The organism is Micromonospora sp. URMC 106, from assembly GCF_051386395.1.
Classification (GTDB): Bacteria; Actinomycetota; Actinomycetes; order Mycobacteriales; family Micromonosporaceae; genus Micromonospora.
The window spans coordinates 1-55833 of the sequence record NZ_JBPQTP010000023.1 but is presented as its reverse complement, the minus strand read 5'-3'; the positions used below and the strand labels follow the sequence as shown (position 1 = coordinate 55833).

The following is a 55833-nucleotide window of genomic DNA, read 5'->3' as shown; positions in this document are numbered from 1 at the left end:
GCATCACCATCCGGGCGGCCGTCACGTCGATCGCCATCGGTGATTTGAGCATCAACCTGCTGGACACCCCCGGCCATCCCGATTTCATCGCGGAGGTCGAGCGTTCGCTGGCGGTGCTCGATGCCGCCGTGCTGGTGGTGTCGAGCGTCGAGGGGGTCCAGCCGCAGACCGTCGCGATCTGGCGGGCGCTGCGCCGCATCGGCGTACCGACGGTGTTCTTCTTGAACAAGGTGGACCGCCGCGGCGCCGACGTCGACCGGGTAATGGCTCAGGTACGCCAGCGTCTCGGCGCGCGTCCGGTCCTGCTCACCAGGGTCACCGGCCAGGGCGGGCGCGACGCCCGGGTGCGGGCTGTCGGCCTCGACGCCGAAGCGGTGCTGGAGGCAGTCGCGGAGGTCGACGACGCGGTGGCGGCGCGGTGGCTGATGGACCAGCCGGTACGCGTCCGCGACGTCCGGCGTGCGCTACGGAACGCGGTGCGCCGCACCGACCTCACCCCGGTGGCGTGCGGCTCGGCGATTACCGGAGCAGGCGTACGGCAGCTGTGCCACCTCCTCGCCGGCCTGCTGCCGCGCGGCGAGGAACAGGACGGTCCGCTGGCGGGTACGGTCTTCGCCGTCGACCGGGACGGCCACGGCCGGCGGGCCTGGCTGCGATTGTGGTCCGGGCGTCTGCGCGTACGGGATCGGGTGCAGCTCGGTGGAGCCCGCCCGGAGACGGTGACCCAGATCGCCGTCATCGAGCCCGAAGGCGTGCTGGTGCGCCCCTCGGTCTCCGCCGGCCAGATCGCCGCGGTGCGCGGTGTGTCGGCCCGGATCGGCCAGCACATCGGGGACCCGCCGCAGCGGCACGGCTACCGGTTCCCGCCGCCGACCCGGCAGGCGGTCGTCGAGCCGGTTAACCCGGAGCAGCGGTTGGCGATGTTCGCCGGCCTGGCCGAGCTGGCCGACGAGGACCCGCTGGTGGACCTACGGCTCGACGAGCAGCAGGCGGAGGCGGTGATCCGCCTGCACGGGGAGGTCCAGAAGGAGGTGCTCGCCGCCCTTCTGGAGCACAGGTACGGCGTCCGGGTGCGTTTCTCCGGCACGCTGACGGCCTGCATCGAACGGGTCGCCGGCACCGGAGCAGCCGAGGAGCGGGTGCACGAGCGCGGCAACCCGTATCTGGCCGGGCTCGGGTTGCGGATCGAGGCCGCCCCGGTCGGGCACGGCATCGAGTTTCGTCCCGGTATCGAGCCCGGCCGGCTGCCGCCGGCATTCGTGGCCGCCACGGAAGAGGGCGTGCGGGCCGCACTCCGGCAGGGCCGCCACGGCTGGCCGGTCACCGACTGTGTGGTCACCATGATGGCTTCGCGATACTGGCCTCGGCAAAGCAAGCCGCACCAGAAGTTCGACAAGTCGATTTCAACCGTCGCAGCGGACTTTCGCAATCTCGCCCCGGTCGTGGTCGCCGCAGCGCTGCGGCGGGCCGGTACCCGCGTGTGCCAACCGATCGAGCGATTCGACGTGAACCTTCCCCAGCACACGGTGGAGACGGTGCTGGCGTTGCTCGGCCGGCTGGGAGCGGTGGTCCACGACACCGCCGTCGCCGGCGGGTACCTCGAGGTGAGCGGCACCCTGCCATCATCCCGGGTGCCGCAGGTCGTCGCCGCTCTTCCCGACCTCACCGGTGGCGAGGCGGTCCTGACCACCATCTTCGACCACTACGCGCCGGTCACCGGTGAGGACCCGCCGACCCTGCCCAGACGCGGACCCGACCCGGGCGACCGGGAGGCGTGGTTCCGTGCCGTACCGCGGTAGGCCGGTCGAGACGTCGCCGGGTGCCCGCCGGTCCTGCAGCCGGCGGGGTCGACGGGTTAAGCATGCCGGCCCGTGATCGTCGATCCGCGCTCCGGCGCTCTGTTGGGATAACGTGCGGGTGCGCGTGTAGCGCCTGGGGTGTGAGCGGCACCGCGATTCACGGTCGCGGGGCCGTTCTGTGTCTGGGAATGGCCACGGGCCGGGAGCGTCTCTGCTCAACCGAAAGGTTGTGTCGGAAGGGCTACCGACGGGGCGTGTCTTGTGCGGTGCGTGGCAGCTCGTGAGTATCCCTGCCTGTCGCGCCAGTACCGTCCGGCCGAGTCCCGGAAGTCCAGGCTTACCTCGAGGTTGCCGCGCCACGCGGTCTCGGGTATGCCCACCCTGCCGATTTCGATCTGCTCGCCTTGGGCGGGCGGTACCGCCTTGAGTCGTTTGCCCGGCCATGCGGCCTTGTCCGGCTCGTCGGCGTCGGGCCAGTGGAACGTGAACACTGCGTCGTAGATCGGTGTCTCGGAGGCGTTGAGGTCTCACCCTCCCCATTGATGCCTGCGGACGGCGACGTCCTCGACCGTGAGGCGGTGTTCATCGGCCGGTAGGCGGCATCAAGGTCGGGTCGTTGTCGCCACGGCTCTTGCCGTGCTTGCTCGACGGGCCAGTCAGCCTGGTGGCCGGCGACCAGAAAATCTGGGCTGAGACGACTAGATATCTTCGACGATGTGCGATACTCTTCTTCGAGTCGAGAGTAAAGATCCGTCAAGACGTAGACGGGCCGCTCGGCCGTGAGGTCACGACGGGCGGCGAGGAGGGAGGAACGATTTTCACCGTTCCTCCCGAGAGGCAGTAGGGAGCACGTCAGTGCCGGCGTGACACGCGCCGGGGTGCAGGCGGGGCCAAGGCTCTTTTGGGCCCCACCTGATGTTCGGCGTACGTGTAGGGGCCATGAAGTCGCGTGGGCTCCGACACCGGTGGGCCGTACGACAGCAAGGGGAAGAAGTAGCAGAGGAAAGGGAGGGCCGTACACCGTTGGATCGCCCGCCGTCGGCCGTCAAGTCAGGCCGGGCGGACACCGCAGTGTCCATCGAACGAGAGGTGGTCTCCGGTCACGCTTATGCGATCCTCGCACCCGAAGCCGTCAGTTGCGGCTGGTGCGGATATGACAAGCCGACGTTCCTGTCGGCAGATGGTGTTCTGACCCGTAACCCTGGGCGGGGGGGGGGGGGGGGGGGGGGGGGGGGGGGCGGGGGGGGCGCTTACGCGCGGGGGCCCTCGACGTGGAGGTGACATGGGGCAAAACCCCGATGACATGTTCGGCGACGAGAACTACCCGGCCTACACCATCGGCCAGGCCGCGGAGATGCTCGGCACCACGCAGGACTTTCTGCGTCGCCTGGACGAGGCGAAATTGATCAACCCGCACCGCTCTACCGGTGGGCACCGCCGCTACTCCCGCTACCAGCTGCGCCTGGCCGCCCGGGCCCGGGAAATGGTCGACCAGGGCACCGCCCTGGAGGCCGCCTGCCGGATCATCATTCTGGAAGACCAACTCGAGGAAGCCCTTCGGCAGAACGAGAAGCAGTAGCGTGGGCCGCGGTGGCAGGACTGGTCGGCCCGCTCTCGTGTGAGGTCGTCGGCGGGCGGTGAGCCGGCTGGCCCGCCAGAGCAACCCCCGTCCCCGCCTCGGCCCCGGCATGCCAACCGGCGGCCGGGATGCTGTGCGAGACCGGCAGTCCGACGCGCCGCCATCGGGCGCCGGCCGCCGTGCCCGGGCACGGCGGCATGTAGCGTCCGACCATGGGCAGCGGCGGAACGGACGACGTGGGTCCCGGGTGGAACCCCTCTCGTGCCGCCGACGAAGTGGTGTTGTCATCGGAAGAGATCACGGGTGACCGCGCTGCGTCACGCGTTCGCCGCGGCAGCCCGTTCGGCAGGTCTGGTGGGCCACGGGCTGGAGGACTTCGTGTTGGCGGTGCACGAGTCGAACTGGTAGCCGCGCACCAGCACCGCCGGGTCGGCCATCAGCTCGGCGAACCGGTCCAACTCGTCGTGGGACGGTTCCTCGGCGAGGAGCCGGTCGCGTAGCTGGGTGGTGTTGTCGGCGTGCAGGCGGCAGCCGGCGCTGCCTCCGGCCCAGAGGGGTCCGTTTGGCGACCTGACCGTCGGTGACGGCGAGTTGTTAGCGGTGCGCGAATCAGAGCAGGGCGACCAAATCATCGGGATGTCCCTGGCGGAGCCTACGCAAATACGTACGCTCGCAGCATCATCGTCATTCCGGGCCCGCCCGGCCCGGCTGCCGCTCCCGCGGCGAACCCGAAACCCGCCGCGCCCGTGCTCGCGCCACTGCCCGGCACCGCCGGCACGCAGCAGGCGCTCCACCATGCGTAGCGCCTCGGGCTCCGTCTCGAACTCCCACCGCAGCACCTTGCCCGTCTCGGTGTCCCCGGCGCGGGCGATGACCGTCCAGCGCGTGCGGCGGATGAGCCACACGTCCCGGCGCGCCAGGCGCCCCCAGATCCCGTTCCACCACCGCCGAACCTCCTCATCCACGCAGCGATCGTACGCATGTTCGAAAGCCCGCCGGGTCGGGGTGGCGAATCAGCGGGGGTGCAGTCACTCGCAGCGGTCCTCGGCGCCTCGGCCGAACGGCTCGCAACAGTCGGGGCGATGCCGGTAGACCCGCAGACCCGGCCGCGCCCGTGACCGTACTCGGTCGTGATCTCGTATAGGCAGGTCTGCCACACGACGGTCTGCCCGCCGCCGGGCACCACCCGCCCGTCACCCTGCCCGCCGCGCAGCAGCACGTCCACCCTCCGACGGTACGTCCACCACGAGCGCGCGACGCGGCGCGTGAGACTCCGTTCCCCCGCGCGGGCAGGCGCTGCAGGCTGCGGCCGATCTCCAACTGAACGCGTCGCCCCAGGGACCGCCCGTCGGTAGCTGCGGTGAGCTTCCCATCTGCATGTGGCACCTGACCCAGCGCGTCAAGCGCGCTGCGACCGCCCTCTGGCGCATTCGTTGTCGCGGATCTAGGCCCGAGGCGGGGAGTGTGGATCTAACGGTGTTTCCGGCCTGACCCGCCGGGCGTTGTGCCTGGTGAGGAGGGTGCCGTGATGACCGCGACACTGAACGACCAGACCGGAGGCAAGAAGCGGCCCGAGCCGACGGCGGAGGCGAAGGCCGCCGCCGAGTTGGTCCGGGCCGCGAAGGAACAAGGGCTGTCGCTGACGGGCCCGGACGGTCTGCTGAAGGAGTTGACCAAGACGGTCCTGGAGACCGCCCTGAACGAGGAGATGACCGAGCACTCGGCTACGCCAAACACGACCAGGCCGGCGCCGGATCGGGCAACATTCGCAACAGCCGTGACCAGATCACTGACGCCGTGAAACCAGCACTCGCAGTATGCTCGTACCTCTGCACGTCGGAGGTGAGATGCGCGGCGCAGTCGGCGATTACCCGAGCAAGCGGCTGGGTCATCAGGTACGCGTGGAGCGTCTGGGCGACAAGACGATTCACACCTACGTTACCTTTCCCATTCCGGTCCGCAGGCCGGCTCAGGGCACCAGCGTGTCGGAGCTGAGCTGCGGCGAATGCGGTACGCGCTTGCGCGTTCGGGTCCGCAATGTCGCAGGTACGAGATGGGCGCGCAGGGTATGGCTGACCGCGGCGGTGCCCAGCATCCTCCTCACCGCCGCCGCCATCTTCGTGTTTGTCCAGTTCGACCGTCCGCCTCCGGACAACAGGCCCTACGTCACGCCGCTGTGGGTCGAGCTGTCCTTCATACCGGCCGGTCTCGGGATTGCCGCGTTCCTGCTCTGCGTCCTCATGTGGTGGCACATAGACGGAGTCAGGTTGATATCCAATCGGGGCTGGGAACACCAGCTGGTCTATGCCAAGCGCAGGAAGGGCTGACCTGGTGGATCAGCTCACCCCGGACCGGCGGCCAACACCGGTGGGCCGGGTTCGATCTGGGTGATGACTGGGCTCATCTGCGCACCGTGTGCCCTCAGCCCATAGATCCGGTCGAGCAACTGGGTGTCGTCCCCGCGCGGGGCGGACATGACAGACTGAGGCACGCGAAGCTCCGGGGACAGTAGGTCTGTGGTGGGACCCCTTGTCATACCGGGGCTTCGCCTCACTCCACATGCCACACGCTGCCGTCGTGCCCCTTGATGCCGAACGTCACTACCGGCCGCTCACCCTATAGACCATCGATCTTGAAACAGGTGCGGACGCGCACGCTGGCCGCGAATGGATCGACAGCGGAAAGAGCCGGGACAGCCGCCAACTCAAACAACGCGCAAGGGGGAGACGCGAACGGTTCCCTGTCCACCCGAATCTGTTGTGGGCGGAGTGGCGGGATGACATCCGCCGGCGGGCCGGGCAGGGTGGCGCGGTGTCTGCGCGTCGTGCTACCCCTCCGACCTGACCGACGCGCAGTGGGCGCTGGTCGAGTCGCTTCTGCCGGAGCCGAACACGGACGGCCGTAGGGAAAAGCACCCGCGGCGGGAGATCGTCAACGCGATCCTGTACGTGGTGCCGTCCGGGTGCCCGTGGCGGTACCTGCCCACTGAACTGCCGCCGTGGCAGACGGTGTACTGGTACTTCACCCGATGGGAAGAGGCCGGAGTGACGGAGAAACTCCTGGCCACGCTGCGCGTCAAAGCCCGGGTGCAGCAGGGCCGCCAGCCGGAGCCGTCGGCGGGGATCATCGACTCGCAGACGGTGAAGGGCGCCGACACCGTCGGCCGGGACAGCCGCGGCTACGACGCGGGCAAGAAGATCAACGGTCGGAAACGGTTCATCATCACCGACACCCTGGGCCTGCTGGTCACCGTGACCGTGCTCGCCGCGAGCTGGCAGGACCGAGATGGCGCCAAGAGCGCTCTGCTCGGCGCCTACATGGTCACCCCGATCCGGCACGTCTTCGCTGACCAGGGCTTCACCGGCCGCCTGGTCGACTGGACCCGCGACACCCTGCGCACCACCCTGGAGATCGTTCGTGAGCCCGCCGATCAGCGAGGCTTCGCTGTCCATCCACGCCGCTGGGTGGTGGAACGCACCCTGGCCTGGCTCACCGTCTGCCGCCGGCTGGCCCGCGACTACGAACGCCACCCGGCCGTCTCCGAAGCCCTCATCCGGTGGGCCGCCATCGCCGGCATCACACGCCGCATCACCCGCGGCCGACCGGCACGCCGTCAAACCCGCCGCACCTACACCTGGACCTGATCAGCCCCATCTCAAACACGCTCTCAGCCACCGGAACCACTTGACAGCTATAGAAGCGTCTCATTGGTCACGAGGACCGGGTCTTGCTTGACGGACGCAACCGCCGCGCGGCGGAGCGCGACCGGTCGAGTACGGCAGCGCTCGATAAGGCGGCGTCGGCCTGCGGGTGTGAGGGCGCGTTCTTGTGCACCCTGGCAGCGGTTCAGGCTGACGCGAGGGTGGCCGCGGTGGCGCGCGCGGCGCGGAGTACTGCGTTCACGCTCGCGGTGAGGACGGACCGGTCTCGCCCGGCGGCCCAGTGGGTGCCGGCGCTGTTGCGGTATTCGATGAGGGTTAGTGCGTCACTGTCGTTCCCAGTCTTGAGTGAGGACTGGTGCAGGGAGAGAATCTCGACGCCGATGCGCTGCTCCTCGAGCAGTCGGGTGGTGGCTTCGACGGGACCTATGTCGTCGTAGGTGCCGCTGTGCTCGACTCCGTCGATGCGCAGGCTGACGCCGGTACGGCCAATGCCATCGTGGCTCACGGATTCGAGGTCAATCAACTCGATCCCATCAGTGTCGGAGTTCAGGTAAACGGATTCGAACAGCTCGAGCAGCTGTGACGGGTCGATCTCGAGACCGGTGGCATCGGTGCGTTCCTGCACCCGGCGCGCGAAGTCGATCTGGAGACGGCGGGGCAGCTCGATGCCGTACTCGGCTTCCAACAGGTAGGCGATGCCGCCCTTGCCGGACTGGGAGTTGACGCGGATGACCGCGTCGTAGTTCCGTCCGATGTCAGCGGGGTCGATGGGCAGGTAGGGCACCTGCCACTCGATGTCTCGTTCCGAGCGGTTCTCGGCTGCTGCCCGGTTCCGGTGCTCGGCGAAGCCCTTCTTGATCGCGTCCTGGTGGGTGCCGCTGAACGCGGTGTGCACGAGGTCGCCGACGTATGGATGCCTGGAGTGCACGTCGATGCGGTTGCAGTACTCGACGGTACGGCGGATCTCGTCGATGTCCGAGAAGTCGATCATCGGGTCGATCCCTTGGGCGTGCAGGTTCAGCGCCAGGGTGGCGATGTCGACGTTGCCGGTGCGCTCTCCGTTGCCGAAGATGCATCCCTCGACGCGTTGTGCGCCGGCGAGGATGGCCAGCTCGGCGCAGGCGATGCCCGTGCCGCGGTCGTTGTGTGGGTGGACCGAGAGGATCACCGCGTCGCGTCGGGCGAGGTGCTTGTGCATGTGCTCGATCTGGTCGGCGTACACGTTCGGGGTGGCGATCTCGACGGTGGCCGGCAGGTTGAGGATCACCGGGCGCTCCGGCGTCGCGTCCCACAGCTCGGTGATGGCGTCACATACTTCGATGACGTAGTCGGGTTCGGTGAGATTGAAGACCTCCGGGGAGAACTGGAACCGGATGTTTGGCAGGTGACCGGCGAATTCGAGAATGTCGCGGCCGCCAGCGAGGATCAGCTCCCGCAGCTCGTCGCGCCCCTTGTCGAGCACGACGTCGCGCCAGGTCGGGGCGGTGGCGGTGTACATGTGGATGACGACCGGGTTGCGGATGCCGCGAATCGAGTCGACGGTCCGTGCGATCAGGTCGCGGCGGGCCGGGGTGAAGACCACGATCGTGACATCGTCGGGAGCGATATCCGACTCCGCAACGAGACGCACGAAGTCGAAGTCCGTCTGTGACGCCGAGGGGTAACCGATTTCGATTTCCTTGTAACCCATCGCCACCATCAGTTCGAAGAACCGGCGCTTGCGCGCAGGGTCCATCGGCTCGGGCAGGGCTTGGTTGCCGTCGCGCAGATCGACCGGCACCCACAAGGGGGCCTGGGTCAGGCGGCGGCTGGGCCAGTCGCGTTCGGAGAGCGGGACAACGACGCGCGTGTATACGTCGCGGTAGCGGTGCGAAGGCATCTGGGATCTGCGCTGGCGGTTCCACGCGGGAGCGTCAGACGGGACCGGCCCGGACGGCGTGCTGATGGCGGGAAATGCGGACATGCGGCGGTTCTTTCTCCTGGTAGCGGGTGAACCGGCGCGCTCGTCGACTCCACGGAGGGGGGCCGGTTCGACTAGGCCCCGCCGTGGCGAAGAAGGAGAAGCACCTGCGCGATCAGCACACCCACACGCTAACACGACCCCTCAGACAAGTAGACAGGTAGACTGATCGTCATGCGTGACAAACGGGACTGCTCCCGAGGTTCCGGGACTTCGCGTCTTTGCCGCAGGGGCGACCGGAGTGATCGGATCCCGCCTTCTACCGCTGCTCACCCGGTCGGCCACACGGTGGCGGGGATCACCCGTACCGCGGCGAAGGCCGAGCTGGTCGAGGCGCTCGGTGCGGAGCCTGTGCTGTGTGATGTCTACGATGCGCCGGCGCTCATGACTGGGATGAAGGACTTCCGGCTCGACTTCGTCCTCCATGAGCTCACCGATCTCCCTGACACCGCCGAGGAACTGCCGGCACGGCGGGCCGACAACGCACGCATCCGCATCGCAGGGACGCGCGATCTCATCGCTGCAGCCACTGCCGCAGGCTGCGGACGGCTCCTCGCGCAGAGCGCCGCCTGGGAACTGCCATCCGGCGACGGCGTCGAGGCCGTCTGGGCTCTCGAGGACGCGGTGCTCGGCTTCGGTGGCGTGGTGCTGCGCTACGGCCACTTCTACGGACCCGGGACGTTCTACCCCGACGTCTCGCCGGTTGGTCCGCCCATCCACATCGATGCCGCTGTGGAACGTACGGTGCCCGCGCTTGATCGGCCCAGCAGGATCCTTGCGATCACCGACGACACCGCCATGTCGGACTGAGAAGGGGCACGGCTCGTGGAACAGGTGCAGCGAACCTCGCTGGCCGATCAGGCCGCGCGACTTCTTTTCGAGCGGATTCGCTCGGGCGAGTGGCAGATCGGTGCAAAGCTACCCGGTGAAACGACGTTGGGTCCTCAGCTCGGCGTCGGCCGCTCGACGGTTCGAGAAGCGATCCGACAACTGGCTGGGCGCGGCGTGCTCCAGACCCGGCAGGGTGCCGGCGTGTTCGTCACCGCGCTCGACGTCAGGGAAAACTGGGACGTGGTACTGCGGCAAGCAGACATCGCCGCGGTCATCGAGGGCCGCATCGCCATCGAAACTGAGGCCGCAGCGCTTGCGGCGCAGCGGCGTACAGCAACAGATTTGCGATCGATGCGACGCGCGCTCACGCGACGTGTCAGAGGAGGGCAGACCACTGAGGAGTGCGTCGATGCCGACATGGCAATGCACCGCACCGTGGTGGCCGCTGCCCACAACAACGTCCTGCTCGAACTCTTCGACGGATTCGCGCCGCGGGTCCGCCAGGCGATGATCGACATGCTTAACCTGCTGCCGGCCCGCACCCCTTGCGACTCGGACGAATCAGGCAACGACCAAGAGGCGCACGCCGCGCTCGTGCAGGCCATCGCCGACCGCGACTCACCCACGGCCGCCCAGCTGAGCCGGACCCACCTCACCTCACTGAAGGCGGCGTTGGCGTGAGCACCGACGTCGCAGCCGGGCAACGGCCGGTCATCGAGCTCGCCGAGGTCACGTTCCGGCGTGGCGAGCGGACCATCCTCGACTCGATCAGCTTCGCCGTGCATCGGGGCGAGCACTGGGCCTTGATCGGACCTAACGGTGCTGGCAAAAGCACGGTCCTAGGATTCTGCGGCGCCCTCATCCATCCGACCTCCGGAACGGTCGACGTCCTCGGTCACCGACTCGGGCGAGTCGAGCTGCAAGCACTGCGCCGCTCTATCGGACACGTCAACCCGCGACACCCGCTCACCTCCCCACTAACGTTGCGCGAGGTGGTGTTGACCGGACTGACCGGCTCGATCGAAATACCCCTGCGCTGGCAGCCCACACCCGCCCAACTCCGCCACGCCGATGCTCTGATCGAGCAGACCGGCCTGGCGGGGAAGAACGAAGAAAAGTGGCCGACCCTGTCGCAGGGCGAGCGCGGCCGTGCCCTGATCGCCCGAGCGCTCATCTGCCAACCCGACCTACTCCTTCTCGATGAGCCCACCACCGGCCTCGATGTGGCAGCCCGCGAGCAGCTACTGGTGACCATCGCGGCACTCGAGCACAACCACCCCGAACTTGCCTCAATCGTGGTCACCCACCATCTCGAGGAATTGCCATCGAGCACCTCACACGCCGTCCTCCTCAAGGATGGGCGCATCGTCAGGTCCGGTTCGGCAGCAGATGTCCTCACCACCGAACACGTTTCGTTCGCCTTCACCTATCCCATCCGGGTTGGCCAGCACGGCAGGCGATGGTTCGCGCTAGCGAGTCCAGACGACGGGCCCGACCTCGACGCCGAGAACTACGTCCAGACGTGCTCGACTTGAGCCGTGGGGCATCGTCGCGCATGTGACCGGCCCTCCACTCCAGATCGCTGGCGGCGCCGATCCGTCAACTCCGCCCCTCCTTTGCTGACCTGCACAGCGCCATCCAAGACGCTGGAGTCTGTCACCGCAGGTCTTCCGTGCAATGGGCGTGCGATTAGGACGAGACAGCGCCTCTCAGAGGTTCCGGTTCGACCATCGGGCCAACCCAGGTGGGTGGCGCGGCCACCAGGCGAAGAGCCACCGCAGTGCCGTACGTCTCTGCAGCCAATCTCCCCATAGTCGTCAACGCCTCGTTCAGATCGCCGACAAGTAGCCGACACGCCTTGGTCGTAGCATCGAAGGCGGCACCCACGCTCCGGACCAGACTCCGCTGAGCTTCCCACTGCTCTTCGTCGGAGGGCGCGAGCTGGATGCGAATCTGGATGAGAACCGTCGGTCATCAGCCACCTATCGAAGGTAGCGGCCGTGGCCGAGGGCTCTCATGACTGCCCGGGGAATCGACCGTCCTTCTTGGCCCAGTGTGGGGGTGGGTGCTCCGGCGTAGCACGCGGTCTACGAGGTCGACGATGCCGTCGCCTGGGATTTCTATGGTGGTGTAGCGCTCGACCACACCACCGACGCAGTTGCCGTACTTCACATCGCGCGGCACACCTCAAGCGTCTTGGAGATGCCCAGGTCGCTGATTCGAAATGCCCCAACCCACCCACCACCTCGGCGACACGAACCAGGCCATGAACGCCCTTATCGCCGCTCTCGGTAGCCGCGAGCAGATACTCGGGTGGGCGGAGCAGACCTACGAGCCCGAGACCCACGCGTTCGGCGGCGCAGACGCCATGACCGTCGCTCACGCCCTGTTCCACACCGACAGCCGGCACATCCTGCGCCACCAGGCCCTCGTCAACGGCCCCCCGACCACCGCCGCGAGCTTGGTCGAGCAGACCCGGCCGCCACTGCGCGACGGAAGGCCGCGCGAGACATGCTCCGTGAGCAGGGATACCACGCGGCCCTGCCGCTGAGCCTGCCGAACGGGCCGAAGCTTTGGCCCTTGACGCGAAGGGCCGGCCCGGTCCGCCCGACAGTCCCGTCGCTTCGCCCCTGCTGAGCTACCCGCCCGGTCGGGTAGGAAGGGCCCGGAAGCAGCGACCGTGCGAGATCCGTATCAGGGGGCGGGTCCGCCACCCGAGGTCGCTCTTCCGGACCTTCGCCGTACCCAGGCATCCATCGTCCGGCATGTTCCAGTGCGGAACTCCAACGGCCCGGACCCGTGGTGCTCGTGGCGGACCGCTGCGGTGATGGCCACGACCGTCACCGCTAGTCGTGATCCCTGAGTACCACGGCGATGATCGATAGGTGCTGCCTGCCACCGAGGGCCATGAACGGTACTGCGTCCAGGATGATCGCGAACAGCGAAACCGAGCCGCTGCCGTCACTCGCACAGGTCGTCGTTGCCGTGCCCGTACGGATTCAGGCACGTATCCGTACCTCATCAGACGGCGACCACGGCGGACAGTGGCTGACGATGGCCACAATGGTGTGGTGGTGGACCGGTTGGAGCGTTACTCACTGCACGGCAGCGGCTGGTCCGCCCGGACCGCCGCCCGCCTGCTGTGCCGCGGCCTACGGGCTGCCAACCCGTACCCCAGTATCGGGCCGGTACTGCGGGTGCTGAACGGCGCGCGCGATCCGACCGTCGCCGACATCGCCCGAGAGGCGGTGCAGCAGGCATGGGACGACGGCGGCCACGCCTGGAACCGGATATGGCGGGACCTCTGGAGGGAGGTGCAGGTACATACCGGCGAAGGCTGGCCCGGTTACTACCGCGACCTGCCGTACCCGATGACCCGCTTCTTGCTGACCCCGGAGCCCGACTGCGCACATGTGCCACGTGTCCGGCTGGTCGCCTGCCTGGACCGCGAGAACCGCCACGACGGGTCGTCGGCGGCGGCGGTGCTGGACGCCGCCCAACGCTCCAGCGACCTTCGGGTTCGGCGGGAACTGATGACTTTGCTCGCCGCGACCGACCAGCCGGATCTACTCGGGATGCTGGAGTATCTGTTCATCGAGGGGCTGCGTAACACCGGCAACCCGAACCGACAGATTGCCGAACGGCACGCCCTGTGGACCGGCGGAAAGCCGACGCCGCTGCTGGAAACGGTCCTGACCAACCCGTACACGCCACGCCGCGCGAAGAACAGCCTGTGCGGTGAGCTGGGCGTGCTGGCGGTGCTGTGCGGCCGGTCCGATCTGCTCGGCGACTACGACCGTGACTACCTGGGAGTGGCGCTACTGGATACGGTTAACCGCCGGGGGGTGCCGGCCGTTCTGAAGGAAAAGTGCCAGCAGACGTTGCGGGAGTACAGACTGGACCGGCGGGACGAGCCTATCCGCCCCCGCCCGCCGCAGGGCCAGCCCCGGCGCCCGAATGGAGCGGTTGGCAGCTGGCCCACCAGTTACACCGGCACCGATACGGCCGGCGGCGGATACGACGGCGGTGGGGGCCACAGCGGTGGGTTTGGCGGAAGCTTCTAGTATGCTGAGCCGTTAATTCGTTGACAGTATGTGACGATTGTTTCGAGGATGTCGTCGGCCGTCTTGGTCCACGCGAACGGCTTGGGTCGGCGTTTTACGCCTCGATCCAGGCGGTGACGTCGGCTTCCGGCGCGGCGACGCTGCGGTGGGCCGATCGGCGGCGTTTGCGGTTGGTCAGTTCGGCGAACCAGCGCTCGACGAGGTTGAGCCAGGACGAGTAGGTCGGGGTGAAATGCAGGTGGAACCGGGGGCGCTTGAGCAGCCACTGCCCGATGGCGGGCGTCTTTCTGACCCGGCGCGGCTTCCCTGGGCGTCCCGCGCCGCGGGACCATCCGGCCGGTATCGATCAGATACGATATGTCGACCGGTCGGTCATAAGGGGAAGTGACGTATGGGTCGTCGACGGAGGATCACCTGGCGGTATCTCGCCGCCGCGCTGCTGGCGCTGACCATGGGAGCGGTGGTCCTGCCGGCACCGGCGCAGGCGGTGGACTACCCCGGCGGGCGGCGCATCTACAGCGTCGCGCTCGGGGCCATCCCTGCCGCCGGCGCGCCCGCCACCGGTCCGGTCTGGGTCCGGCTGGCGACCTACTACTTCTTCGGCAACGGCACGGTGACCGAGAGCTTCTGGTACTGGAACCGGGCCACCGTCGTCGGGGCCGCCGGCACGGGCGTCCGGACGACCGGCTGCACGGGCCACGACTGCGAGGTGCGCACGGCCGCCGGGTTCCAGCCCGGTGGCGTGGTGAAGTCCCTGAGCGGCACGTACACCAACTCCGGTGACAGCATCACCATCACCTGGAGCGAGGGCGTTCAGGAAACCTGGGCGGTCAGCCAGCCCAGCAGCGACCTGGCCCGGCTCGACTTCGTCAGCTCCAACTACGGGGTCACCGTCGGCTGGGGCTTCGGCAGTTCCGCCTCGAGCGACGCGTACACGCCGGTCAGCAACATCCCGCTGGCCCAGTACGCTGGCCGGTACGCCGGCTACAGCGGAAGCACCGGTGCCGCCGGCCCCAGCGGGATGGACCTCCGGTCGTTCGCCCGATGCAACGGGAACTGCCTGAGCTGGCTCAGCCCTCCGACCGCCACCTGTTCGTCCTGCCCGAACGGCGCGACCTCCGCCCCGATCCGCTACTACCTCGCGGGAGCGGGCCGGCGGAACTTCTACGAGCACTGGTGCACCTGCCTGACGTCGAGCACCTGCTACACCGGTGGCTCGCACCGCAAGCCGCAGCTCCAGGTGATCGGCGACACCGGGACGTTCCACGGGTGGGTCGGTGTGGAGGCATCCAACTCCACGGCGAACACCGGCTACTTCGCGGTGCACTTTCACGTGAACGTTTGATCGGCCGGGGCACCGCCCTGCTCAGGTCAGGGTGCGCGGGACCAGACCCGTCACCACCGGCGGCGCTGATCGAGGCTCAAGTGGCCTCCCGGTAATGATCAGCGAAAAAATCAACGACAACGCTGGTCAGAGCCGGTACCACCGAACACGGTGCCGCTCGTGCCGCCACCTCGATGCCAAGCTCGATGACGTGGCCGACATCGAGCGCTGGGTACCTGTCGAGATCGAAGGCGGCCATGACGTGTCACCTCGTTAACCACCTGCTGTGGCGACACCACCCGAGCGGGCTGGCCCCGATGGGCCGCCATGGCTGCCCATAACTGCTGAGACGATAGCCCTACGATGAGCCGGGTCGTCGAAGGAGGTCCGGGTGGGTTTGTTCTCGCGCAAGAGCAGAGACAGCCGCTTCGACGTCGAGCAGTCCCGGGCGACGTACCAGCGCGCTCTGGCGCTGTTCGATCAGAAGCGCTGGTCGGAGGCAGCCGACGGGTTCGCCGAGGCAGCGCGTGCCGATCCGGACTCGTCGAGCTGCCGGCTGTTCCTCGGGGTCTCGCTATGCAACGCCGGTCGCTGGGAGGAGGCACTCGAGGCGCTGCGCGCGTGCCTTGAACTGCGACCGGAGTACTTCGAGGCGCACAACGCGCTTGGCATGGCCCTCGGCAAGCTCGGCCGCTTCGCGGAGGCCGACGAGCACATCGTGCACGCCGCGCGCCTCGGCCACCCTCAGGCGACGACCACCATGCGGCGGCGAGGCATGGACTACTGCCGCGAGTGCCACCGGCCCGTGCACCGGACGGAGCCGGGGACCTTCGACGTCAACGTGATCTCGCCCAAGGTCGGCATGCAGTGCACAGCCTGCGACAAGGTGTTCTGCGTTCCCTGCCTACTCGGCGACGCCGACTCGGCGATCAATGTGCCGTGCCCCCGATGCGGCGGCGAACTCGCTGTGATGGAGCTGGACCGCTGAAACTAGTGGGCGCGGCCGCAGCAGTTGCTGTCGAGCGTCGCTCGGGCAGCGCCCCGCACACCGCATACGGCCGAGGTCGAAGCCGACGCCGCAACTGCTGGTTCGGCGGCCTGCTGATGGGCGACACCAACGTCCGACCGAAGACGGTCGAGACGTGAGGTGACCGAACCACTATGCAAACCGTGGAGTGATGGATGACCTCGCCCGCCGTTGCCGGGCCATCCCGTAGGCACTGCCGCTCGGGTCGACTCTTCACGAACCCGCGTTAAACCCTTTACATGGATGACCATCGATGGACGGGATTCCTAGAGAGAGTCGCTGTCCACCCGCTGTCACCGAGGAGGCCCGCCATGCGCGTGACCCGAGAACGCCGCGGCCGCGCGGCCCGAGGGCGGGGCTTGCCGGAACGGTCCCCGACGTATGAACGCCCCCGGCCGTTCCAGGGCGGACGGCCCCGCGGGTGCGGACCGTTCCAGCCGCCGGGCCGGAACGGGCGCTGCGCACCACTGGACGCCGTCGTCGTTCCGGCGCCCGGCTGCCGGCACTGGCTGCGCCGGCTTGCCACCTGTCTCCAGGCAGAGACCGAGACCGGCACCTGTCTTCACGGAACCGAGCCGCTGGCCGAGGCGTGCAAGCTCGGGCTCGACCCGCCCACCCCCCAGGCATCCGGCAGACCGGTGGCAAGCCGACCCGGATAAGAAGCGCCAGCCACGGCGCGAGGGCCCGGAAGCGGCGCGGCAGCACCTTCTGACAGGGCGCGTCCGGTCGTTCCGCTACCGCTGCACACCCGGACGCGGCCGGGCGTGCAGCGACAGCGCGAGTCAGGCGGCGCGGGTCTGCGCGGCGACGATCCGGAACGGGTATGTGTACTCGGCGCCGCATCCGGCGCACCAAGCGCGGAAAAGCGCGCTGGTTGGGGTGTCGGCCTCGGCGGATTCGACCTCGTACCGGACGCCCTCGATCACGACGTAGAGCCGCGGCCAGCGGACCAGGCAGATGCATGCAGGCCCGTTCATGCCGGCACCTCGCCTTTCGGCTCGGGGTCGGGATCCTGTGCACGCCAATCCCGCGGTTTGGCGCCGGTGGCGTCGGCAACCGCGTCGACATCTCGGCGACCGTAGGCGGTGCGCACGCCAGAGATGGACATTCCCGAGGCCGCGGCGAGGTCACCGAGGGTGTACGGGCGGGGCTGGACGAACTCGCGGCCGTAGGCAAGCAGCTCGCGGATCAGTTCCTCGGCCTGTTCCTTGGCGCGCCGGGCGTCCGGCAGTTCCACGGCTGCTACTCGGTCGGCGACGATCAGCTCTGGGGCGTCCGGCGGCGCAAGGGCGCCGCGAACACCCTCGCCGTGCTCAAATCGATCCGGCGAGCACGCCCGGACGGAGCGCCGATCTACGTCATCCTGGACAACCTGTCGGCGCACAAGGGCAAGGGGATCCGGGCGTGGGCGCGAAACGAGGTAGAGCTGTGTTTCACGCCGGCCTACGCCTCTTGGGCGAACCCGATCGAGGCCCGGGTCGGGCCGCTACGCACCTCGTGATCGCCGGCTTGGAACACCCGAACCATCCCGCACTGACCCGCCACCTGCACAACTACCTGCGCTGGCGCAACGCTAACGCCCGCCATCCCGACGTCCTCGCAGCCCAACGCCGCGAACTCGCCCGCATCCGCAGCGAACGCCAACGACGCTGGGGTCAACCCGCCACCCGAGCAGCTTGACCCCAACACCTTAAGCGTTCTTGGTCCCGGCGCTAGACGAGCTGCGGTGCGGGCGTTTTAGCGACGGTTCGGGCCGGGCGGGTCTCGCGGAGCAGCAACAGGCCGTTGACCACCATCAGGGTCGCGGTCAGGCAGTGGATACCGAACGCGGCGGCCATCGAGCCGTGGTGGGCCAGCACGTTAGTCATGTCGCCGTAGGCGGCGAGGGACTCCACCAGCAGCGCCCAGCCCAGCGCCCGGCGGTGGCCGGTGACCAGCAGGACGCCCAGGACCAGGGCCATGACGACGTCACGGGTGCCTTTGACGATCAGGAAGCCGCCGCCGTCGCCGGCCGGCCAGCTCGGCAGGCCGAAGCCAGGCGCGGTGGTCTCCGGGCTCACGATGTACTCCGTTCCGAACCAGAGGATGAACAGGATGAATGCGGCGGCCAGGACGGTGTTGATCTTCTTGAGCGGCATGCTGGTTCTCCTTGTGGGTCTTCGTCGAGTTGTGTCGAGCCGGGTGGCAGGGCGGTCGCCTCAGGCGAGGGCGGTGACCAGCAGGGTGAAGGCGGCGAGGATGACGGCGAGGCGGCCGTAGTGGTAGCGCAGCCACCGGTTCAGCTGCTGCTTCCAGTCGGCGGGCCGGGTCTCCGGCGTCCAGGTCCGGTTGCGGTTGTTGATCGGGACCAGTAGCAGCACCGACATGAGCACGCTCACGATCAGCAGCCCGGCGGCGGTGACGACGAGCGCGGCGCCGTCGTGCTGCCGGCCGGCCACCGCCCAGATCGCGATGAGCACGACCGAGCCGATGTACCAGAACGGCATCAGGGCGCCGAGCATCCGGCCGCCGTGTGCGTGGCCGAGCTGGCCGCTGTCCTCGGGGAGAGCGTCCAGGATCCGGTTCATGATGAAGGCGACGGAGAACTCCACCCCGACCATCAGGCCGACGACCACGGTGGTGACGACTTCCAGTGCGTTGAGCATGACGACCTCTCCATCGAGATAGCATTGCTAGCTAGCAAGGCAAAGCTAGCATTGCTATCGCTCGAATGTCTAGCGGTGCTAGGATCGAGTCATGTCGGTAACGGAACGCAAGCAGCGGGAACGGGCCGTGCGCGAGCGCCTCATCGTGGCCACCGCCCGGGAGCTCGCCGAGCAGCAGGGTTGGGACGCGGTCACCACCCGCCGGCTCGCCGAGCGCATCGAGTACAGCCAGCCCGTCCTTTACAGCCACTTCCGCGGCAAACGGGAGATCATCGGTGCGGTCGCCCTGGAAGGCGCGACCGAGATGGCTGCGGTGATACGGGCGGCGACCGCTGAGGCGGGCAGCCCGCGAGCCCGGGTCGCCGCCCTGGCCCGCGCCTACCTCGACTTCGCCGCCGGCAACCCGGCAGTCTACGACGCGCTTTTCCAACTCGACGGCGGGCTGGCGTATGCGCAGAAGGACACCCCGGCGCCGCTCAAGGATGCCTTCGCCGCGCTGATGGAAAGCCTGGGCGAGGTTGCCGGGGACGGCGTCGACAAGGGACTGTTTACCGAGGTGTTCTGGTCGTCGCTGCACGGCCTCGCGACGCTGACCCGCGCGGGCCGACTGCTGCCCGAATTCGCCGAGGCGAGAGTGGAGCTGCTGCTGGACCGGCTCGCCGTGCTCTGACCCCGGCCCCATGCGGGCGGTGCATGCCGGGCGGCGGCGGCCATACGGGAAACCGGGTTTGATCTGGTTCTGGGTGAGCCTTTCACGCTGATGGATCGGTTGTCGTAGGCTGACGGACCGGTCGAGGAGTCGGGATGAACTGGTACCTGTCTGCAGCGATTGCCGGTTCCCCCCGCCTGGTCCGCTCCGCGAGGGCCTCGGCGACCTTCTGCTTCGCCATTGCTTCCCGGCCGCTGATCGCCTGGTCAAACAGCAGCAGCGTCTCGTCGAGCACGTCGACGGCCGACTGGGCCAGCAGCGTGAGCAGGATCGGGTATCGCGCTCCGGCTCGCGCCGCTGCAACGCCTGCCCCGTCAACCGGCGCCCGACCTCGGCCAGAAACCGACTGCGCTCGGCCGGCAGCATCGACAAGTCCAAGGTGTGCGCGTCCACGCGGCACAGGTAGGCCGGCCTATATATCCATCAGATGTCGCGGGGCGCACCTACGGATCGCCACGGGTCCACGCCGAGCTGAGGCTGGCCGCCGGGGTGCGGTGCGGCCGCAAACGCGTTGAGCGGCTCACGCGGCATGCCGGCCTGCACGGTGTCTACCGGCGCCGGCGAGGTGACTGCACCGTGCGGCGCCACGAAGGGCGGGCCGGTGACCCCCGCGGGGTCACCGGCCGTACCGCCTCATGCCTATCGCGGTGCCTCAGCCAGCGTTCGGCCGGGCGTTGGCACGCACGGCGTCAAGGTATTCGGCGACCGCGTCCCGGTTGCGGGTCAAGCACTCGATGCGTTGGGTCATGCGCTCGAGTTCCCGCTCCAGCGTGGCGATCGTCTCCGGTGTCGCATCGGCAACGACAACGGCCCGGGGCTTGCCGAGGCAGGGGAGGATCTGCTTGATGATCCGGGTCGGCAGGCCAGTGTCGAGCAGTCCTCTGATCTGAAGAACCCGATCCACGAGCTTTTCCTCGTAGTCGCGGTAGCCGTTTGCGCAGCGCTGCGACGTGATCAAGCCCTGCTCCTCGTAGTAGCGGAGCAGTCGGCGGGACGTGCCGGTCCGTTCGGACAACTCCCCGATGCGCATGTGCTCCACCCCACATCCTCGCCGAGTTGACCGTGACATCAGTGTGAGGGTTTGAGGCTACCTGCCATGAACATCCCCACCACTATGCGGGCCCTGCAGCAGACGTCCCTCGGCGGCCCGCAGGACATGCGCCTGATTACCGACGTGCCGGTGCCGACCCCGGGCCCGGGCGAGGTCCTGATCCGGGTCACCGCCGCGGGTGTCAACTTCGCCGACGTCATGCAGACCCGCGGCACGTACCACGGCGGCCCGCAGCCGCCGTACCTCCCGGGCTTCGAGGCTGCCGGTGAAATCCTCGCGCTAGGCGAGGGGGTGACCGGCCCGACGCTCGGCGCCCACGTCATCGGCACCGGCTACGGCGCCTTCGCCGAGTACATGGTGCTGCCCGCGGCCGCGGTGGTGCCGGTGCCAACCGGCTGGGCCGACGAGCAGGCGCTCGGCCTTGTCCTCAACTGGGCCACCGCACTGGCCGCGCTCAAGCCGCTGGGCCGGATCGCCGCCGGCGAGACTGTGCTGATCCACGCCGCGGCGGGCGGGGTCGGGCAGGCCGCGGTGAAGATGGCCAAGCACTACGGCGCCACCGTGATCGCTTCCGCCTCATCGGGCAAGCACGAGGCGGTGCGGGCACTGGGCGCCGACCATGTCATCGACTACCGCAGCGTTGACGTGGCCGCCGAAGTGTTGCAGCTGACCGACGGCAGGGGCGCCGACCTGGTGCTGGAGTCGGTCGGCGGCGCCACCTTCACCGCCAGCCTGGCGGCGGCCAAGCGGGTCACCGGCCGGGTCGTCGTGTACGGAGTGGCCGGCGGCGAAGCCGCGATCACCAACTGGGAGCTGAACTTTACGCACCCGATTCACCTGATCGGCCTGCACATCGGCCTGCTGATCCAGACCGCGCCGCAGATCTTCGACGAGCTGATGAGCGAACTGTCCGCGCTCATGGCCGCCGGAGTGTTCCTTCCCGGCCGACCCGCCGTGTACGACTTGGCGGATGGGCCGAAGGTGCTCGCCGAACTGGAGGCAGGAGCCACCGTCGGCAAGCTGGCCCTTCGGCCCTAAGCTAAGGCCAGGCGTGGCTTTCAACCCGGAATCAACGGTAACGCTGGTCAACTGGTCGTCAAACGAGTGACCCCGCCATCCTGCGGGACCAGCTTTGACCAGCGTTGCCGTTGGTTTTCGCTGATTACTACCGAGAGGCCGGGTAGCACCCCTCGCACACAACATGGTCCCCACCGATCGGTGGGGACCCTGTTCGTTGGTCAGCGCGCTACAGGCGGGCCTCTGTCGGGAAGGGCCAGTCATCGGGGTGGCGAGGGTGTCGCTGCCAGTGATTCACATAGCGAGGTTCTCGACGCCCTGCAGAAAGCCCGGCGCCCAGGTCGGCACCAGGTGCAGCGCTGTTGTAGATCGCCTCGGAGGCGGCGTACGCCTCCTGCCCCACAGCGACGTGGTCGACGGGCTGCTCGACGACCTTCCCCGTGACTGGCGAGGCCGCTTGGCGGAGGCCTCGGGAGCGTAATGGCGGTGGCCGCCTTCGCTGCGGTCGGAGGTGAGCAGCCCTTGGGCCTCGTAGTAGCGGAGAAGACGTACGGCCACGCCTGTTTCGCGAGACAGTTTCCCGGATCTTCATGTGACCCACCTCATGAGACAGCAGCTTGAATCTGACATCCATGTCACCTTCTACCGTTGAGCACATGACGACGACTTCGACTGCACCAGCGCCCGTGTCGCTCTACGGATTCCTGACCCCCAAGCCAGGACACGCCGACGAGCTCAGGAAGCTCCTGATGGATCTCGTCGAACCGTCTCGAGGGCACGAGGGCAACCTTCAGTACCACCTCCACGAGCAGGAGGACGGCCGATTCTTCCTCTATGAGGTCTGGCGTTCGCAGGAAGACCTCGACCGGCACAACGCGACCCCATTGCTGCGCGCCTTCATGGACGAACTACCCGAGCACATCGAAGGAGCGCCCGAGGCATACTTCGGCGCGATGAGGAGTCCCTATCCGGCCATCGTGGCCTGACCGGGCTCACAGCAGACTCGAAGAGTTCCTGACGGAGTCAGAGCTCGCGGGGATCGCGGCCTTCGACCCTTGTTCGGCCAGCGCCGCGTCGGCCAGGTCCGTCTGCTGGGGCTCGTCCCAGATCGCGCCGGTGTCGACGAACTGCCAGCCGTCACGGAGGTAGGCGGCAGCGGGGGCAGTCGCCTCGCAGCGACGCACCCCAGATGCCGCCGATCCGGCAGGAGCTCGACTTCCGTGTTCGGGGGAGTTGGCGCGTGCGCAGCGCGCGCACCACGCCGAACGCCGTGATGGTCTGGCCCTTGAAGGTAAAGGTGTCACCGTCACCGACGAAGACGACCAGGTGACCTTCGGGGACACGCCCGCGGTTGGGCGTTGCCCAGCGCGGATGGCCGGCGCCAGCAGGTCATGCCTGAACCGAAGCCGAGTTCTTGGGGCAGGTACTCCCACGGGACCGCGGTGTAGAGCACGAACAGGATCCCGCGCAACACCTTGCGGTCATCGAGGGGCGTGCGGCCCGGGAACCGATGCCGCCGGGGCGGGCGGGGTGGCAGCAGCGGTGCGATCTCGGCCCACAGCTCGTCCGAGACGATCCACGGCGGCTGCTCACCCATCCTCAGCATCAGGTGGACTAGACAGAAGACCCGGTGCGTCGCTGAGCGGATAAGCTGCCTTATCCGCTGAGTGCTCCTGCGCGGTCGGGGTCGTGCTGGAACGCGACCCCGACCACTCCCTCCGGCGACACCGTCGCCGGCCCGTGAGATTGGTAGGAGCCGTTGTTCGAGTAGTCGGTGTTCCTGAGCCTGACGGCCTTTCGGCTCCCGTGTCCCTTACGGAGTGTGACCGAGGTTTTCGCCAAAGGGGCAGTGAGATGATCTCGAAGCCCTGAGCGCTCGGCCCCGCATTTCAGAGGGACGCGCGCGCTGTTCTGCCAGCGGCAGAACACCGGCCGGACCGGGCTCGAAGATCACTACAGTCAGTCTCATGGCGACGATTACGACGCGCACGGTCGAGTACCGGGCGGACGGTCTGACGATGATCGGTCACCTCGCGCTCCCGACCGGCGTCGACCGCCGGCCCGCGGTGCTGCTCGGACCGGAGGGCATGGGGCCCAGCGACGTCGAGCACGGCCGGGCCGATGCCCTCGCCGAGCTGGGATATGTAGCGCTGGCCTTCGACCTTCACGGCGGACGCTATTTGAGCGACCCCGAGGAGATGCTGGCCCGTTGCATACCACTGCTCGCTGATCCCGACCGAATGCGGGGCATCGGGCATGCGGCGCTTGACGTGTTGCGCACCCAACCGCGGACCGACCCCGACCGGATCGCCGCCATCGGCTACGGCACCGGGGGCGCCATCGCGCTGGAACTCGGGCGAGCCGGCGTCAACCTGCGCGCGATCGGGACAGTCAACGCAACTACCACGGGCCGACCGGGCGAGGCAGCGCGCATTCGCTGCCCAGTGTGGGCGGGGGTCGGGTCGGAAGACCCGATCATGCCGCCCGCGCAACGGGACGCGTTCGCGGCCGAGATGCAGGCCGCGGGCGTTGACTGGCGCCTCACTGTCTACGGCGGCGCCTTGCACGCGTTCCATCACCCGCCGGTCGACCACCCCGCGGTCCCCGGCGTCGGTTTCCACCCACTGCACGCGCAGCGAGCCTGGCGCGACGTCGTCGACTTGCTCGGCGAGTGCCTGCCCGTGACGGAGGACCTGGGGGCATGACCCCGGCAAACAGCCTGGCCGCAGGACGGCGAGTCTCGAAGCCCGTCCGAGAAGTAAGCCCCCGGTGGCTCGTGTCCGGATCTGCCGCCAAAGGACGTGGGCTGAACCGCCCGGTGGGTGGGTTGACGCCGTCCCGGTGGGCGGTCAGCCGCAGATCAGGGCGACGACCCTGGCAATCTCGTCTGAGGTGACGCGGGCGTCGAGGATGACCGCGATACCGCCCGAGTTCCACTTTCGGAGCTGGTCGACGTCCTGCCCGGCCGCTCGCCTGCGCTCCTCGACGAACCAGTACCGGTCGACCCGGTCGGCCAGCGTCGCCCGCCCGGCGGCGACGTCAAGGCCGGGCACCGCGACCGTTGCGCCGCACGCGCCGACCTGCTGGCCGAGGTCGTCGCCCCACAGCTCCAACTCCCAGCCCGGCCACAGCCCGGACCACTTCTCGGCCAAGCCGGCCAATGGTCGGATGGTCCACAGCCCGGCCCGACGCCGCGCCAGGTCGAGGTGCAGCCCCGCCGTCGGATGTGATGCGCACGCCGTGACGAGGTCGCGTGGGCCGAGCCGGTCCAGCAGGCGCGGGCCGAGCAGCCACGGCGGGCAGGACTCGAAGGGCAGGCGTACGCCCGACACCCGTCAGCATCGACCGCGCTGACCAAGTATTCCACCGGGCCCTCCGGCCGCTCGCCGCCGTCGGGGTACAGGCCGTTCCACCACGTGGAGTCGCGGCGCACCTGGTCGCGGTCATCCCCGAGATACGCCGCCAGGTCGGCGATCCCGTCATACTCCCAGCTCACCGTCCACCCGCTCCAGGTGCGCCGGTAGGCGTCGAGTAGCCCGGCGCGGTAGGCGTACCGCCAGTCGAGGGACACCTGTCCCAGTTCGGCGAAGAGCAGCAGTTGCCGGCCGTTGACGTCGATGAGCACTGCACACTTCGCAGGCCAGGTCGTCGAACCAGAAGTCGTCCCGGTAGTCGTCGAGCTGAGCGAGCCAGCGAAGCGTGATGTCAGGCCCGACAGCGAAGTGACAATCGAGTCCGTAGCTGGCGCCGCCGCCTTGCGCGTACCGCTCGCACCGTCCGTCCCGAACGACCACGTAGTTCACCCCGGCCGGCCTCGGCCGCGGATATTGCTGGCTGTTGGCTTCGGCGGTGGTTGGCCGGGATCAGGTGGCGGGGAGTCGTGCGTTCGCCAGGTCGCGGGTGAGCGCCATCAGGTTGATTGTGGTGGGTCTGCCATCGCTGTGCCTGCGAGCCGCGGCGAGGTGTACGACCCGGGTGGCGGGTTGCAGCGGGCGGTAGACGACATCGGCGCGGCGGAGGCGGCTCACCGAGGCGGGCACCAGGGACACGCCGAGTCCGCCGCCGACCAGCGCGACGATGCTCTGCATCTGTACCGCCTCCTGGGTGACGCGTGGGGTGAAGCCGGCCCGCCGGCAGTAGTCGAGGATCTGGTCGTGCAGCCCCGGCCCCAGTTCCCTGGGTGACAGCACGAAGGGCTGGCCGGCGAGGTCGCGGACGTTCAGGGTGCGCCTGTGGGCCAGCGGGTGCCCGACTGGCAGGGCCGCGATCAGGCGTTCCGCGCCGACTGGTTCGACACGCAGCGCCTCGGCGTCCGCGTCGGCAAGTGGCGGCCGGAGCAAGCCGACGTCCAGATTCCCGGCCCGCAGCGCCCGCGCCTGTTCGGTGGTGGTCAGCTCCCGCAGAGTGAGGGCGACGTCGGGATACCGGTCACGAAACCGGCGCAGGATCTGCGGCAGCAGGGTCAGGGTCGCCGAGCCGACGTACCCGAGGGCGACCTCGCCCGTGTCTCCGCGCCCGACGCGTCGGGCCGCCTGCCGCGCGGCCTCGGCGTGGGCGAGCGACAGCCGCGCGTCGTTCCGGAACGCCTCGCCCGCCGCGGTGAGTGCTACGTGCCGGCTGCTGCGCTCGAACAGCGGCACGCCCAGCTCCTCCTCCAGGGCCCGGATCTGCTGGCTCAACGGCGGCTGCCGGATGCCCAGGGCCTCGGCCGCCCTGCCGAAGTGCAGGTGTTCCGCCACAGCGAGGAAATAACGCAGATGCCGCAGCTCCACCCCTGTCACCTCCTCCCGACCGGCCGCGACCTGATCCGGTGACGCGTCGATATCCGGAGGATATCAATGGCTCCGTTCGTCGCTATCGAACGTCTTGATCCTGCCGTCACGGGGCAGCATCGGGGCCGCAGGGCGATCCAGCCCTGGCGAGAGGAGTTCCGATGCACAGCTCGCCCCCGGTGACGGCGATGGTCGCTACGGGCATCGCTTTCGCCGCCGTCCTGACCGGCCCGGCCTCCGGGGCCGGCGACGGCAGCGTGCCCGGCACCCGAGGCCCCGCCGACCTGGTCCGCACCGAACTGCAGGTCGAGAGCGATCCCCGCGTGCGGATCGCGGTCCGCGAGGTCCGCGACCCCGGTCGTCTGTCGCCGGCCCGGCCGCCGGTGCTGCTGCTGCACGGGGCCCGGGTGCCCGGTGTGGCCAGCTTCGACCTGCCGACGCCGGGCGGCTCGCTCGCCGCCGATCTCGCCCGGTCCGGTCACCAGGTCTACGTCATGGACGCACGCGGCTACGGCCGATCCACTCGTCCCCCGGAGCTGTCCCAGCCAACCGCGGTCAACCCGCCGGCGGTCCGCTCGGACGCGGTGGTCCGCGATGTGGCCGCAGCCGTCGACCTGATAGCGGCGCGCAACCCGCGAAACGGCGGCAGGGTGGCGCTGCTCGGCTGGGCGACCGGCGGCCACTGGCTCGGCCAGTACGCCGCTGCCCACCCGCACCGGGTCAGCCACCTGGTGCTCTACAACACCCTCTACGGCCCGATCGACGGGCATCCCAGCATGGGTCGGGGCAGCGTGTACGAGCACCCCGAGCGGCCGGGTGAGTTCAACGCCGCCCGGTTCGGCGCGTACCGCACCAGCACCGCAGCGAGCCTGCTGCCGTCCTGGGACGACAGCATTCCCAGCCAGGACAAGTCCGCCTGGCGCGACCCACGGGTCGTCGACGCCTACGTGCGGGCCGCTCTGGACTCCGATCCCACCAGCGGCAGCCGCTCCCCGGCGAGTTTCCGGGCGCCCTCCGGCGCGGTGGAGGACAGCTTCTACCTCGCCACCGGCCGCCAACTGTGGGACGCCAGCCTCATCACCGCGCCGACGCTGATCCTGCGCAGTGCGCGGGACTTCTGGAGCCGCCCGCAGGATCCGCAGGTGCTGACCCGGCACCTGACACGGGCCGAGGAGGTACGCAGCGTCGAACTCGACGACGCCACGCACTACGTCCACCTCGATCGCGCCGAGCGCGGCCGGTCCCAGTTCCTCACCGAGGTGACCCGGTTCCTCGCAACCGCCTAGCCCTCCCGCCCACGGTCCCCTCCCCACCCACGAAAGGAAAGGCATGTCGACCCGTCGACGCCCCGGACCCACTGGTCGGACACGCCCCGCGAGCCGGGCAGCGGTGCTGGTCCGGGCGATCCTCGCCGCGCTACTGGGCTGTCTGGCCCTCGCGGTCGGGCCGGCCGGCCCCGCACACGCCCACCACGGCTGGCAGGAGTTCGAGACCGGCCGGCCGTTCTATCTGAACGGAACGGTGACGGACGTCCGGTGGGGCAACCCACACCCCGAGGTCCGGCTGGACCTTCCCGCCACCATCGACCTCCCCGCCGACCTGGCAGGCCGGGCCATTCCCCCCGAGCTGGAGGAGCTCGGCGGCCGCGACGTCCTGCGCCGGACCCGTGCGCTGGAGGGCGGCCGGCAGGTCACCCTGGTGCTCGCACCGCCGTCCCGCCTGGAGGCGTGGGGCATGGCCGACCGTACCCGCGTCGGCGAGCAACTGCAGGCGGTGGGATACCTCGCCCGCGACGGCGGCGCGGAGTTCCGGCCCGAGCTGTTGATCCGGGAGGACGGACGGGCGATCCGGCAACGGTCTGTACCGCTGCCCGCCGCGGACGCGGCCGCCGGTTCCGACGCTGACGGCGCGGGCGGCAGTCCGGACGGTGCCGACACCGCCGACAACGGCGCCCCGGGCGACGTCCCCGCAGAATGGCCGTTGTTGGTGTTGATCGTCGGCATCATTCCGGCCGCCATCGGAGTGCATCTGCTGTGGCGGCGCCACGCGGCGCGAAACCGGTGACGGACCGCGGGGCACAGGGCACCAGCCCTGCTCACGCTGACCAGGAGGAGATCCGCCGTGCTGGGCTGGCTGGAGCGCACCGCGCTGACCGAGGCGATCCGGAGCAGCATGTGGGCCTACCCGGCCCTGGAGATCGTCCACCTGCTGGGGCTGGCCCTGCTGGTTGGCCCAGCCGTACTGTTCGACCTGCGGCTGCTCGGCGCGGGCCGTGCGCTCCCCGTGCGGCAGGCGGCCGCGCGCCTGCTGCCGCTGGCCCGGATCGGTTTCAGCGTCGCTGCTCTCTCGGGCGCGCTGATGTTCGTCACGGGCGCGAACGAGTTCGCCGGCAACCCGGCCTTCCAGCTGAAGATCGTCCTGCTGGCGGTGGCCGGTGCGAACGTCCTCGTGTTCAACCTGGGGATCTACCGGAGCGTGCGGCGCTGGGAGACCGGCGGCAGCCCGACAGCGGCCCGCGCCGCCGCCGGGATCTCCCTCGCGGCCTGGACTGCCATCGTGGCCTGCGGACGGCTCATCGCGTACGTGTAGGCGAGCGAGCTGGTGCGCCTGGTATCTCGTCAGGCAGCCCTGAGCGGGTGATCCGGGTGGCGGATCTTGAGTGGATCGCGAATCCGGACGATCATGGCAGGAGCGGAACCGGAGGATGAGGAGGAACGCCGTGTCCGAGCGGGTTGCCGTGGTCACCGGCGCAAACCGGGGCATCGGCAAGGAGGTGGCCCGCCAGCTCGCCGCCCGGGGCGACACCGTCCTGCTCACCGCCCGGGACGCGAACAAGGCCGCTGCGGCCGCCGACGAACTGGCCGCCACGGGCGGCACAGTCGTCCCGTATCGGCTGGACGTGACCGATCCCGCCGCCGCGACCGCCCTCGCCGCCGTCATCGGGGACCGGTACGGACGGCTCGACGTGCTGGTCAACAACGCTGCCATCTCGTACGACACCTGGGCCGAGGCGAGTAGTGCCGATCTCGACGCGGTCCGCGTCGCCTTGGAGACCAACCTGTTCGGCGCCTGGTCGCTCACCCAGGCGCTGCTTCCGATGCTGCGCGCCAGCGGTCACGGCCGTGTCGTCAACGTCTCGAGCGAGGCCGGCTCCCTGGCGAGCATGGGGGGTGGCACCCCCGCGTACAAGCTGTCCAAGGTCGGGCTGAACGCGCTCACCCGGATGCTCGCCGCCGAGCTGCGCGGCGACGGCATCCTGGTGAACGCTGTCTGTCCCGGCTGGGTTGCCACCGACATGGGTGGCCCGGGCGGCCGTCCGGTGGCCGACGGGGCGGCCGGCATCGTGTGGGCCGCGACCCTGCCCGACAATGGACCGACCGGCGGCTTCTACCGGGATCAGCGACCACTGCCCTGGTAGACCGACGCACCGGCACTGGACCACCAGGCGCGGGCCGTCGCCGAGATCGGTGCGTCGTCAGGCAGCGTCCAGGGTGTCCAGGACGAGCCGGCCGCGGACATGGCCGCGCTCGCCGATGGCGTGTGCGGTGGCCGCCTGATCGAGGGGAAACACCTGCTGCACCTCGACCCGCAATCGTCCGTCGCCCAGCAGTTGCGCCACCTGGGCCATCGCGGCGCCGTCAGGGGTCACGTAGGTGTGGGCCAGCCGCACGCCACGCTGGGCGGCCGCGGATTCCAGCCGAGGACTACGACCCTTGAGGGTGACCAGGAGGCCGCCGGGACGCAGCGTGGCCAGCAGCCCGACCGCGACATCGCCGCCGATCGGGTCGACCACCACGTCGGCGTCCCGAACCACCGCCTCCACCGGTTGGCGGGTGTAGTCGATGACCTCGCTGGCGCCCAGTGCGCTGACCAGATCATGGTTGCGCGCGGAGGCGGTGCCGATGACGTGGGCGCCTGCTGCCGCCGCGAGCTGCACGGCTAGGTGGCCGACCCCGCCGGCGGCGCCGTGGACCAGCACGCGCTGCCCGGCGGTGACCGCGGCATGGGTGACGATGGTCTGCCAGGCGGTCAGCGCCGGCATCGGGGTGGCAGCCGCGGTGGCGTGGTCGGTGCCTTCCGGCTTGCGGGCCAGCGCGTCCGCGGCCACGACGGCGTACTGCGCGTACCCGCCGATCAGGCGGGGAAAGCCACCCATGCCGAAGACCTCGCTGCCCACCGGCAGTCCGTTGACCCCCGCTCCGGAGGCGGTGACCACGCCGGAGACGTCCCAGCCCAGTACGGCCGGGAACCGCGACACGGCGACGCCCTGGCCGGCGCGAGTGAACCAGTCGATGGCGTTGACGCCGGCAGCGTGCACCCGGACCAGGACCTCACCTTCGCCAGGTGTGGGAGTCGGCAGGTCACGTACCTGCAGCAACTCGGGCGGACCGAACTGCTGGATCACGACGGCGCGCATGGTTCCCCTCCCGGTCCGGTGGCTCATGACAGCCCGGCTTCCAACGCCTTGTAGCGGCGGTCCTGATACCGCAGGAACCCGCTCATGCCTGCGATCGCCGCCAGCAGCCCCAGCGGGAGCGCAACCAACGTCTGTGCCCTACCTGTGATCCACACCCAGGCCAGGGCCACGCCGACGCCGGCAACGAAGCTGTTGACAGCGGCAACCATGCTGGCCATGGTGAACAAGCCCGTCCGCCAGCTTCGTCGTACCCCGAGCGTGGCGAGGGCCTCGGTGGCACCGGCCGCGCCGGTGGCGCCCCACGGGGCGAAGAACGCCGGGGCCTGAGGGCTGAGTGTCCGGTAGTACGCCCGGATGTTCGCGATCTTCGCCAGCAGTTGCACGTTCTGCACGCCGGTGTCCACCAATCGTACGACGGTGAAGACGCCGAGCATGACGATGACGGGAATGGTCGTGGCCACGAACGGCACCAGCAGCGTCCCGGACTGGGCGACGAAACCCAGCGCGACCAGGGAGCTGGAGAGGGTGACGGTGAACAGCGAGGCGCGGCCGGCGGCTTCGCTGACCGTGGTGCTGGCCGCGGACTGCAACACGAAGTGCTCGGTGACCAGCGCGGACATGAACGTCGCCTCGTTGGCCGCGCCTTTGGCCTCGTCGGTCACTCTTCCCTCCACCTGTGCTCGGCGCCGTGTCGACAGCCAGCTCGTCCGTACATCCCGGTCTTGTCGGTCAGTGGAACTCGTGGACGTGCGCGCCGGCCCGCTGCCCGCGGGTGCGCGGCCGACACTGTCCCGGGTGGCCGGACGGCCGCGTTGACGCGGCAGCTGAGGGGCACGGGCGGCTCGTCGGCCCGCGTCGCACGCGCATCCTCTGCGCCGCGGGACGTTCCACGACGGCCCCGACTGACGGACCGCACGTCCGGGCGACCGCGTTCGGCGTGAGGCGCGGATGTCAGGGGCCCGATGGATTGTGATCGTCTGGTGGTCACCGGTTGCTCCTGGACGGTAGTGGGCCCCGGGCGTGGTTCCCGGGGCCGCACGTGAGGGCCTAGTGGTGCAGGTGTCGGCGCAGGTGAGCGGCGACGGTGTCGGTGGCGGTGGTCACCTGTGGCTCCTGGTCGTAGAAGTCGAACTGGGTGCCCTGGCTCCAGAGGATGTCCTTGGGGCCGGCGAGGCCGGCGTGGAACCGGCTGGCGCCCTCCGGGATGGCGGCATCCGTGCTGTGGACGATGACGGTCGGTTGGGTGATCTGCGGCGCGAGGCTGATGGCGTCGTAGGTGAGCCAGTCCGGCCAGGCCATGACGGCGAATCGGTTGGGCCAGGCGGGGACGCCCCCGCGGGCCGGGTTGAGGTAGAAGTCGATGTCGTAGGGCATCGCCGCCCGCGGGTCGGTGGTGCTGACGACCGGGACGTAGTCGACCTCGCCGGTTTCGTCGTATCGGGCGCGGGCCTCACGGCCCGTGGTGATCCTGGCGGCGACGGCGTCAGCTCCACCGTAGGTGGCTTCGCAGATCGTCGCGTCGTGGAGCCATGGGGCAACCAGGGCGAGGGCCTTGACCCGCGGGTCGTGGGCGGCGTTGTCGGCCATGTACATGGCCGCGGCGCAGATGCCGAGTTCGGCGAGCCGGTCGCGGTCGACGGCCGGATGCGCGGCCAGGAAGGTGAGCGCGTGGTGGATGTCGGCGACCTTCCGCGCGGGGTTCTCCACATCGCGGGGCTCGCCTTCGGACTCGCCGAAGCCGGTGAAGTCGAACGACAGCGCCGCGTAGCCGTAGCCGACCAGGCGTTGGGCGTACCGGTCGGCCATCAGTTCCTTGACGCTGGTCCAGGTGCCGGCCACCACCACGCCGGGCACCGGCCCGGCGGTCGTGTCGGGCAGGTAGAGATTGCCGACGAGAGTGGCTCCGTCGCTGTCGAAGGTGACGCGTTCGTGCTTCATGGTGTTGCTCCTGGATCTCGTGGGGTCGTCAGGCGTACTCGAGGTCGGCCCGGCTGATCAGGCCGTCGGTCAGGGTGAGGCGGTAGTTGGCGCGGAAGCCGCCGACGCCGCCGGGCTGGAAGCGGACCAGCACGGTGACGCCGTCTGGGTGCGGCGTGTGGCCGAGCAGCGTGTAGACGCCGCCGACGACCTCGCGCTCGGCCCAGCGGCGGATGGCGTCGCGACCACGGATCTCGCGACCGACGTCGACGACGACCGCGTCGGCTGCGAACGCGGCCGCGACGGCGTCCGGGTCCTTGGCGGAGACCGCGTCGAAGTAGCGTTGCGCGGCCGGATCGAGAGGCCCCTGCGATCCGGTCGGGACCGGCAGCGGCGTGACAGCGTCTTCGGCGACCGCCCGCATGTGGTCGCTGCTCATCATTGCGATCGCGGCTCCCGCGAGGACGACGGCCGCTGTCACCGCGATGATCGTGCGCGCTCTCATGGCAGCAGCCCCCGGTTGCCGTCGCCCCACAGGGCCGTCATGACCACCCCGGTGATCCGCCAGCCGCCCGTGTCGCGGGTCAGGTTGAACGAGTAGGTGCCGCCGAGTGTCCACAGTGCTGCCCCATGAGGGCTGGCCTTTCGGTGGGTGGCCTGAAATGCCGCCGTGCAGACGGCGTCGTCGCCCTCGATCGTGACCAGATGGTTGGCCAGCAGGTGCTGGGTGGCGTCGAAGCCGCCGAGCGTGCTCCGCCAGGCGTTCACGATGTCGGCCGGGGTCAGCGTGACCGGTTCCCCGCCGTTCAGGCTGGTGTAGTCCAGCGTCACCTGTTCGGCGAGGATTTCGGTGAGGCGGTCCCATTCCCGCCGGTCGGTGTGCCAGACCAGTCGGGTGCAGGTGTCAATGACATCTAGACGATCCATGCGTCGAGCGTCGCAGCCCGACAGGCGATCACGGCAGGTGAAGTGGCTGCAGATCCTTTGCAGGATCCTGCATCTCCTCGTCAGGCCGGGCCGCGGTCTCGCCTTCGGGTGCCGGACGGGTGCCGAGCCGGGACCGGACCCGGCCCCACCCCGCTACCGTTCCGCGTGTCACCTGCCCCTCGATCGAGCTGGGGCACGACAGCGCCGGCGCTGGCCGGCACGAGGAGCCGGCGCAGGGCGCGGTCGCCGCGGTGGCCGCTGCTACAGCCAGCCTCGGTCTCTGGCGTACAGAGCGGCTTGGAACCGGGTCCTGGCGCCCAGGCGGGCCATCAGGTCGGCGACGTGGGCCCGGAACTTGCGAACCGAGATGTTCAGGGCCCGTGCGGCGGCGTCGTCGGTGTCGTACCGGGTCAGCGCATCCAGGACCTGGTGCTCGATGGGGGACAGGGGCCGGTCGTCGACGTCGCGGGCGCGGCTCCACATGCCCTCGTACACGTCGACGAGCACGGCTACGAGCCCGGGTTGGCGAATCTGCAGCGCGCCGGCCTCCGGCCCGGCCGGATCGGCCTGGACGAACGCCACGCTGCGGTTGACGATGGCCAGGTGCCGCACCGGCTCGGAGGTGACCCGGTGCAGGTCTCCGCGAGCATGCCAGAGCCTCGCGTGACGGGCCTGCCGTGGGTCGCGCAGGGCCTGAGCCGAAAACAACGTGCGGCAGCGTAGCCCGGCGGCGAGCAAGGTGTGCAGCGGTCCGGGGGAGCTGCTGTATGTCGCGAGCGGCTTCATGTACATGAAGTCCTCCGGGGCGGCGGCCATCACCGCGTTCATGCGCTGGGTGACGCCGGGGCCGTCGGGAATGTGCTCAACCAGGTGGATCGCCTTGCCGCTGCGGTGCTCCTCAGCGAGTTCGGTGAGCACGTCCCATGCGGTGGTCAGCTCGGTCAGTTGCCGTTGCGTCTGTTCCACGCGGCGGCGTACCAGCAGATCGACCGCGACCGCGGGTTTGGTCGCGACCAGGCTGCCGGATATCAGTCCGAGCGTGCGCAGCTCGGCGACTGTCGCACTCAGGCCAGGGATGTCGAGCTCTGCGGCCGCCGTCGCGAGGTCCGCGTGTGGGCGGCGCAGGAAGTATCGGTAGACACGTTCCTGCTCGGCGGTGACACCGAGACCGGCAAGACTCACCGGGTACCTCCGGATTGTGGCGAAGGAAGAAACATCTGCACCCCCCGCCCGACCCGACCGGGCATCGACCGGGCGCCGGTGTTCGCGGAGGCTGATCCGCGGTGCCGCGCCGGCTCCACACCATCGTCCGCGGGCGGGGCCGATGGTGTGGAGCCGGAGGCGGTCGGGAAGGGGTGGTTCCGTTACGCGTCGGGGACCCAGTTGCCGTGGAAGCCGAGGGGCACCCGGGCCGGAAGCTGGACCCGGGCGACCGGCTTGCCGGTGAAGTCCTGGGCCGCCAGGATCACCAGGTCCGACGCGTTGCGGTCCGGGTTGTGCACGTAGGCCAGGGCGTACCCGTCGTCCTCGGCCGCCCGGTGCTCCCCGGCTGCGGGGCCGGGGTGGCGGGCCGGGACGAAGACCGGCTCGCTGGCTGCCGCCCCCTTGGGGAAGCGGTGCACCTCGGAGGTGCCGCGCAGCAGGTCGTGCTTGATCAGCGCGTTGTGGAACGCGCGGTCCGGCGGCGTGCCGTCGACGGCCAGGTACGCCTGGAACATCTCGGCCGCCGCGGCCGAGTAGCCGAAGCGGTGGCGGCGGGAGACCAGGGCATCGTTGATCCGTGGGTACTCCTGCGGCCGGTCGTCGATCCTGCTCATCCGGACCCGGCCACGGGCGAGGTCGATCGTCCATCGATCCAGCGACGGCGTGCCGGTGGCCCCCGGGCCGCCGGAGCCCCGGCCGGCAGCGTAGAAGGGCGCTGGGAACGTGGTCAGGTCCACCACGATCGACGTCCCGTGGTCGTAGGCGTTGAGGGTGTGCGAGTACACGACCACCGCCGGCGCGTCGAACCAGCGAACGTCGCCGCCGCCCCGAGGCAGCACGCCGACCCGGGCGGGATGCCGGTCGTTCCAGATGTAGGGCACGGGGTGGCCCGCCGCGGCCGCCTCCGGATCGAACGTGACGGGCACGTCGAACAGGACCACGTGCCGTTGGGTGAGCGCGAAGTCGTGCATCATGGGGCTGCCGGCCACCGGGATCGTGGTGGTGCGGGCGACGCGACCGGCCGGGTCCACGACGAGGTGACGTACGTGGTCCCACATCGGGCTGTAGGTGATCGCGTGCAGTTCGCCCGCGTGTGCGTCGAGCTTGGTGTGCGCGGTGAACGCGCCGCTCAGGGTCCCGCCGAAGTCGTAGGGGCCGAGGGTGTTCAGCTCCCCGTCGAGCTCGTACGGCAGGGGACCGCTCTCCAACAGGGTCAGGATCCGGCCGTTGTGCGCAATCACGTGCGTGTTGCAGGCGTAGTCCTGTTCCGGCACCGGCCACGGGTACGGCTCGCCGAGCTTCGCGGCGACGGCGGCGGAGCGGACCCACCGGTTCCGGTACCACTCGGCGCGGCCGTCGCGCAGCCGCACGCCGTGGACCATGCCCTCGCCGAGCATCCAGTGGTGCGCCCTGGGGTCCTCCAGCCCGAGGACGTTGGGGCCGATGCGCAGGTAGCGCCCGTTCAGCTCACGGGGAATCCGGCCAGTGACGGGCAGGTCGAAGGCCGTGACCTCCTCCTGGACCGGCGCGAACGCGCCCTCGAGGAACGGGTGCCGACCCGACCGGCGGACGGGTGGGGTGGCGTAGGGCGGTGCGGTCTGCGCCGCGGCGGTGCTGCCGATCAGCGGCAGCGCGCCGGCCCCGGCGGCGACGGCGCCGCCCGTCAGGGCCGCCGCCGAACGCAGGATGTCCCGCCGAGAGTGCCTGGTCATTGCTTGACTCCTAACTAGCAGGTGGGGATGTCGGAGGGTCGCGTGCTGGTCGCCGTCAGCGGCGGGCCGGCCCGGCGGCGTCGATCATGGGTACGGCCAGTGACCGACGGGCGGCCGGGAGGCTGGCGACGCAGGTCAGCCCGATGACGAGGGCGACGACGGCCAGGTACGGGGTGCTGTCGAGGTCGAGACTCACCGCGCCGGTACGCCCGTACGCGAATCCGGCGATACCGATCGCGGCCGAGACGGTGCCGAGGACCAGCCCACACGTAGCGGCGATGGTCGTTTCCCAGGCCACCGCCCGCAGGAGCTGCCCAGGCGTGGCCCCGATCCTGCGGGCCAGGCCGAACTCCTGCCGGCGCGCCAGCAGGCTCGCGACGCAGTTGTTGATGAGCACGACTGCCGCGAACAGGCTGATCATGCCGATGATGATCAGGTTCAGTGTCCGGACCCCCCTGTCCTCGACGGTGACCGCGATGCCCTCGGCAGCGTTCGTGTCGTTCTGAATCATCTGGATGTAGAGGGTTCCCACGGCCAAGCCGGTCAGGACGATCACCGGCATGGTGACGGCTGCGATCTGTCTCGTGCGCTCGCGCACGGCCGAAACCGCCAGGTACGCCGACGCCGCGGCCGACCGCCGCGTCGCCAGTTCGATCGGCAGGGCCACCGCACGCAGCACGATCGGCGAGAGCAGCGCGAGTCCGATCGCGGCGGCGATACAGGCCTGACCGGCGACGCTCAGCGTGGTGAAGCCTTCGTCCTTGAGCGCGGTCGCGATCGCCAGGGCGCAGCCCACCCCCGCGGTGAGCAGGACACCACCTGCGATCACCCGACCCTTACCGACCGCTCGGCTCTCGACGGCGGCGTGGCTCAACGCCTCCCGGGCACTGACCCGCCCGGCCGAGCGGGCGATGACCGCGGTGGCGCCCAACGAGGCGAGCAGCGTCGTCGACAGTCCCGCCACGAGGGCGAGGGACCCGATCTGGTAGGCGACGTCGTGGGCGATCTGGTCGGTGCGGCTGAGCGCCGCCAGCACCGCGCGGCCGATCAGGAAGGCGGGGACGACGCCCAGCGCGGCGGCCACGACCGCGACGACCATCCCTTCGCCGATGATCAGGCGGCCGATCTGGCGGGGTGTGGCACCGACGGCTTTGAGCAGTGCGAGTTCGGCCTGCCGTTGCCGAACCGCCAGGTTGGTCGTCGAGGCGACGCCGAACCCCACGATGACCAGGCCCCAGCCACCGACCGCACCGGCGATCGTCCGCAGCGATGACGCGTCGGCCGCGGAGACACCATCCCCCCGGGCGGTGTCGAGCAGCGAGGCGAACGCCATGAGCACGGTCGCGCCGGCGAACACGTTGATGAATGTCGCGATGAAGGCGCCTCGGCGGAAGCGTAGCGAGCCGAACGCGAGCCTGAGCATCGTCATCGCGGACCGCCACTGCGCCGGCCGGCGTCGAGCCGCACCATCTGCTCCGATACCGCGGCCGCCGTGGGCGCCTGCAGCGTGCCGACGATCCGTCCGTCGGCGAGGAAGACCACCGAGTCGGCGAACCCGGCCGCGATGGGATCGTGCGTCACCATGACGACCGTCTGGCCGTGGTCGTCCACCGCCCGGCGCAGCAGCGCGAGCACCGCCGACGCGCTGGCGCTGTCGAGCGCGCCGGTCGGCTCGTCGGCGAACACGATCGACGGCCTGGACGCCAGCGCGCGGGCGATCGCCACCCGTTGCTGTTGGCCGCCGGACAGCTCGCTCGGCCTGCGGTCGGCGTGGCCGCCCAGACCGACCTGGTCGAGCAGGGCCAGGCACTGCCTGCGCTGGACCGGTCTTCCGGCCAGTCGCATCGGCAGCATCACGTTCTGCAGGGCGGTGAGCGTCGGCAGCAGGTTGTACTGCTGGAAGACGAACCCGATGCGGGTGCGCCGGAAGCGGGTGGCGGCCGCCTCGCTGCCGTACGGGAACTCGCGGCCGTCGACGAAGACGGTCCCCGCCGTGGGCCGGTCGAGCCCGGAGGCGCACTGCAGGAACGTGGTCTTGCCGGAGCCGGACGGCCCCATCACCGCGGTGAACGTCGCGGCCGCGAAGGACGCCGTGACGCCGGCCAGGGCAACCACCTGGCCGGCGGGCCCATAGGACTTCGTGAGCCCGACGACCCGCAACGGGTCCTGCGCGGCGTCACGTGGGAGATTCGAGCTGATCAAGCTTGCCATCCGATCGGTCCGTGGTCGAAGATCAGCTCGAGTCTGGAAGGCCCGACGCGGTTCCCACACCGCCCCGAGCAGGGCGAATCGGTACGACCAGCGAAGGGCCCAGCACCCTACCGAAGTAGGTTGGTGCGCCGCGCCAGGCTGGCTAACCTCGGACAACGTGACAAGTCCGCCGGCTGCGCCGCCGACCCCGCCCCGTGGCCGGTGGCACACGCTCGTCTACTCCACCGTCGCCGGCTCAGGAGATCGCCTCGGTCTGATCCGCCGCCAGCTTCTGGTCGACGTCGTCCTTCTCCTCGCCGCGATCGGGTTCGGCGGCTTCATCCTGATCCCGACCATCGGCGCCCACACCCGTGCCGGCCTGGTCACCGACCTGGTACTCGGCGCCGTCGCCTGCGGTTCGCTGGCGTGGCGGCGAAGATGCCCGGCGGCGGTCGGGGGGTTGACCATCGCCGCGTCGGCCGTGTCCGCATCCGCCGCCGGCGCCTCCATGGTCGCGCTGCTCACCGCAGCCATTCGCGTACGCCCGAAGGTCGTCGTGGCACTGACCGCGGCGCAGCTGGCCGCCACGTTCTGCTTTCCGCTGCTGTATCCCCAAGCCGCCGGCTACAGCTACCAGACCCAGATCACCATGGGCGGGCTGATGAACCTGGCCGTCGTGGGCTGGGGCCTGATGATCCGCGCCCAACGCGGCTACCTGCGCGCCGTCCTGGAGCGCGCCCACGATCTGGAGGCCGGGCAGGCACTGCTCGCGGCGACCATCCGCGACCAGGAGCGGCGCCGGATCGCGCGGGAGATGCACGACACTCTCGCCCACCGCCTGTCGCTGCTCAGCGTTCACGCCGGGGCGCTCGCCTTCCGGTGCGACCTGTCACCGGAGCAGACGCGCTCCATGGCCACCATCGTCCGGCAGGCCAGCCACGACGCGCTCGGTGACCTCCACAAGGTGATCGGGATCCTGCGCGACGGGCAGGCCGGCGAGGCGAACGCGCTGCAGCCCCAGGTCACGCTGGACGACCTGGCCACGCTCGTGCAGGAGTCCCGGCTCAGCGGTACGGAGATCCACCTCGACCAGCGCATCGACCAGGCGGACCTCGCAACCTCCCCGAACGCCGCCGCGACCGCGTACCGGATCGTCCAGGAGTGCCTGACGAACGCCCGCAAGCACGCGCCCGCGTCGCCGGTCCACATCACGGTCAAAGCGGGCGAAACGGGGGAGATCGTCGTTACCGTCAGCACTCCGCTCGGCGGCAGGCCAACGGCGGCGGGCATCCCCGGCACGGGGACCGGGTTGATCGGGCTCCGCGAACGGGTCTCGCTCCTGGGCGGGAGCTTCAGGTCAGGACGAGCCGGCAACCAGTTTGTCGTCAGCGCGCGACTCCCGTGGGAGATCTAGGCATGGAAGAGCTGCCGGAGACGACCCGCGTCGCGCTGGTGGACGACGACCCGTTGGTACGGATGGGCCTGCGGGCCATGCTGGATGGCGTCCACGGCATCCGCGTGGTGGCCGAGGCAGCCGACGGCTCCGATGTGCCCGGCATGGTCGACCTGCACCGTCCCCACGTCGTGCTGATGGACCTGCGGATGAAGACGATCGACGGCATCACCGCCACACAGCGCCTGCGGGAACGCGGCAACAGCCCCGCGGTGGTCGTCCTCACCACGTTCGACGACCACGATCTGGTCGCCAGGGCCGTCCGGGCCGGCGCGGTCGGCTATCTGCTCAAGCACGCCCCACCGGAAGACATCGTCCGGGCCGTCCGGTCGGTCCGCGACGGAGGCAGCATGCTGTCGCCCGAGGTCGCTCGCAGTGTCATCACCATGCTTGCGGCAGACGCCGGTCACGGCACCGACCGACAGGCGGCACAACGCCGTCTCCAGCAGCTGAGCGCCCGCGAGATGCAGGTCGCCACCGCGGTCGCCGATGGCAAGTCGAACGCGCAGATCGCCGCCGACCTCCACCTCACCGTCCCGACCGTCAAGGGCTACATCAGCGCCATCCTCAGCAAGACGGCGACCCAGAACCGGGTCCAGCTGGCCCTCACGGTCCAGGCAGCCAACCTCCCACTTCCGTCCCCGCGCCGTACCGGCGCCTGACGGTCCACCCGCCGGTACGTGTTCTCGCCGCCAGCGGGTCGCGCAGGTTCCTGCAGGCGTTCCTGCAGCCACTCCGTCTTCTGCGCGGTGTCGGTGCGCTGACAGGCTGGGGCACGGACCGCCTGGACCGTATCGAACCGTCTACGCCCCTGGCGTGGGGCACCGATCGGCGGACGCAGCCCCGCGCCGGCCCCACGGGATCGTGGCAAGCGACCATCGGGCCGCCCCGCGTCGAGCCCCACGCCTCGTACCCACCCAGGAGAGATCGACATGCTGCTCATAGCTGGTGCCACCGGCAACGTCGGCGGAGAACTGGTCCACGCACTGCGCCGGGCCGGTGAGCCGGTGCGCGCGCTCACCCGCACCGACCGGGACTCGTCGCTGCCGCCCGACGTGGAACGGGCGACCGGCGATCTCAACGACCCCGCCAGCCTGACCGCGGCGCTCAACGGGGTGCGCGGCGTCTTTCTCCTCAGTGGATACGCCGACATGCCCGGCCTGCTGACGAAGATCCGCGACGCCGGAGCCCGGCACGTCGTCCTGCTGTCATCGGGAGCCGTCGACGGCGGCGACCACGCCAACGTGGTCGTTCGTTACCACGCCGTCGCCGAGGCGGCCGTCAAGGACGCCGGCCTCGCGTGGACCATCCTGCGCCCCAGCGGTTTCCACTCCAACGCCCTGCGCTGGCTGCCACAGCTACGTGCCGGAAACGTCGTGCGAGAGCCGTTCGCCGACGTGCCTGTCGCCGGCATCGACCCCCTCGACATCGCCGCGGTCGCCGCGGTCGCCCTCACCACACCAGGCCACGACCACGCCATCTACCGGCTCACCGGTCCCGAGGCCATCCTGCCCGCCGACCGCATCCGCATCCTGGCCCGCCTGCTCGGTCGGGACCTGTACCTGCACCCACTCACGGACGACGAAGCCCGGGCGGAACTGGCTGCCACCATGCCGCCCGAATACGTCGACGCGTTCGTCAACTTCTTCGTCGACGGGGCGTACGACGACACCGTCGTGCGTCCGACGGTCCCCGACCTCCTCGGCCGGCCGGCGAGGACGTTCCGCCAGTGGGCGGAGGCACACGCCGACGCCTTCCGCTGATCACCTGTCACGACCCCGCCCCGCGCATGCTCCGCTCGGGTTCGACCACAAACGTGGTGACGTCCGGCTGCCCGGAGTGCGGCCTCGAGGCAGGCGGCGTCGCTCCCGACGAGGCGGCACGACGCCTCCACACCGCGACGCTCGGCTGGGAGACGGTGCGGTGGGTACTACTGCCGGTGGTTCTGCGCCACTCGACGCTGAGGTGGGAGCCGGGCCGAGCGGGTCGGCTCGGCGAGGGGCCGGCCGACTCGGAACACCGCGAGCGGCTGGGCACCCACCCGTTCGGCGAGCCGGGCGGCGGTCACCGGACAGTCGATGAGCTGGCTGAGCGGATGGACCGCCAGGCCGTGCCGGGCGAGGGCCAGCCAGCCCCGCAGGAGGCGTCGCCCCGCGGTGATGTGGTCGTCGCCCGCCGGCAGCATGACCAGGACGCTGCCGTCGTACCGCAGGAGGTTCCGGCCGCTGGCGGCCAGCAGCGCCGCGAGGCCCAGCCGTCGCGTGAGCGGGTACGCGCGCAGCGCGGCGGCCAGGAACCGCGCCTCGAACCGGGACAGGACGAGGGCCCGGTCGGTGAGACCGTCGAGGTGGTAGCGCGGATGGCGGGGATCGAGGCGCAGCCAGTCGCGCAGCTCGATCGCGACGGGCCAGGTGTCGAACTGCCAGCGGTCGGCGACCACCAGTTCGCTCGCGAGATCCCGGGCGGGAAGGTGGACGAAGCCGGGTCCGAGGTCGGCGAGCGCGGCCGCGTCGACGGGCCCGGCAGCGTACCGGCCGCGGGCGACCCGGCGGGCCTCGATGTCGGCGATCGTGAACGGGGTCGCGTACCGGTGCGTCGCGGCGACCAGGCGGGGACCGGGCGCCGCGGTGACATGGAGGCCGAGGTCGGCGGCGACGATGAGGCACGTCTCGACGAACGCGCCGATTCCGAGGCCGAGGTCGCGCCCGGTCGGGTCGGAGTCGGGCAGGGTACGGGCCGGGTCGACGTCGATGACGATCTGGTCGGCGTGGTACCCGGGCCGCCACGGCTGCGTGTTGTGTGCGCTGGGCGCCCGGCGGCAGACCGCCTCGTGCGCCCGGAGCTGCTCGACCCAGGTCATGCCGGTGCCTTCTCGTAGAACGTGTATCCGTGCAGCGGCCGCCCGCCGGCCCGCCGGTACTGGGCGGCCGAGGCGGCGTTCTCCCGCTCGACGAAGGTGCTACGCAGCGTCCGGTACCCGCCGGCGGCGAGATTGCGGTGCAACTGGCGAGACAGCAGGGTCAGGTACCCCTTGCCCTGTTCCTCGGGCACGGTGCCCTTGATGATGAGCACCGCGTCGCGGCGGTACCGGGCGCGGGTGGCCAGCAGGCGGAGCTGGTTGAGCGGGCCGAGCCGGCCACCGACCGCCATGAGGAACTCGGAGATGTCCGGCACCGTCACGACGAACGCGATCGGCCGGCCGGCCTTCTCCAGCCAGAGCAGCAACCCCTCGTCGAGCAGGTACGCGAGGCCGTCGGTCTGCTCGGCCAGTTGCTCGGCGGAGATCTCGGTGTAGTAGCCGAGCTGCGCGAAGCTGGCGTTGAGCAGCCGCCGCAGGATCGGCAGCTGCTCGCGGAAGTGCCGCCGGGAGCCGTGCCGGATGGTGAGCCGTTCCGTGGCGATGCGGGCGTCGTCGAAGCTGAACCCGTGATCACGGTCGGCGTCGGCCGTGGTCGAGCCGCCCGCGGAGGCCCTGCCGCCCAGGTCGACCAGCCAGGTGTCGGCCTCGAAGCGGCGCCGGAAGCCGTGCCGCTCGTACGTCGCGGGGTAGTAGGCGGGGTTCCAGGCCGAATCCACGAAGCCGCGCTCGGCGAAGCCGGAGGTGATCACCCCGCCGGTCTGGTTGGGCAGCAACGCGACCGGTCCGAACAGCGGCCGACCGTCGGCCCGGGCCTCGACCGTGTCCAGGATGGCCGCGAAGACCGCGTCGTCGTCGACGAACTCGGTGTGCCCGAACAGTTGCCGCGGGCCGACCTTGGCGTCGAAGGCGGCGCTGCGGTGCACGCTGGTGCGCCCGACCACCGTGCCGCGTTCGTCGCGGACGAGGAACAGTTCGGCGGTACGCCGGTGCGCGGCGATCACCGACGACAGCAGGGGCACGTACCGGTTGGTCGGATGCAGTCGAAGCGGGAGGTCGACGAACGCTCGCAGGTCGGCCCGTGACCTCACCGGAGTCACTCTCATGCGCGGTGCACCGGCGGGCCGGCCGTCTCGGTGGACAGCGGGGTGAAGGTCGGGATGTGCGCCATGCCGTCGGCCTCGGCGCGCCAGACGCCGTTGCTGTAGCCCTCGGGCTCGGCGTTGTACAGCCGGATGTAGCCGCCGGTCGCGTTCCGCGTGCCGTGGTCGGTCACCCAGCACATGAGGTCGCGGTGGTGGCGGCTGCGGGCGAATTTCAGCAGCGCGTCGCGGTCGCTGAAGAACGCGATGGTGCCGAGCGTGAACGGGAACTGGTAATACACGGTGTGCCACCGGTATCCGTCCATGCGCTTCATCTGCTTGACCATCCTGAACCAGGTGCGGGTCAGGGTGAGGATCGAGCGTGGCCCCCGGTACCGGGTGGCGCCGACGAACATGGCGGTCGCCTGACCGACCGGCGGCGCGGCGGAGAAGTCGGAGGTCCTCACGCCGTCGCGCCCTTCACCAGGTACACATTCTTGATCTTGGTCGTGGTGCCGGCGAACGGTCCGGTGCCGTAGTCATGGACCTTCACCCGAAGGTCGGCCGCGGACGGGTCCTCGGCGAGGGACTCGGCGAAGTCCCGGCTGGCCTCGGAGAGGTAGCGCAGCACCCCGTCGCGGCAGGTCTCGGCGAGGGCCAGCCGCTCGTCGGCGCCGAGCGCGAGATCCTCGCGCAACTGCAGGTTGATCACTGGCCGGCTCTCCAGGTCCGCGTGCTCCTCCAGTTCCAGGCAGAAGCTCTGCAGCAGGTGCGCGAGGGGATTGCCGGCGTAGAGGCCGTACTCGACGTCCTGCGGGTAGATGTTGGCACCCATGTACGAGATCGTGCTGTCCTTGCGGCCGAACAGGAACAGCAACGGCAGCCGCATCCGGTCGGTCCGCGCCGCGCGCTCGGCGTCGAGCCGCGCGGCCGGGTCGCCGATCGCGGCCAACACGTCAGGGTACGCGATCAGCCGGCCCTCGTCGCCGATGTTGTAGCGGACCTTGGGGGTGAGCACCGCCGTCGAGTTGATCGTGCAGATCACCTCGTGGTCGGCGTTGGTCTCCAGGTAGGTCTCGAGCGGGTTGTACTGGAAGACCATCGGCAGCCGGTGCTCGTCGGGGCCGAGTAGGGCGGCCCGCAGGGCGGCGTCGGTGCGCAGCCGGCGACGGACCCAGACGGTGAAGTCGGTCTCCCCGGCGATACCGATGGTGAGGTCGCTGGCGCCGTAGCCGGAGCGCACCTTGAGGAAGCGTTCCTCCAGGTAGTCACGCAGCGCCTCGGTCATCCCCTCGCCGCCGACCAGACCGCTGATGCGGTACTCGCTCCAGGGGAAGCCCTCGGCGTCGAGTTTGTCGCGCAGATGCTTGAGGAACGGCGGGTACGCGGTGACGATGTACTCGAAGCCGGGCCCGAAGTACCGCAGCGTGTCCGCGATCTTCTGCAGGTCCGGGCCGGTGTTCTTCACCATGGCGATCGTGGACATGGCGATGCCCGTGTTGGTGCCCGTGGCCCAGGCGCCCATCGAGTACGCGTTGATGACGAAGCGCCGCTTCGACGGGAACACCATGGTGGCGTAGCCGGCCAGGTTCTTGTGCACCGAGCGCAGTTCGCGGCGGCTGCGGATCCAGTTGAACGGCTGACCGGACGAGCCAGAGGACTCGTCGACGACGCTGCCGGCGATCTCGATCTCACCGTGCCAGCAGCGCTCGGCCTCCGGGTACGCCATCACGTACGACTGCTTGTCGGTCGACGGGTACGACGACAGGTCGAACCAGCGGAACCGCCATCCGTTGCGGCGCAGGAAGTCGCCGTACGCGGGGACGTCGATCGCGGCGAACTGGCAGGTCATCCACGCGTGCAGCCGAGCGAAGCGACCCATGTACGGACGGTAGTTGCGCGCCATGAACCGCCATACCGCCGGATGAACCTGGTGCAGCGTGTAGAGGCCGGTCAACGAGAAGCTCGCGAACCGCAGCGTCCACTGACGCAGGAAGGTCATCACCACGCGTCAAGGATAGGAACGCTCGCAAGCCGCTCACCTGGTCACAGATACTCAACGGCCCTGGGTGCCCCGACTCAACGGCCCTCGCCCAAGGGGCGGCACCTCCGCGGTGTCGGCCCGCCACGTCGGACCACCGGGGCCGGGCCCTGCGTGACGCCGAGCATCACCCGGACGTCACCGTGGCAACGGCCAACCTGGTCGGTCCGGCCCTGCGCCACGCTCGGCCCGACGAACGAGTTCTCGCCCGGGTGCAGCACCGGCGTCTGCTGCCGACCCGGATCACCCGGGCATTCCAGACCGCCGTGCTGCGCGACCTCTACCCCGAAGATCCCGGCGACGACACCGCAGCACGTACCGCCGATCTTCTCCGCGTTCCGTTGCTGCGTGCCGCGTGCGGCTGGCGGCCCTGATCCCGCCGCCGGCACTGGGCAAGGCCAACGCCGAACCGAACAAGTCGGGCGTGCCGTTCGACACGCAGCTCGCGAGTGGGCGGTGCCGGGCGACAGGGGTGGTCGCCCGGCACCGCCGGCCGTGGAGAGCCAGTGGGGACCGCTCTCCACGGTGTCGGCCGGGCCCGTGCCGTCGCAGCGGCGGGGCGGGCCGTCCGACCGGTGAGGTCTGGTCAGGGCAGCACCTTCCACGCCCGGGTGATGGTCTGACCGATGCGGTTTCCGGCGCGGTCGGTGGCGGTGACCCGGACGGTGGCGAAGCGGGCGTTCGTCGGTGCCGCCGGGATGGTCGCCGTCACCGTTCCGGTGCCCCGGACAGGCACCTTCCGCCAGTGGGCGCCGTCGTCGTAGGACACCCGCACCGTGACGTCGAACCGGCCGGGTCCGGTCGCGCCCGGCTGATAGCCGGGGCTGAGCGTCAGCGGGTACGGCTGATCGGCGCGCACCGCGTTGGACAGGTCGGTTCGGATGTCGTAGCGGACCTGCGGCAGCGTCAGCACCTGCGGCTGCTCGCCCCCGGGTCGCCTGGACCGGAACGTCCACGTGGTGGAGGTCGCGGTCGAGGTGGTCCACCAGACCCTCCCCGGGAAGCTGTCCCGGGTGACGTCCAGCGTCAGGTGGTACGTCCCGTTGCCCGGGCCGACCGTGAACTGCTGCGATGATCCGGCGGTGCTGCCGACGACCTGGTCACCGCGGCGCAGGGTCAACCGTGCCCGGTCGGAGTCGCCGTCGATCCAGCCGTACGCCCCGACGGCACCGTCGGCGTACTGCGGCACGGCTACCCGGATGCTGTCGTGCCACCGGTTGACCGGTGTCCCGTACGGATAGTTGGGCACGGCCAGCGGGACGGCCGGCCGGGTCAGCGCCGGGAACCACACCTCCCGCGTCCGCTCGCCGGGCCGGTAGGCCCGGAGAGGACCGTACATGGTGCCCTGGAGCCGGCCCCGGTTCTCACCCTCGGCGCTGGCCTGAGCGCGCCAGAGCACCCCGCCGGTGTTGACGTGGTCGGTACGTCGCTGCCCCGCGCCCACGGCCCGGTTGAAGCCGAACGCGACGCTCACCCCGGCCGGGTAGCCGGCCCTCGAGTCCAGCGCCCACATCTCCGGCGCGTGCTGGTGGAACTCACTCTCCACGGTGGCCAGCGCCAGCTCGGCTGCCGTGTAGTGCAGGTCGGCGGGGATCCGGCCCGGCTCGGCCAGCAGCAGGTCGTAGCGGTAGGGGCTGTGGGCCACGCCGGTCAGGCTGACGGTGACCTTCCCGGCCGCCAACCGCTCGCGCAGCCGTTGGCCGTCGGCGTACTCGACGGTGTAGGCCGGCACCGACGAGCCGGCGCCGCTCGCAGCGATGCTCCCCGGCTCACCGGAGGCGAAGAACACCACCACGGCACCGGCCGCGGCCGCGGCCCGCAACTGCTCCGCGACCGTCTCCGCACCGACGTACCGCAGCAGCAGCGCGGCACCGCGGGCGGCCCCCAGCCTGGCGGGCTCGCCGTCGCCGCCGTCGACCAGCGGCAACGCGCGGGTGCCGTCGAACAACGGCGCGTACTCCACCGGCAGCGGGCGAGCCAGGCGGAAGCCGCCGGCGCCGGTCACCTCGGCGGTCAGCTCGGGGGCGCTCAGATCCCATCGGCTGAAGAACTGGAACGTACCGGTGGAGACCGGTCGGGTCGGTACCGCGTAGACCCGCCGGACGTGCCGCGGGTTGAACGCCCAGCCGGACAGGTTCGACCGGCTCCCGGCGGTGCGCTGCCACGAGATGGCGGCGCGGCTGACCGCGGTCGGGTCCGCGACGTCCATGCGGATCTCGTTGCCGGCGCGCGCGTCGAGGCGCAGGGTGCGGTCCGCGTCGACGCGCAGCTCCGGATCGCCCGCCAGGGTGATGTCCGTCTCGGTGCCGCTGTCGTCCAGGCTGTGTACGAGCCCCATCACGGAGTACCGGCCGGCGGGCAGTTCCACCGTCGCCCGGCCGTCGGAGAAGAACCCGTAGTGCTGCTCGCCCGTGTCCAGGTTCCACAGCTCGGCCCGGTTGGGGAATCCGGCGGCCGGCTGGCCGTCGCGGTCGGTCGCCTCGATGGTGAGGGTGTGCACCGGCGGGGTCACGCTGACGCCGAGCGGGACACGCAGTCGCAGTCCGGCAGCGGTCGCGGTGAGCACCCCGGCGTACTGGTTCGGCCTGGTCGCCGCGGTGTCCAGCCGTACGGTCGCCGTCGCCCGTCCACCGGCGGCGATGGTCAGCCGGGCCGGCGTGACGGTCAGCGCGGCAGCCCGGCCGGTGGCGCCGGTGTCGGTGGCGGCCACCGCCAGGTCCAGGGTGAGGGGCCTGCTGCCGGTGTTGCGGTACACCACGTCGGCACGGCGGGGGCCGGACCCGGCCGGCACCTGCCCGAACACGACGTTGGCGGTGTCGACCTGGACGGTCCGGCCCAGCGCCGCCGGGACGTCCACCCGGCCGACGCCCTGCGCCCAGACCGGCGCCGTGTCGACCGGCCTGGCGCTGCCGACCAGCGCGGCCTTGAGCTGTTCGGGCCGCCAGTCGGGGTGGGCCTGCGCGAGCAGCGCGGCCGCGCCGGCCACGTGCGGCGCCGCCATGGAGGTACCGGACATCCCGGTGTAGGACCGGTCGACCACCTCACCGAGCGAGGTGCCGGCCGCCCGGGCCGCCACGATCCCGACACCCGGTGCGGTGATCTCGGGCTTGACCGCGCCGTCGTCGAGGCGCGGGCCACGGCTGGAGAAGCCCGCCAGCTCGTCCTGCTTGGACACCGCGCCCACGGTCAGCGCGGCGGTGGCGATGCCGGGCGTGCCGACGGTCTGCGGCCCGGGGCCGGAGTTGCCGGCGCTCACCACGAAGAGCGTGCCCGAGCTGGCACTCAGCGCGTCGACCGCCTCGCTGACCGGGTCCGGGCCGCCGTACGACTGCGCGCCGAGGCTGACGTTGACCACGCGAGCGCCCTGGCCCACCGCCCACTCCATACCGGCGATGACCCAGGAGAGGTCGCCGTAGCCGGAGTCGTCGAGGACCTTGCCGACGAGCAGCCGGGCGCCCGGGGCCACGCCCCGGCCACCGGCGCGTCCGGCCTTCCCGGCTCCGGCGATGGTGGCGGCGACGTGCGTACCGTGCCCGAACCGGTCGACCGCCGTACCGCCCTCGGTGGTGAAGTCGGCGGTGGCGACCACCCGGCCGGCCAGGTCGGGGTGGGTCGGGTCGTAACCGCTGTCGAGCACCGCCACGGTGACGCCCCGCCCGTCGTACCCGGCCTGCCACGCCGCCGGCGCGCCGATCTGAGGCACGCTGTCGGCCAGGTCGGCGCGGACCCGCCGGTCCAGCCACACCCTCCGGGCGCCGCCGGCGAGGGTACGCGGCCCGGCCGTCAGCGCCGCCCAGAGGGCCCGCGCCTCCGTCTTGCGCCCGGTGACCGCGACCGCGCCGATGCTGGACAGCACCCGGGTCCGAGCGGCGCCGGGCGGGGTGTCCGGCACCACCGCACGAGCGCCGGCGGTGGCGGGCGTCCCGGCCACCAGCAGCGGAAGGGTCGGACTGGCCGCGTCGTGGTAGCCCTCGGCGACCAGATCCGTGACGTTGAACAGCGCCTCGTCGAGCAGGCCGGCGGAGACGTACGGCAACGCCTCCTCCGGCACCACGTAGACGTCACCGTCGCGGTGGGACAGTCGGAAGCCGGGGCGGTCGGGTGTGCCCCGGTCGTCGACGGTCGCCTCCTGCCGGCCGTCGGCGAAGCGGGTGAGCCGGACGACGTCACCGTTGATCAGCGTGACCGTGTACACCGAGCCGGGCGGCGCGCTTGGCGCAACTGCGTCAGCGGCGAAGGCCGTTCCGGTCGACGGCGTGGCGGCGACCACGGTGACGGCAGCCACCACCGCGGCGAGCACTCTACGTAACGAGCTGAACACGAGACTCCTTTGACGTGCCGGCCGTACGGCAGGCAGCGTCACACCTGGTGAGCAGGCCCGTAAAGGATCTAGAGTCAGCGCAGCTGTGACACGGCCCAGATGCGCCAGGGAGGACGATCGTGCTTGGACCGGCGGGGCTGAGCGCGGCGGAGGAGGCGGCCTACCTCGCCCTGGTCCGCCAGGGCGGTGCGACGCTGACGCAGCTGACCGCCCGGACCGGGCTCACCCCCGCCCAGGTGCGCCGCGCGGTGCTCTCCCTGCAGCGCAAGGGCTTCGTGCACCACACCCCGGCTCCTGAGGAGCGGGTCGTTCCGGTTCCCCCTGAGCTGGCGGTGGAACAACAGGTCCGCCGCCGCCAGGAGGAGCTGGAGGGCGTACGGGCGGCCGCGCACCGCCTCGCGCAGGAGGCGCGCAGCCGGGCCAGCAACCGGCGCACCGAGGAGCTGATCGAGATCGTGTCCGGCCGGGCGGCGGTCGCGCAGGCCTTCGACCGGTTGCAACGTGCCGCCCGTCAGCAGATGCGGGTGCTGGTGGCGCCGCCGTACGCGGTGCCGAAGGACGTCAACCGCCAGCAGCTCGAACGGCAGGCCGCCGGGATCACCTACCGGGCGGTGTACGACGTGGACGCCCTGACCGACCCGGGCTTCGTCAAGAGCGTCGTCGTCCATGTCCAGGAGGGCGAGCACGCCCGGTTGGCGCACGGCCTGCCGACCAAGCTTGCCGTCGCCGACCGGGAACTGGCCCTGCTGCCGCTGGCCTGGACGCGGTCGGCACACGACGCGGCGTTGCTGGTACACCCGTGTGGTCTGCTCGACGCGTTGATCGCGCTCTTCGAGACCGTCTGGACCCAGGCCACGCCCCTGTCCGTGGCCGACTCCGCCGACCTCGCCGCCGCCGCGACCGTCTCGGCCGCCGACCGGCACCTGCTGTCCCTGCTCGTCGCCGGCCTGACCGACGAGGCGGTCGGCGCGCGGCTGGGCCTCAGCCGCCGCACGGTGGTCCGCCGGGTGCAACACCTGATGGAGCTGAGCAACTCGCGGTCGCGGATGCAGCTGGGGTGGCAGGCCCGCGAGCGCGGCTGGCTCTGACTGCCTGTCCCGTGTCAACGTGCGGCTCAGCTTCACGGCCGGGTAGCGCTGCGGGCGGGTGTCGACCGCGGCGTCGTGGGCGTACGGCTGCCGGCGCCCCTACGGTCGATGCTGGACGTGCGCGTCCCCCGTCTGGCCGGTCGGCCGGACGGGAGCGTGGGCGGTGGTGCCGCTGTCGTGGTGGTCGGCGTGGAAGAGCGCCTCGGCGAGCAGTCGCTGCACGTGGACGTCGGCGGCGGAGTAGTAGACGAAGGTGCCCTCGCGCCGGCCGCGTACCAGTCCCGCCAGACGCAGTTTCGCGAGGTGCTGGCTGACGGCGGTGGGTGCCGCGCCGACCAGTTCGGCCAGGCATGCGACGGAGGACTCGCCCTGCATCAAGGCCCAGAGAATCTTGATGCGGGTGGGATCGGCGAGTAGCCGGAACCCCTCGGCGGCGAGTTGGACCTGCTCGTCGTGCGGCATGCGGAAGTCCGGCAACGACGTGTGCATGCCGGCATCATACCGTCATCGTTCTGCATACCTGTTCAGCTGTATGCGTACCTTCGCAGGTATGCTGCGGCCGTGACGACGACATCTCATCGGGCCCGGATTCTGGCGGCTAACGCCGCACCGGCCCGCTCCCTGCGAAGTCGGATGTGGGCCCTGGTCGAGGTGCGGTGGGCGGCGACGGCTCTGGTGCTGTTCGCCCTCGGTGGCGCCGCGCACCTCGCAGGCGCACCGGCGCCGCTGTGGTGGGCGCTCTATCTCGCCTGCTACGTGGCGGGTGGTTGGGAGCCGGCGCTGTCAGGTCTGCGAGCCCTGCGTGACCGTACGCTGGACGTCGACCTCCTGATGATCGTCGCGGCAGTCGGCGCCGCCGCCATCGGGCAGGTCTTCGACGGTGCCCTGCTGATCGTCATCTTCGCCACCTCGGGAGCGTTGGAGGCGTTCGCGACCGCACGCACCGCCGACTCCGTCCGTGCCTTGCTCGACCTGACTCCCGAGCAGGCCACCCGGATCGCCGACGGACGCGAGGAGACCGTCCACCCCGCCCGGTTGCGGGTCGACGACGTGATCCTGATACGTCCGGGCGAGCGCATCGGCGCGGACGCGGTGATCGTGGAAGGAACGAGCGAGGTCGACCAGGCCAGCATCACCGGCGAACCGATGCCCGTGAATCGGCGCCCGGGCGAGGAGATCTTCGCGGGCACCGTCAACGGCACCGGGGCGCTGCTGGCGCGGGTGCACCGCCCGGCGGGGGAGACGGTGCTGGCGCGCATCGTCGCTCAGGTGGAGCAGGCGTCAGCCACCAAGGCTCGCACCCACCTGTTCATCGAGAAGGTCGAGCAGCGGTACTCGGTGGGCGTCGTCGTCGCCACCCTCGCGCTGTTCGTCGTCCCGCTGGTCCTCGGCGCGGCACTGCAACCGACCCTGCTGCGGGCGATGACCTTCATGATCGTCGCGTCTCCCTGCGCCGTGGTGCTGGCGACCATGCCGCCCCTGCTCTCGGCGATCGCCCTCGCGGGGCGACACGGCGTACTGGTCAAGTCGGCCGTCGTCCTGGAGAAGCTCGCAGACGTCGACACCGTCGTCTTCGACAAGACCGGCACCCTCACCGAAGGCGCGCCCGTCGTCACGTCCGTCCGGTCGTTCGGTACCGACGAGGACGAGGCGGTCCGCCTCGCCGCGGCGGCGGAACAGCACAGCGAGCACCCACTCGCCGCCGCCGTGGTCGCCGAGGCCCGGCGCCGGCACCTGCCGCTTCCGCCCGTGCACGACGTCACCGCCCTCCCGGGCCGGGGCGTCACCGCCACCGTCGCGGGCCGCCGGGTTCGTGTCGGCAGTCCTGCCCTGCTCGACGACCTGCCGCAGACCGGACGTGCCGAGGCTCAGGCCGCCATCCGCGCCGCCGAGAACGACGGCCACACCGCCGTGCTCGTCGCGGTCGACGGCGCACCGGTGGGCCTGCTCACCCTGACCGATCGCAAGCGTCCGGAGGCGGCGTCCAGCGTGGCGGCTCTCACCTCCCTGACCGGGCAGGAACCGCAGTTGCTCACCGGCGACAACGCCGGCGCCGCCACCCGGCTCGCCGACGAGCTCGGCATCGCTGCCCGCCACGCCGGGCTGCTACCGGCCGACAAGGCCACCCGCGTCCGCGCCCTGCAGGACGCCGGGCGCAGGGTGCTGGTCGTCGGCGACGGAATCAACGACGCGCCCGCCCTGGCCTGCGCCGACGTCGGCATCGCGATGGGGCAGGGCGGGGCGGACCTGGCCCTGCAGACCGCCGACGCGGTGCTGGTGCACGACGACCTCAGCGCCCTGCCCGCGCTGCTCAGGCTCGCCCGGCGCGCCCGCCGGATCGTCGTGGCGAACCTGGTGATCGCCGGTACGTCCATCGCCGTTCTGGTCGCCTGGGACGTCGTCGGCTACCTGCCGCTGCCGCTGGGCGTCGCCGGGCACGAGGGTTCCACCGTCCTCGTCGCCCTCAACGGCCTGCGTCTGCTGCGCGGCACCGCCTGGCGTGCCTCGGCTGCTGACCGGTGATCCGTCTCAAGTCGCACCCGGCTGAACCCGGCCGCCCGGCAGGTTCGTGGCCGCGCACGGCCGGGTGCCGCCGGTGGAGATCCTGAACACCGATCTTTTCGCCTGGAGCGGCCGGAGACCGCGGCGTTCCTCCCGCCCCGGCCCGGCCAGCCCCGCCGAGACCACAGCCCGGGGACGACACCGTGCCTACGACGACCGCTACCGCGACACCGGCGGACCCCTCCGGTCTGTGAACGGACCGGAGGGGCGATCGGCCAACGACTGACCAGCGTCGTGTCCGGCTGGTCACATACTCGCCTCGGCGGGGCGGCCAGCGTCGCCCGCGACCGGTGCCGACTGCCGCACGGGCCTGGGAAGGCCGGTCGGCCTCGCCGCGAGCAACGCGACGAGCAGGGCGATGCCCGAGCCGATCACCATCAGCATCGACGGCGACGTCGCGTCGACCACGACGCCGCCGAGCAGCGCGCCGAGCGCGATGGTCGCCTGGAACGACGACGTGAACAGCACGGACGCGGCCTCGGTCGGGCCCGTGCCCGAAGCCGCGAACCAGGACTGCGAGCAGACCGGAACGGCCCCGTAGGCGACGCCCCATACCGCGAGCAGCACAACCGCGCCGATCGTTGCGGTGCCGAGCGTGGGCAGCAGCCCGGTGGCCGAGGCGAGCGCGACAGCGCTGGCAACCAGGGTGGCCCGCAGGCGGAGTCGCACCGTCGTGCCGGCGACGAAGTTGCCCAGGACGCCGGCGATGCCGTAGACCAGCAGGAACGGGGTGACCGAGCCGACGCCGGTAACGTGCTGCAGGAACGGGGACACGTAGGTGTACGTGCCGAAGTGCGCGGTCACGATGAGGACCGTCAGGATCAGTGCGGTGCGGCCGGTGCGATTACGCACCAGATCCACCAACGCGGCGAGCCTGACCGGCTGGGCGGCGGGCAGTGGCGGTAGCACCGCGACCAGCGCCAGTAGCACGACCACGGTGAGCGCCCCGAGCACGATGAACGCGGTGCGCCAGCCACCGAGCTGGGCGATGAAGGTCCCGGCCGGAACGCCGAAGACCGATCCCAGCGGTACGGCAGAGAAGATCACCGCGGTTGCCACGCCGACACGTTCGGGCCGCACCAGCCGCGGGGCGAGGCCCGCGCCGATCGACCAGAAGCCACCGATCACGATGCCGACGAGCGCTCGGGACGCCACCAGGACGGGATAGGACGTCGCGGCGGCAGCGATGATGTTCGCCGCGGCCAGCAGCAGGATCAGGCCGCACAGCAGCATCCGCCGGTCGAGCCGGCCGACGGCGACGGTGACGGTCGGTGCCGACACCGCCGCCAGCACGCCCGGCATGGTCATGGTCAGGCCAGCGATGCCGTCGGAGACGCCGAACGTGGAACCGATCGAGGTCAACAGGCCGATCGGAAGGATCTCGGCGGTGACGATGACGAAGATGCCCATCGCCACCGAGACCACGGCCAACCAACCGAGGAGAGGCGAGCTGTGGACGGCACGATGCGCGGTGGGGGTCGGATCGGTACGAGTCGGCATCCGTCGAGCGAACTGCAATCGACGGGCGATTGCTGGCGGCTTTCAGCCGCCACCGTGGGCGGGCAGCGGCGAGCTGTGTGGGCGCGCGTTCCCTCCCGGGAGGGAGGGGGGCCGCTCCCACGG

52 protein-coding genes and 7 pseudogenes (1 of these 59 only partly in view) are annotated in these 55833 nt (G+C 70.4%); 28 read left to right on the top strand and 31 right to left on the bottom strand.

Features of this window, described 5'->3' with window-relative positions; translation table 11 throughout:
- A protein-coding gene (locus ACSNOB_RS10800; RefSeq protein ID WP_436686486.1) for a GTP-binding protein crosses the window boundary here: on the top strand, positions 1-1799 show its 3' portion. 184 nt of this gene lie to the left of the window's left edge; the window shows 1799 of its 1983 coding nt (coding positions 185-1983); its start codon lies beyond the left edge, outside the window; its stop codon occupies positions 1797-1799.
- A 1282-nt stretch (positions 1800-3081) separates the two neighbouring features.
- Complete coding sequence (locus tag ACSNOB_RS10795) at positions 3082-3378, top strand: helix-turn-helix domain-containing protein (RefSeq protein ID WP_436686484.1); 297 nt, start codon at positions 3082-3084, stop codon at positions 3376-3378.
- Positions 3379-3695: 317 nt separating this feature from the next.
- Here the strand turns inward: ACSNOB_RS10795 and ACSNOB_RS10790 are convergent, their stop codons facing one another.
- Positions 3696-4343, bottom strand: coding sequence for a hypothetical protein (locus ACSNOB_RS10790; RefSeq protein WP_436686483.1), 648 nt, complete (start codon positions 4341-4343; stop codon positions 3696-3698).
- A 63-nt stretch (positions 4344-4406) separates the two neighbouring features.
- A pseudogene (locus ACSNOB_RS10785) lies at positions 4407-4603 on the bottom strand (hypothetical protein).
- 303 nt (positions 4604-4906) lie between these two features.
- On the opposite strand from ACSNOB_RS10785, the pseudogene ACSNOB_RS10780 reads away from it, so the two are divergent.
- The 3 genes and pseudogenes from ACSNOB_RS10780 to ACSNOB_RS10770 form a co-directional block, all read left to right on the top strand.
- Positions 4907-5151, top strand: a pseudogene (locus ACSNOB_RS10780) (transposase); the annotation flags it as partial.
- A gap of 74 nt (positions 5152-5225) precedes the next feature.
- Complete coding sequence (locus ACSNOB_RS10775) at positions 5226-5705, top strand: hypothetical protein (RefSeq protein ID WP_436686522.1); 480 nt, start codon at positions 5226-5228, stop codon at positions 5703-5705.
- A 513-nt stretch (positions 5706-6218) separates the two neighbouring features.
- Positions 6219-7022: an IS5 family transposase gene (locus ACSNOB_RS10770; RefSeq protein WP_436686519.1), complete on the top strand. Its 804-nt coding sequence runs from the start codon at positions 6219-6221 to the stop codon at positions 7020-7022.
- A 202-nt stretch (positions 7023-7224) separates the two neighbouring features.
- Here ACSNOB_RS10770 and ACSNOB_RS10765 read toward each other — a convergent pair whose 3' ends face one another.
- Positions 7225-9003, bottom strand: a complete 1779-nt coding sequence (locus ACSNOB_RS10765) for a 2-isopropylmalate synthase (protein WP_436686482.1) — start codon at positions 9001-9003, stop codon at positions 7225-7227.
- A gap of 285 nt (positions 9004-9288) precedes the next feature.
- Here ACSNOB_RS10765 and ACSNOB_RS10760 point away from each other — a divergent pair, with 285 nt between their 5' ends.
- The 5 genes from ACSNOB_RS10760 (at position 9289) to ACSNOB_RS10740 (ending at position 13895) form a co-directional block, all read left to right on the top strand.
- Positions 9289-9810 carry an epimerase gene (locus tag ACSNOB_RS10760; protein WP_436686481.1) on the top strand — a complete coding sequence of 174 codons (522 nt, stop codon included), beginning with the start codon at positions 9289-9291 and terminating at the stop codon, positions 9808-9810.
- A 15-nt stretch (positions 9811-9825) separates the two neighbouring features.
- Positions 9826-10512 (top strand): FadR/GntR family transcriptional regulator, encoded by a 687-nt coding sequence (locus ACSNOB_RS10755; RefSeq protein WP_436686480.1) that lies wholly within the window; start codon positions 9826-9828, stop codon positions 10510-10512.
- On the top strand, positions 10509-11366 hold the full coding sequence (locus ACSNOB_RS10750) for an ABC transporter ATP-binding protein (RefSeq protein ID WP_436686479.1): 858 nt from the start codon (positions 10509-10511) through the stop codon (positions 11364-11366). The genes ACSNOB_RS10755 and ACSNOB_RS10750 overlap by 4 nt, the downstream gene beginning before the upstream one ends.
- A gap of 689 nt (positions 11367-12055) precedes the next feature.
- Positions 12056-12382 (top strand): thiopeptide-type bacteriocin biosynthesis protein, encoded by a 327-nt coding sequence (locus tag ACSNOB_RS10745; protein ID WP_436686478.1) that lies wholly within the window; start codon positions 12056-12058, stop codon positions 12380-12382.
- A gap of 520 nt (positions 12383-12902) precedes the next feature.
- The gene (locus ACSNOB_RS10740) at positions 12903-13895 is read left to right on the top strand and encodes a hypothetical protein (protein WP_436686477.1); all 993 of its coding nucleotides are present in this window, start codon (positions 12903-12905) and stop codon (positions 13893-13895) included.
- Here ACSNOB_RS10740 and ACSNOB_RS10735 read toward each other — a convergent pair.
- Positions 13892-14181, bottom strand: a pseudogene (locus ACSNOB_RS10735) (transposase); the annotation flags it as partial. The gene ACSNOB_RS10740 and the pseudogene ACSNOB_RS10735 overlap by 4 nt on opposite strands.
- Before the next feature lie 105 nt (positions 14182-14286).
- Between ACSNOB_RS10735 and ACSNOB_RS10730 the strand changes: the two are divergent.
- Positions 14287-15240 carry a hypothetical protein gene (locus tag ACSNOB_RS10730; protein ID WP_436686476.1) on the top strand — a complete coding sequence of 318 codons (954 nt, stop codon included), beginning with the start codon at positions 14287-14289 and terminating at the stop codon, positions 15238-15240.
- 76 nt (positions 15241-15316) lie between these two features.
- Here the strand turns inward: ACSNOB_RS10730 and ACSNOB_RS10725 are convergent, their stop codons facing one another.
- Complete coding sequence (locus tag ACSNOB_RS10725) at positions 15317-15478, bottom strand: hypothetical protein (protein WP_436686474.1); 162 nt, start codon at positions 15476-15478, stop codon at positions 15317-15319.
- Between the two features lie 132 nt (positions 15479-15610).
- On the opposite strand from ACSNOB_RS10725, the gene ACSNOB_RS10720 reads away from it, so the two are divergent.
- The gene (locus ACSNOB_RS10720) at positions 15611-16207 is read left to right on the top strand and encodes a tetratricopeptide repeat protein (RefSeq protein WP_436686472.1); all 597 of its coding nucleotides are present in this window, start codon (positions 15611-15613) and stop codon (positions 16205-16207) included.
- A gap of 821 nt (positions 16208-17028) precedes the next feature.
- Here the strand turns inward: ACSNOB_RS10720 and ACSNOB_RS10715 are convergent.
- Entirely contained in the window at positions 17029-17223 is a 195-nt protein-coding gene (locus tag ACSNOB_RS10715) for a hypothetical protein (protein WP_436686470.1), read from the bottom strand.
- On the bottom strand, positions 17220-17483 hold the full coding sequence (locus ACSNOB_RS10710) for a hypothetical protein (RefSeq protein WP_436686521.1): 264 nt from the start codon (positions 17481-17483) through the stop codon (positions 17220-17222). The genes ACSNOB_RS10715 and ACSNOB_RS10710 overlap by 4 nt, the downstream gene beginning before the upstream one ends.
- Between ACSNOB_RS10710 and ACSNOB_RS10705 the strand changes: the two are divergent.
- Positions 17466-17926, top strand: a pseudogene (locus tag ACSNOB_RS10705) (transposase); the annotation flags it as partial. The gene ACSNOB_RS10710 and the pseudogene ACSNOB_RS10705 overlap by 18 nt on opposite strands.
- Positions 17927-17958: 32 nt before the next feature.
- On the opposite strand, the gene ACSNOB_RS10700 reads toward ACSNOB_RS10705, so the two are convergent.
- Positions 17959-18384, bottom strand: coding sequence for a DUF4267 domain-containing protein (locus ACSNOB_RS10700; protein WP_436686468.1), 426 nt, complete (start codon positions 18382-18384; stop codon positions 17959-17961).
- A gap of 60 nt (positions 18385-18444) precedes the next feature.
- Complete coding sequence (locus tag ACSNOB_RS10695) at positions 18445-18891, bottom strand: anthrone oxygenase family protein (RefSeq protein WP_436686465.1); 447 nt, start codon at positions 18889-18891, stop codon at positions 18445-18447.
- Positions 18892-18982: 91 nt separating this feature from the next.
- Here ACSNOB_RS10695 and ACSNOB_RS10690 point away from each other — a divergent pair, with 91 nt between their 5' ends.
- Positions 18983-19561: a TetR/AcrR family transcriptional regulator gene (locus ACSNOB_RS10690; protein ID WP_436686463.1), complete on the top strand. Its 579-nt coding sequence runs from the start codon at positions 18983-18985 to the stop codon at positions 19559-19561.
- Positions 19562-19727: 166 nt separating this feature from the next.
- On the opposite strand, the pseudogene ACSNOB_RS10685 reads toward ACSNOB_RS10690, so the two are convergent.
- A pseudogene (locus ACSNOB_RS10685) lies at positions 19728-20008 on the bottom strand (hypothetical protein); the annotation flags it as partial.
- 33 nt (positions 20009-20041) lie between these two features.
- Here ACSNOB_RS10685 and ACSNOB_RS10680 point away from each other — a divergent pair.
- Positions 20042-20152, top strand: a pseudogene (locus tag ACSNOB_RS10680) (transposase); the annotation flags it as partial.
- Between the two features lie 100 nt (positions 20153-20252).
- On the opposite strand, the gene ACSNOB_RS10675 reads toward ACSNOB_RS10680, so the two are convergent.
- The gene (locus tag ACSNOB_RS10675; RefSeq protein WP_436686518.1) at positions 20253-20630 is read right to left on the bottom strand and encodes a MerR family transcriptional regulator; all 378 of its coding nucleotides are present in this window, start codon (positions 20628-20630) and stop codon (positions 20253-20255) included.
- Between the two features lie 66 nt (positions 20631-20696).
- Here ACSNOB_RS10675 and ACSNOB_RS10670 point away from each other — a divergent pair, with 66 nt between their 5' ends.
- On the top strand, positions 20697-21689 hold the full coding sequence (locus ACSNOB_RS10670) for an NADPH:quinone oxidoreductase family protein (protein ID WP_436686462.1): 993 nt from the start codon (positions 20697-20699) through the stop codon (positions 21687-21689).
- A 273-nt stretch (positions 21690-21962) separates the two neighbouring features.
- Here the strand turns inward: ACSNOB_RS10670 and ACSNOB_RS10665 are convergent, their stop codons facing one another.
- Positions 21963-22244 carry a MerR family DNA-binding transcriptional regulator gene (locus ACSNOB_RS10665; RefSeq protein ID WP_436686516.1) on the bottom strand — a complete coding sequence of 94 codons (282 nt, stop codon included), beginning with the start codon at positions 22242-22244 and terminating at the stop codon, positions 21963-21965.
- 80 nt (positions 22245-22324) lie between these two features.
- Here ACSNOB_RS10665 and ACSNOB_RS10660 point away from each other — a divergent pair, with 80 nt between their 5' ends.
- Positions 22325-22654: a putative quinol monooxygenase gene (locus ACSNOB_RS10660; protein WP_436686460.1), complete on the top strand. Its 330-nt coding sequence runs from the start codon at positions 22325-22327 to the stop codon at positions 22652-22654.
- 389 nt (positions 22655-23043) lie between these two features.
- Here the strand turns inward: ACSNOB_RS10660 and ACSNOB_RS10655 are convergent.
- Positions 23044-23265: pseudogene (locus ACSNOB_RS10655) on the bottom strand (transposase); the annotation flags it as partial.
- A gap of 370 nt (positions 23266-23635) precedes the next feature.
- Here ACSNOB_RS10655 and ACSNOB_RS10650 point away from each other — a divergent pair.
- Positions 23636-24373: a dienelactone hydrolase family protein gene (locus ACSNOB_RS10650; protein ID WP_436686459.1), complete on the top strand. Its 738-nt coding sequence runs from the start codon at positions 23636-23638 to the stop codon at positions 24371-24373.
- 144 nt (positions 24374-24517) lie between these two features.
- On the opposite strand, the gene ACSNOB_RS10645 is transcribed toward ACSNOB_RS10650, so the two are convergent.
- Both ACSNOB_RS10645 and ACSNOB_RS10640 read right to left on the bottom strand, forming a co-directional pair.
- Positions 24518-25000, bottom strand: a complete 483-nt coding sequence (locus tag ACSNOB_RS10645) for a hypothetical protein (protein WP_436686458.1) — start codon at positions 24998-25000, stop codon at positions 24518-24520.
- Positions 25001-25531: 531 nt separating this feature from the next.
- On the bottom strand, positions 25532-26440 hold the full coding sequence (locus ACSNOB_RS10640; RefSeq protein ID WP_436686457.1) for a LysR family transcriptional regulator: 909 nt from the start codon (positions 26438-26440) through the stop codon (positions 25532-25534).
- A gap of 161 nt (positions 26441-26601) precedes the next feature.
- On the opposite strand from ACSNOB_RS10640, the gene ACSNOB_RS10635 reads away from it, so the two are divergent.
- The 4 genes from ACSNOB_RS10635 to ACSNOB_RS10620 all read left to right on the top strand — a co-directional run bounded on the left by ACSNOB_RS10635 (position 26602) and on the right by ACSNOB_RS10620 (position 29858).
- Positions 26602-27726, top strand: a complete 1125-nt coding sequence (locus ACSNOB_RS10635) for an alpha/beta fold hydrolase (protein ID WP_436686456.1) — start codon at positions 26602-26604, stop codon at positions 27724-27726.
- A 103-nt stretch (positions 27727-27829) separates the two neighbouring features.
- Positions 27830-28504 (top strand): DUF6152 family protein, encoded by a 675-nt coding sequence (locus ACSNOB_RS10630; protein WP_436686455.1) that lies wholly within the window; start codon positions 27830-27832, stop codon positions 28502-28504.
- A gap of 57 nt (positions 28505-28561) precedes the next feature.
- On the top strand, positions 28562-29029 hold the full coding sequence (locus ACSNOB_RS10625; RefSeq protein ID WP_436686454.1) for a hypothetical protein: 468 nt from the start codon (positions 28562-28564) through the stop codon (positions 29027-29029).
- 130 nt (positions 29030-29159) lie between these two features.
- The gene (locus ACSNOB_RS10620; protein WP_436686453.1) at positions 29160-29858 is read left to right on the top strand and encodes an SDR family NAD(P)-dependent oxidoreductase; all 699 of its coding nucleotides are present in this window, start codon (positions 29160-29162) and stop codon (positions 29856-29858) included.
- A 57-nt stretch (positions 29859-29915) separates the two neighbouring features.
- On the opposite strand, the gene ACSNOB_RS10615 is transcribed toward ACSNOB_RS10620, so the two are convergent.
- From ACSNOB_RS10615 to ACSNOB_RS10575, 9 genes are all read right to left on the bottom strand, one after another.
- Entirely contained in the window at positions 29916-30857 is a 942-nt protein-coding gene (locus ACSNOB_RS10615) for an NADP-dependent oxidoreductase (protein ID WP_436686451.1), read from the bottom strand.
- 23 nt (positions 30858-30880) lie between these two features.
- On the bottom strand, positions 30881-31519 hold the full coding sequence (locus ACSNOB_RS10610; RefSeq protein ID WP_436686450.1) for a hypothetical protein: 639 nt from the start codon (positions 31517-31519) through the stop codon (positions 30881-30883).
- Positions 31520-31904: 385 nt separating this feature from the next.
- Positions 31905-32795 (bottom strand): alpha/beta hydrolase, encoded by an 891-nt coding sequence (locus tag ACSNOB_RS10605; protein WP_436686449.1) that lies wholly within the window; start codon positions 32793-32795, stop codon positions 31905-31907.
- Between the two features lie 28 nt (positions 32796-32823).
- Complete coding sequence (locus ACSNOB_RS10600) at positions 32824-33279, bottom strand: nuclear transport factor 2 family protein (RefSeq protein WP_436686447.1); 456 nt, start codon at positions 33277-33279, stop codon at positions 32824-32826.
- Positions 33276-33701 carry a nuclear transport factor 2 family protein gene (locus tag ACSNOB_RS10595; RefSeq protein ID WP_436686446.1) on the bottom strand — a complete coding sequence of 142 codons (426 nt, stop codon included), beginning with the start codon at positions 33699-33701 and terminating at the stop codon, positions 33276-33278. Before ACSNOB_RS10595 ends, ACSNOB_RS10600 begins: the two co-directional genes overlap by 4 nt.
- 261 nt (positions 33702-33962) lie before the next feature.
- Positions 33963-34883, bottom strand: coding sequence for a hypothetical protein (locus tag ACSNOB_RS10590; protein WP_436686445.1), 921 nt, complete (start codon positions 34881-34883; stop codon positions 33963-33965).
- Positions 34884-35065: 182 nt separating this feature from the next.
- Positions 35066-36616, bottom strand: a complete 1551-nt coding sequence (locus ACSNOB_RS10585) for a carotenoid oxygenase family protein (protein ID WP_436686444.1) — start codon at positions 36614-36616, stop codon at positions 35066-35068.
- Positions 36617-36671: 55 nt separating this feature from the next.
- Entirely contained in the window at positions 36672-38045 is a 1374-nt protein-coding gene (locus ACSNOB_RS10580; RefSeq protein WP_436686442.1) for an FtsX-like permease family protein, read from the bottom strand.
- Positions 38042-38827, bottom strand: a complete 786-nt coding sequence (locus ACSNOB_RS10575; protein WP_436686440.1) for an ABC transporter ATP-binding protein — start codon at positions 38825-38827, stop codon at positions 38042-38044. The genes ACSNOB_RS10580 and ACSNOB_RS10575 overlap by 4 nt, the downstream gene beginning before the upstream one ends.
- A 157-nt stretch (positions 38828-38984) precedes the next feature.
- On the opposite strand from ACSNOB_RS10575, the gene ACSNOB_RS10570 reads away from it, so the two are divergent.
- The 3 genes from ACSNOB_RS10570 to ACSNOB_RS10560 all read left to right on the top strand — a co-directional run bounded on the left by ACSNOB_RS10570 (position 38985) and on the right by ACSNOB_RS10560 (position 42022).
- A complete protein-coding gene (locus tag ACSNOB_RS10570) occupies positions 38985-40220 on the top strand; it encodes a sensor histidine kinase (protein ID WP_436686439.1) in 1236 nt (411 codons plus the stop codon).
- Positions 40221-40222: 2 nt separating this feature from the next.
- Positions 40223-40921, top strand: a complete 699-nt coding sequence (locus ACSNOB_RS10565; RefSeq protein ID WP_436686438.1) for a response regulator transcription factor — start codon at positions 40223-40225, stop codon at positions 40919-40921.
- A 270-nt stretch (positions 40922-41191) separates the two neighbouring features.
- Positions 41192-42022 carry an NAD(P)H-binding protein gene (locus tag ACSNOB_RS10560; RefSeq protein WP_436686437.1) on the top strand — a complete coding sequence of 277 codons (831 nt, stop codon included), beginning with the start codon at positions 41192-41194 and terminating at the stop codon, positions 42020-42022.
- A 167-nt stretch (positions 42023-42189) separates the two neighbouring features.
- On the opposite strand, the gene ACSNOB_RS10555 is transcribed toward ACSNOB_RS10560, so the two are convergent.
- Genes ACSNOB_RS10555 through ACSNOB_RS10540 form a run of 4 tightly spaced genes read right to left on the bottom strand, consistent with a single transcriptional unit; the run spans position 42190 to position 46200 of the window.
- Positions 42190-43119, bottom strand: a complete 930-nt coding sequence (locus tag ACSNOB_RS10555) for a hypothetical protein (protein ID WP_436686436.1) — start codon at positions 43117-43119, stop codon at positions 42190-42192.
- A complete protein-coding gene (locus ACSNOB_RS10550; protein ID WP_436686435.1) occupies positions 43116-44207 on the bottom strand; it encodes a hypothetical protein in 1092 nt (363 codons plus the stop codon). The genes ACSNOB_RS10555 and ACSNOB_RS10550 overlap by 4 nt, the downstream gene beginning before the upstream one ends.
- 11 nt (positions 44208-44218) lie before the next feature.
- Positions 44219-44665, bottom strand: coding sequence for a DUF4188 domain-containing protein (locus tag ACSNOB_RS10545; RefSeq protein WP_393111911.1), 447 nt, complete (start codon positions 44663-44665; stop codon positions 44219-44221).
- Positions 44662-46200 carry a phenylacetate--CoA ligase family protein gene (locus tag ACSNOB_RS10540; RefSeq protein WP_436686514.1) on the bottom strand — a complete coding sequence of 513 codons (1539 nt, stop codon included), beginning with the start codon at positions 46198-46200 and terminating at the stop codon, positions 44662-44664. The genes ACSNOB_RS10545 and ACSNOB_RS10540 overlap by 4 nt, the downstream gene beginning before the upstream one ends.
- 182 nt (positions 46201-46382) lie before the next feature.
- On the opposite strand from ACSNOB_RS10540, the gene ACSNOB_RS10535 reads away from it, so the two are divergent.
- Positions 46383-46613: a hypothetical protein gene (locus ACSNOB_RS10535; RefSeq protein ID WP_436686434.1), complete on the top strand. Its 231-nt coding sequence runs from the start codon at positions 46383-46385 to the stop codon at positions 46611-46613.
- Between the two features lie 212 nt (positions 46614-46825).
- Here the strand turns inward: ACSNOB_RS10535 and ACSNOB_RS10530 are convergent, their stop codons facing one another.
- On the bottom strand, positions 46826-50524 hold the full coding sequence (locus ACSNOB_RS10530; protein ID WP_436686433.1) for a S8 family serine peptidase: 3699 nt from the start codon (positions 50522-50524) through the stop codon (positions 46826-46828).
- A 155-nt stretch (positions 50525-50679) separates the two neighbouring features.
- On the opposite strand from ACSNOB_RS10530, the gene ACSNOB_RS10525 reads away from it, so the two are divergent.
- Positions 50680-51648, top strand: a complete 969-nt coding sequence (locus ACSNOB_RS10525) for a helix-turn-helix domain-containing protein (protein WP_436686432.1) — start codon at positions 50680-50682, stop codon at positions 51646-51648.
- A gap of 99 nt (positions 51649-51747) precedes the next feature.
- Here the strand turns inward: ACSNOB_RS10525 and ACSNOB_RS10520 are convergent, their stop codons facing one another.
- Positions 51748-52137: an ArsR/SmtB family transcription factor gene (locus ACSNOB_RS10520; protein ID WP_436686431.1), complete on the bottom strand. Its 390-nt coding sequence runs from the start codon at positions 52135-52137 to the stop codon at positions 51748-51750.
- A 144-nt stretch (positions 52138-52281) separates the two neighbouring features.
- Here ACSNOB_RS10520 and ACSNOB_RS10515 point away from each other — a divergent pair, with 144 nt between their 5' ends.
- Complete coding sequence (locus ACSNOB_RS10515; RefSeq protein ID WP_436686430.1) at positions 52282-54171, top strand: heavy metal translocating P-type ATPase; 1890 nt, start codon at positions 52282-52284, stop codon at positions 54169-54171.
- A gap of 285 nt (positions 54172-54456) precedes the next feature.
- On the opposite strand, the gene ACSNOB_RS10510 is transcribed toward ACSNOB_RS10515, so the two are convergent.
- Positions 54457-55635 (bottom strand): MFS transporter, encoded by a 1179-nt coding sequence (locus ACSNOB_RS10510; protein WP_436686512.1) that lies wholly within the window; start codon positions 55633-55635, stop codon positions 54457-54459.
- Positions 55636-55833: the final 198 nt, after the last annotated feature.

What these genes read in the sequence shown, in the direction of transcription:
- ACSNOB_RS10560 (WP_436686437.1), top strand. Translation starts at nt 41,192, where the DNA reads ATGCTGCTCATAGCTGGTGCCACCGGCAACGTCGGCGGAGAACTGGTC.
- ACSNOB_RS10745 (WP_436686478.1), top strand. Translation starts at nt 12,056, where the DNA reads ATGCCCCAACCCACCCACCACCTCGGCGACACGAACCAGGCCATGAAC.
- ACSNOB_RS10765 (WP_436686482.1), bottom strand. Translation starts at nt 9,003, where the DNA reads ATGTCCGCATTTCCCGCCATCAGCACGCCGTCCGGGCCGGTCCCGTCT.
- ACSNOB_RS10725 (WP_436686474.1), bottom strand. Translation starts at nt 15,478, where the DNA reads ATGGCCGCCTTCGATCTCGACAGGTACCCAGCGCTCGATGTCGGCCAC.
- ACSNOB_RS10575 (WP_436686440.1), bottom strand. Translation starts at nt 38,827, where the DNA reads ATGGCAAGCTTGATCAGCTCGAATCTCCCACGTGACGCCGCGCAGGAC.
- ACSNOB_RS10650 (WP_436686459.1), top strand. Translation starts at nt 23,636, where the DNA reads ATGGCGACGATTACGACGCGCACGGTCGAGTACCGGGCGGACGGTCTG.
- ACSNOB_RS10615 (WP_436686451.1), bottom strand. Translation starts at nt 30,857, where the DNA reads ATGCGCGCCGTCGTGATCCAGCAGTTCGGTCCGCCCGAGTTGCTGCAG.
- ACSNOB_RS10715 (WP_436686470.1), bottom strand. Translation starts at nt 17,223, where the DNA reads ATGAACGGGCCTGCATGCATCTGCCTGGTCCGCTGGCCGCGGCTCTAC.
- ACSNOB_RS10635 (WP_436686456.1), top strand. Translation starts at nt 26,602, where the DNA reads ATGCACAGCTCGCCCCCGGTGACGGCGATGGTCGCTACGGGCATCGCT.
- ACSNOB_RS10565 (WP_436686438.1), top strand. Translation starts at nt 40,223, where the DNA reads ATGGAAGAGCTGCCGGAGACGACCCGCGTCGCGCTGGTGGACGACGAC.
- ACSNOB_RS10660 (WP_436686460.1), top strand. Translation starts at nt 22,325, where the DNA reads ATGACGACGACTTCGACTGCACCAGCGCCCGTGTCGCTCTACGGATTC.
- ACSNOB_RS10595 (WP_436686446.1), bottom strand. Translation starts at nt 33,701, where the DNA reads ATGGATCGTCTAGATGTCATTGACACCTGCACCCGACTGGTCTGGCAC.
- ACSNOB_RS10540 (WP_436686514.1), bottom strand. Translation starts at nt 46,200, where the DNA reads ATGACCTTCCTGCGTCAGTGGACGCTGCGGTTCGCGAGCTTCTCGTTG.
- ACSNOB_RS10605 (WP_436686449.1), bottom strand. Translation starts at nt 32,795, where the DNA reads ATGAAGCACGAACGCGTCACCTTCGACAGCGACGGAGCCACTCTCGTC.
- ACSNOB_RS10700 (WP_436686468.1), bottom strand. Translation starts at nt 18,384, where the DNA reads ATGCCGCTCAAGAAGATCAACACCGTCCTGGCCGCCGCATTCATCCTG.
- ACSNOB_RS10775 (WP_436686522.1), top strand. Translation starts at nt 5,226, where the DNA reads ATGCGCGGCGCAGTCGGCGATTACCCGAGCAAGCGGCTGGGTCATCAG.
- ACSNOB_RS10675 (WP_436686518.1), bottom strand. Translation starts at nt 20,630, where the DNA reads ATGCGCATCGGGGAGTTGTCCGAACGGACCGGCACGTCCCGCCGACTG.
- ACSNOB_RS10690 (WP_436686463.1), top strand. Translation starts at nt 18,983, where the DNA reads ATGTCGGTAACGGAACGCAAGCAGCGGGAACGGGCCGTGCGCGAGCGC.
- ACSNOB_RS10515 (WP_436686430.1), top strand. Translation starts at nt 52,282, where the DNA reads ATGTGGGCCCTGGTCGAGGTGCGGTGGGCGGCGACGGCTCTGGTGCTG.
- ACSNOB_RS10580 (WP_436686442.1), bottom strand. Translation starts at nt 38,045, where the DNA reads ATGACGATGCTCAGGCTCGCGTTCGGCTCGCTACGCTTCCGCCGAGGC.
- ACSNOB_RS10600 (WP_436686447.1), bottom strand. Translation starts at nt 33,279, where the DNA reads ATGAGAGCGCGCACGATCATCGCGGTGACAGCGGCCGTCGTCCTCGCG.
- ACSNOB_RS10795 (WP_436686484.1), top strand. Translation starts at nt 3,082, where the DNA reads ATGGGGCAAAACCCCGATGACATGTTCGGCGACGAGAACTACCCGGCC.
- ACSNOB_RS10695 (WP_436686465.1), bottom strand. Translation starts at nt 18,891, where the DNA reads ATGCTCAACGCACTGGAAGTCGTCACCACCGTGGTCGTCGGCCTGATG.
- ACSNOB_RS10520 (WP_436686431.1), bottom strand. Translation starts at nt 52,137, where the DNA reads ATGCACACGTCGTTGCCGGACTTCCGCATGCCGCACGACGAGCAGGTC.
- ACSNOB_RS10730 (WP_436686476.1), top strand. Translation starts at nt 14,287, where the DNA reads ATGGGTCGTCGACGGAGGATCACCTGGCGGTATCTCGCCGCCGCGCTG.
- ACSNOB_RS10670 (WP_436686462.1), top strand. Translation starts at nt 20,697, where the DNA reads ATGAACATCCCCACCACTATGCGGGCCCTGCAGCAGACGTCCCTCGGC.
- ACSNOB_RS10585 (WP_436686444.1), bottom strand. Translation starts at nt 36,616, where the DNA reads ATGACCAGGCACTCTCGGCGGGACATCCTGCGTTCGGCGGCGGCCCTG.
- ACSNOB_RS10555 (WP_436686436.1), bottom strand. Translation starts at nt 43,119, where the DNA reads ATGACCTGGGTCGAGCAGCTCCGGGCGCACGAGGCGGTCTGCCGCCGG.